Raw genomic sequence first — 55,147 nt, 5'->3', positions numbered from 1 at the left:
CGAGGCCGCCGCCCTGAAACTGCCCGGCGACGCGGCCCGCGATCAGTTGCCGACGCGGTAATCCTCGGGCACGAAGAACGTATAGTCGCGGTCAGCCACCGCTTCGTGGCAGTCATGGCAATAGGCAACCGCCCCCGCGCGATCCCCCATCGTGTCACCGAACAGAGACCCGTCGGGCATCACCATGACATAGCGCCAGTCGGCGGTGTCGGGGCTGGTGCCTTCGGGCAGTTTCTCCATCACGAACAGGGCGCCGGGATGCACCCGGCCCTCATCCGTGACGGTCATGCTGTCCTTGGCCAGAACCGAGCCCACGGGCAGCTTTTCCCCCGGTTGCAAGGTGCCGTAATTGTGGGCCATCCGGTTGGCATAGCTGTTGACGTAGCGCTGCCCATGCGTGGCCGACAGGTACGGCGCGTCGTTGAACAACGGCCAGTTCTGATAGTTCATCAGTTGATCCAGATGCGCGGTGGCATAGCCGCGATCCATCTGTTTCCTGAGGGCGCGATAGTGCTGCCGCGCGTCCTCTTTGCTCAGGTCCGCCGGATTCTCGATCGCCAGATGCGCCTCAGTCTCGTTGGATTGCGCCCATGCAATGGCGGCGCCCGATGCCACCAATACGGCGGTCATGCAGATCGTGGACAGGTTCGTCAGTGCGTTCATGTATTGGCCCACCCTGTTCCAGGCTTGCCTGAATTCCGCAGATTTCCCCGACAAATTTGAGCGGACTGGACGAAACGCACCAGAACCGGACTGTCCAACTCACCGTCTTGTGCGCAGATTTTACGTGCGCGCAACCGCGCACCTCTCATGCCTCAAGACTACCAAATTCAGCCGTAGAATTACAGACCATTTGCCCGCGAACCCGCGGGCATCGGATCAACCTTTCAGCCCGGCCTCGGCCTCGATCTGGCGGCGCGACTTGCGGGCGCGCTCGGTGGCCGATTTCAACTGACCGCAGGCGGCCATGATGTCCTCGCCCCGCGTCTTGCGGATGGGCGAGGCGTACCCGGCCTGATAGATGATGTTGGCAAAGGCCCGGATCCGGTTGTTCGAGCTGCGCTTGTAGGGCGCGCCGGGCCACTCGTTGAACGGGATCAGGTTGATCTTGGCCGGAATGTCGTGGCGCTTGATGTGGTCGATCAGGCGATGCGCGTCCTCGTCGCTGTCGTTCACGCCGTCCAGCATCACGTATTCAAAGGTGATCCGCTCGGAATTCGACGCGTTGGGATAGCTGGCCAGCGCCTGCAGCAGTTCCTCGATGTTCCAACGCTTGTTGATCGGCACCAGAACGTCGCGCACCTCGTCGGTGGTGGCGTGGAACGAGATCGCCAGCAGGCAGCCGATCTCTTCCGCCGTGCGGGCGATCTCGGGCACCACACCCGAGGTCGACAAGGTGATCCGCCGGCGCGACAGGGAAATGCCCTCGGGGTCCATTGCGATCTTCATCGCGTCGCGGACGTTTTCGAAATTATAGAGCGGCTCGCCCATGCCCATCAGCACGATGTTGGACAGCAGGCGCGTCTCGTTCTTGGGCGCGCCTGGGGTGGGCCATTCGTCCAGATCGTCACGTGCCATCATCACCTGACCGATGATCTCGGCCGCAGTCAGGTTGCGCACCAGCTTCTGCGTTCCGGTGTGGCAGAACGAACAGGTCAACGTGCAGCCCACCTGCGACGAGATGCACAGCGTGCCGCGATCCTCTTCGGGGATGTAGACGACCTCGACCTCGTGCCCACCGGCGATGCGCACCAGGTACTTGCGGGTACCATCCTCCGACACCTGGCGGGTAACCACCTCGGGGATTTCGATCACGAAATTCTCGGCCAGTTGCGCGCGATAGGCCTTGGCCAGATTGGTCATCTGGTCAAAATCGCGCACGCCCCATTGATAGATCCACTGCCAGATCTGGTTCACCCGCATCTTGGCCTGCTTTTCCGGGGTGCCGTGTTCGATCAGAACCTCGCGCAGCCGGTCGCGGGTGAGGCCCACAAGGTTGATCTTTCCCTCGGGCAGTTTGCGGGGAATGGTCACGACATCCTGGGTGATCGGCGCTTTGGCGGTCATGGTGGTACTCGAGCGTTCTGGCTTGGGATGCGCCTCTATATAGGAACGCCGCCAAAGATCAAAAGGATTCGTGCAGCCCAGGCGTCAGTTGACGAACCGCAGCAACTCGGTCACCCTCGCCCGCCCCAACTCGACCCGGCACGAGGTGATCGCAATGCCCGTTCCGGATCCACCACCAAAAGACGCGCCAACTGCTTCGCACTGCGCATCGCGGTAGGTCTTCCAGGCCTCTTGAGAAGTTTCAAGCGCCGGCAAAGCAACAGCCCGACCCGTCACTTCGTCCAGTTCCTTCGCCGCATCGACTGCGAACCCAAACGCCGCGACCAAAGCGGCCTCGACATTGGTCTCGGCCCGACCGACGCATGTCCCGATCTCGACCTGAGATCCGGCATCGGTACATTCCAGCGCCGGGTCTGCAAATGCCGATACCGGAAGAAGAATTGCTGCCCAAACCCAACGCATGTCCGTCTCCTCGCCTGTCTACCCATGGTTTCAGACAGAGCTTAGCACAGTGGTCAGGCTTGGGCACGTTTTAGGTGCAGCGGGCGATCACACCCCGGCTGGCGGGATGTAGCAGTCCTCGGCATCCAGTGTCTTGACCGGATCATTCGGGCCGCATTGCTCGCCCGTGACCGGATAGGTTTCGGTGGATTTCTCGCACGCGCTCAGAGTTGCCGCTGCAACAATCAGAACCGCAATAAGGGGTTTGGTCGACATGTCTGGACTCCTTCTTTGTTGTCTGAACCGATTGGTTCAGAAATCGAATCCGTCAGCCTTGATGCGGATCAAGTTTTGGTGCCGACGTTGCGTAATCGGATGGCACAAAAACGCAAAACCCCGCCATTTTGGCGGGGCTTGAGATCTGGACGGGTTGGGCAGTTACTTGGTGCAGCGCTTCTCGGCGTCTTCGATGGCTGCGGTAAAGCCCAGCAACGAGAACGTGTCCTTGGTCTGGGTGCCGCGTTCGGACCGCGCGGTCAACACGGCCTCGGTCCCGCGCTTCATCGCCGTGACGATCTTGGCATCATCCGCGGCGCTGGCGGGCCACGCCCACTCGCCCTCGGTGAACAGTTCAAACTCGGACCCGTCGATTTCCAGATTCACCGTGGACCCGGGGGCGAATGGGTAGCCTCCGGTGAATGTCACCTGACCTTTGACCTCGGCGTTGGGGCGATAAAACACGAACAGCAAAATGTCGCTGCGACGCACCGATACCACACGGCCACCGCGGGTATTCACGGTCTCCTTGGGGGCGGATACGCTCCAGCACTCGGTCGGATCGTCTTCGACGAACACGCTCCAATCAGTCTGGGCGGACACACGGTTCGTACTGGTCGCCTGCTGGGCGATCGCTGTCGTGGCCATCCCTGCCACACAAAGGCCCGCGCATACGCGGGCGAGCATTGTTTTCATTCGTTCAGCCTCCTGGCTCGACCCACACCTCAACTTCATCCCGGAAGGCCGCGAACCCTGACGGTCCGTCTGTTGCAGTTGCGCATCCGGATGATTGCCGACATACACACACTAACGCAGGTTTCGCCACAGGCGAAAGGGCGATTGGCAGAATTTTGCGCACATTCCGGAGGGACGACATGACGCAGCCAGTACCGATGACCGAACTGTGGCGCGGACCGCTGTTGGAGAGCCTTCATCTGGGCCATGCGGTGATCTGCGACGACAGCGGTCAGATCGTGCGCAGCTGGGGCGATCCGAACGCGGTGATCTATCCGCGGTCGTCGGCCAAGATGATCCAGGCGCTGCCGCTGATCACTTCGGGCGCGGCGGCCAAATACGGACTTGGCTCCGAGCATCTGGCGCTGGCCTGCGCCTCGCACAACGGCGCGGCGATCCATACCGAGCGCGTGACCGCCTGGCTGGATCATCTGGGCCTGTCCGAGCCCGATCTGCGCTGCGGCCCGCAGGAGCCGGCCGACATGGCCGCGCGCGACGGCCTGATCCTGGCCGATGACACGCCCTGCCAGATCCACAATAACTGCTCGGGCAAGCATTGCGGGTTCCTGACCCTGGCCCAGCACATGGGCGCAGGCCCGGAATATATCGAGATCGACCATCCCGTGCAGCAGGCCTGCCTGTCGGCCTTCGAAGAGACCACGGGCGAGGACAGCCCGTGCTATGGTATCGACGGCTGCTCGGCGCCCAATTTCGCCACTTCGCTGGTGGGGTTGGCGCGGTCGATGGCGTGGTTTGCCTCGGCCGGCGACCGGTCGGACCGGGCCAGCGACGCGGCCCTGCAATTGACCCGGGCGATGGTCGCCCACCCCGAGCTGGTGGCCGGCGAAACCCGCGCCTGCACCGAACTGATGCGGGCGATGAACGGCCGTGCCGCGATCAAGACCGGGGCCGAGGCCGTGTTCGTTGCGATCATCCCGGAAAAGAAGATGGGTGTGGCGCTGAAGATCACCGATGGCACCACCCGCGCCAGCGAGTGTGCCATCGCCGCCATTCTCGTCAGCCTCGGCGTGCTCGAGGCCGATCACCCGGCCACGCGCAAATTCATGAACGCCACGCAATACAGCCGCCGTGGGCTGGAATGCGGCGTGATCCGCCCCGCGCCGGATTTCCCCGGCTGAGGGTCACATCTCGATCTCGTGGATCTCGGCCACCTCGACCGAGCCCGAGCCGTTGACGACCATGGGGCAGCCCTTGGCCATCTCGGTGGCGGCTTCGATGCTGTCGGCCTTGACCACGGTAAAGCCCGAGGCCGGGTTCGGCCCGCCATTGCCGGCCACGCCATCGGCGCTGACGGTATGGGACTGGCCCACCGGGTTGCCGGGGATTTCCAGCGCCGGCCCCATGTTCTGGAACCACGCGCCCCAGGCGGCCATGGTGGCTTCGATCTCGGCCGGGTCGGTCGGCGTGGTGCCGCCGTGATAGACAAACAAGTACTGAGGCATTTTCTGGTCTCCCTTTTGGTCAGACGGGGTTGGCAAGCCGGGCTTCCAGCTTGCGCAGCGACGAAGTCCAGCCGCTTTCATGATTGGCCGAGACGTCGTCATCGCCCAGATCGCGGTGATCCAGGATCAGGCGCGCTCCGGTGTCGGTCGGCTCGACCGCCAGCTTCACATGGCTCTCGGCGCCGCGCTGGTCCTGGTCGTCATGCCAGCCCCAGGTGAACCCGACCGAGTTCGGTGGGTCCACATGGGTCACATGCCCGGACACCTTGAAACGCTGCCCCTCGCGATTGACCATGACCGAATACCACGGACCTAGGCGCGAGAAATCCAGATCGTGCTCCGGCACCTCGACCCCTTCGGGCCCCCACCACTGCAACAATCTGGTTCCGTCGCTGATCCAGGCGAACAGGGTTTCGGCGCTGACCGGAAAGTCACGCACCAGCTTCAGGTCGGCCATGAGGAGTCCTCCTGCAGAATGTCGCCCAGGCGGTTCAGGCTGGCCTCCCAGAACTGGCGTTTCGAGATGGTCCATTCGGCAATCGCCCGCAGCCCCTCGGGGCGGATCGAATAGATGCGCTGGGTGCCGTTCACGCGCTGGTTCACCAGCCCGGCCTGCCGCAGCACCTTCAGGTGCCGGGAAATGGCCGCGCCGGACATGCCCTTGCCCTGGGCTAGGTCTCCGGCAGGCAGTTCGCCGTGATCCATCAGTTGTTCAACGATCGTGAATCGGGTCGGGTCGGACAGGGCCGAAAAGGCTTCGAGCAGCGTGTTCATAACCATTGATTAACATGAATGTTAAACAATGGAAACCCGAAACCTTCGAATCAGCCCTGCGCAAAATCCGATCGGGCATATCCCTGCAGGTACAGCAGCGCGGTCAGGTCGCCATGGTTGACGCGAACATCGCATTGCGCGGCGACCGAGGGTTTGGCGTGCAGGGCCACGCCCGTCCCGGCACGCTCCAACATGCCCAGATCATTCGCCCCGTCGCCCACGGCGATCACTTCGGCCTCGGAAATACCCAGCCGGGCCGAGATCTGTTCCAGGGCCTCAACCTTGGCCTGACGGCCCAGGATCGGGCGCTGCACGTCACCGGTCAGTTTGCCGTCGGCCGCCAGCAGCGTGTTGGCGCGGTTCTCGTTAAAGCCCAGCAGCTCGGCCACGCGGGCCGTGAACGCGGTGAACCCGCCCGAGACCAGCGCGGCATAGCCACCATTGGCCCGCATCGTCGCAACCAGTTCGCGGCCGCCCGGCATCAGGGTGATCCGCTGGTTCAGCACCCGGTCGATCACCGACACGTCCAGCCCCTTCAGAAGGCCCACCCGCTCGGTCAGCGCGCCTTCGAAATCCAGTTCGCCATTCATGGCGCGGGCGGTGATGTCCTTGACCCGCTCGCCCACCCCGGCCTCGTCCGCCAGTTCGTCGATGCATTCCTGCTGGATCATCGTGCTGTCCATGTCGGCCAGCAGCATCTTCTTGCGGCGGCCCTTGGCGGGCTGCACCACCAGATCGACGCCCAGTTTCTGCAGTTCGGCCCAGTCATCCCAGCGGTTGGCCGGAACCGCCGCCAGGGCAAATTCGGCCGCCTCGTCGGGGCTCAGCCACTGTATGTCGCCCCCGCCCCAGGCATTGCGCAACGCGTCGATCAGCGCCCCGTCCAGCGAAGGCGTCTTGGGGTTGGTCAACAGGGTGGCAACGTACATCTTGATCCTCCGGCAGCCTGCCCTGCGCATATCGCAGGCGCAGCATTTCCGCCAGAGGCCAATTCCGCGCCGCTACCCCAGAATGCCCGGCAGGCACAGGCCGTGTTCGCGGGCGCAGTCCTTTGCGATGTCATACCCCGCATCCGCATGGCGCCACACGCCCGAGGCCGGGTCGTTCCACAACACCCGCTCCAGCCGCCGCGCGGCGTCCTCGGTGCCGTCAGCGCAGATCACCACGCCCGCGTGCTGGCTGAAGCCCATGCCGACTCCGCCGCCGTGATGCAGCGACACCCAGGTCGCGCCACTGGCGGTGTTGATCAGCGCGTTCAGCAGCGGCCAGTCCGACACGGCGTCGGACCCGTCCAGCATCGCCTCGGTCTCGCGGTTGGGGCTGGCGACCGAACCGCTGTCCAGATGATCCCGTCCGATGACGACCGGTGCGCTCAGTTCTCCGTTCGCGACCATCTCGTTGAAGGCCAGCCCGGCGCGGTGCCGGTCGCCCAGCCCGATCCAGCAGATCCGCGCGGGCAGACCCTGAAACGCGATCCGGTCACGGGCCATGTCCAGCCAGCGGTGCAGATGCTCGTTCTCGGGGAACAGCTCCTTCATCTTGGCATCGGTCTTGTAGATATCTTCGGGGTCGCCCGACAGCGCGCACCAGCGGAACGGGCCGATGCCACGGCAGAACAGCGGGCGGATATAGGCCGGGACGAAGCCGGGAAAGGCAAAGGCGTTCTCAAGCCCCTCGTCCTGCGCGACCTGACGGATGTTGTTGCCATAGTCCAGCGTCGGCACGCCCGCGTTCCAGAAATCGACCATCGCCGCGACATGCTGCTTCATCGAGGCGCGCGCGGCCTTTTCCACCGCTTTAGGGTCTGTTTCCCGCTTTTCGCGCCACTGGGCGAGGGTCCAGCCCAGCGGCAGATACCCATTGATCGGGTCATGGGCGCTGGTCTGGTCCGTCACGATGTCGGGGCGCATCCCGCCGGCGGCCATGCGGCGGTAGATCTCGGGAAAGATCTCGGCCGCATTGCCCAGCAGACCCACGGACTTCGCCTCGCCCGCCTTGGTCCAGCGGTCGATCATGGCCAACGCCTCGTCCAGCGTTTCGGCCTTTTCATCCAGGTATTTGGTGCGCAGGCGAAAATCGATGCTGTCGGGGTTGCATTCCACCGCCAGACAGCAGGCCCCGGCGAAGACTGCCGCCAGAGGCTGTGCTCCGCCCATGCCGCCCAGCCCCCCGGTCAAGATCCATCGGCCGGTCAGGTCGCCGCCATAGTGTTGGCGCCCGGCCTCGGCGAAGGTTTCATAGGTGCCCTGAACGATGCCCTGCGTGCCGATATAGATCCACGACCCGGCCGTCATCTGGCCGTACATCATCAGGCCCTTCCGATCCAATTCGTTGAAATGGTCCCAGGTCGCCCAATGCGGCACGAGGTTGGAATTGGCGATCAGCACCCGCGGCGCGTCCTTGTGCGTGCGGATGATCGCCACCGGCTTGCCGGACTGCACGATCAGGGTCTCGTCGGCCTCGAGATCCTTCAAACTCGCAACAATAGTGTCGAAGTCTTTCCAGGTCCGCGCCGCACGGCCGATGCCGCCATAGACCACCAATTCGTGCGGGTTTTCGGCCACATCGGGGTGCAGGTTGTTCATCAGCATCCGCAACGGGGCCTCGGTCAGCCAGCTTTTGGCATTCAGGTCCGGCCCGGTCGGCGGAAAGACGTCACGGGTGTTCTTGCGCGGGTCACTCATTTCGGGGCTCCTTTTTCGGCCAGCGCGCCCGACAGGGCCAAAGCACGCAGGCGGTCAAGCATCTCTTGCAGGTGCGGGCGCAGGCGTTCGGCCCGGTCCGCGCGCCATGTCCAGGGCGGGGTCTCGTCCATGTAAGCGCGTTGGGCGATCTCCATCTGGATTGCATGTATGCCCTTGTCCGGGCGGCCATAGTGCCGGGTGGTCCAGCCGCCCTTGAACCGGCCGTTCTGCACTGCGGTACAGCCCGACGCCCGGGCCACGGCGTCCACCGCCTGCGCGACCTCGGGTGCGCAGGTGGTTCCGTCATTGGTGCCCGTGTTGAAGACCGGCAACTCTCCGTCGAACAGGAAGGGGATCCGCGACCGGATCGAGTGGCAGTCGAACAGGATCGCCACGCCATGCCTGGCCCGCACCCGCTCCAATTCTTCCTGCAACGCGGCGTGATAGGGGGCGTGGAACTTCTCGCGCCTCTCCTTGATTTCATCCTTCGACGGCTCCTGCCCTTCCAGCCATATGGGGTGCCCGTCGAAATCGGTCAGCGGCACCAGAGTCGTCGTGTTCTGTCCCGGATAGAGCGACTGACCTGCGGGGTCACGATTGGCGTCGATCACATAGCGGTGCACGCAGGACTGGACCACCGTCGCATCGCCAAAAAGCCCCTCATAGAGCCTGTTTATGTGCCAATCCGTGTCGGCCAACGCCCGGCCGATCTGGTTCAGGCGCGCATGGGTCTCCTCGGGCACGACGGTTCCCCCATGCGGTTGGCCCAGCACGATCGGGCCCTGCCCCCGCTGCACCTCGACCACGGTCATGCCGTCACCTCCGGCAGCGGTACGCCGAGCGCCCCCAGGATTGCGCCGCTGGCCACAAGATCCTTGGCCTGCTCCAAGTCGGGGGCCAGGTACCGGTCCTCCGCCAAAGGCGGGATATCGGCGCGCAGCCGCGCAATCACCCGCTGCAAGGGCGCGCTGGTGACCAGCGGTGCGCGAAACTCGACGCCCTGGGCGGCACAGAGCAGTTCGATCCCCAGAATGTGGTTCAGGTTTTCCACCATGCGCGTCAAACGCCGCGCCCCGTGGGCGGCCATCGAGACGTGATCTTCCTGGTTGGCCGAGGTGGGCGTGCTGTCGGTGACGCACGGATTGGCCAGATGCTTGTTCTCGCTCATCAGCGCGGCGGTCGTGACCTCGGCGATCATGAATCCGGAATTCAAGCCCGGATCGGGGGTCAGGAATGGCGGCAGATCGAAGCTGAGCGTCGGATCCACCATCAGTGCGATCCGGCGTTGCGCGATGGCGCCGATCTCGGACAGGGCCAGCGCGATCATGTCGGCGGCAAATCCCACCGGTTCAGCGTGAAAATTGCCGCCCGAGACGATCATGTCGGGATCGGACAGCACCAGCGGGTTGTCAGTGGCCGCGTTGGCCTCAGTCTGCAAAGTCGCGGCAGCCTGCCGGATCACGTCCATCGCTGCACCGGTGACCTGCGGCTGGCAGCGGATGCAATACGGGTCCTGCACGCGGCTGTCGCCCTCGCGATGGCTTTCGCGGATTTCCGACCCCTGCAGCACGGCGCGCATGGCGCTGGCGGCCTCGATCTGGCCGCGATGACCGCGCAGGGCATGGATCTCGGGCTGCAGCGGCGCGGTGGAGCCCATGATGGCATCGGTCGATACGGCCGAAACGACCAGCGCGTTCTGCGCCGCGCGCCAGCCTTCGAACAGGCCCGCCAAGGCGTAGGCCGTCGAAAACTGGGTGCCGTTGATGAAGGCCAGCCCCTCTTTCGGCCCCAGTTGAACAGGCTCTAACCCGGGCTTTTTTAAGGCCTCGGCGCCCGGCATGACCGTACCGTCCAACTCGGCTTTGCCTTCGCCGATGACCACCGCCGTCATGTGGGCCAGCGGCGCCAGATCGCCCGAGGCCCCGACCGAGCCCTGCGCCGGGATCACCGGGGTCACGCCACGGGCGAGCATCTGCTGCAGCAGGTCCACCAACGCCCATCGCACGCCCGATGCGCCGCGCCCGAAGGACAACAGCTTGAGCGCCATCATCAGGCGCGCCAGCCGCCGCGGGACCGCCGGACCGACCCCGCAGCAATGGCTGAGGATCAGGTTGCGCTGCAGCGCCGAGGTGTCCTTGGCCGCGATCTTGAGGCTGGCCAGCTTGCCGAAACCGGTATTCACGCCATAGACGGGCTGGTCACCGGCGGCGGCCTCGGCGATGCGGGCGGCGGCGGCCTCAACAGCCGGGCGACAGCAATGATCCAGAACCACCGGCGTTTCGTTCCAGTAGACATCCGCCAGTTGGGCCAGCGAGACCTGCCCCGGAACCAAGGTCAGAGCGCTCATGCCTCCCCTCCGAAAATGCGTGCGTGCAGCGGGTTGAACCCGATCCGATAGGCCAGCTCGGCCGGGTGAGAGACGTCCCACACGGCCAGATCAGCCCGCTGCCCCGGCGCGATCGTGCCGGCATCGGTCAACCCAAGCGCGCGGGCGGCATTACGGGTGACCCCGGCCAGCGCCTCGGCCGGGGTCATGCCAAACAGGGTGCAGCCCATGTTCATCGTCAGCAGCAGCGATGTCAGCGGCGAGGACCCCGGGTTGCAATCGGTGGCCAGGGCCATCGGCACCCCGGCCTTGCGGAACAGATCGACCGGCGGGACCTGCGTTTCCCGCAGCGTGTAGAATGCGCCGGGCAGCAGAACCGCGGTCGTTCCAACCTCGGCCATGGCCGCCACGCCGGCGGCGTCCACATATTCGACATGATCGGCTGACAGGGCGCCGTAGGAGGCCGCCAGCCGGGCCCCTCCCAGGTTTGACAATTGCTCGGCATGCAGCTTGACCGGCAGCCCCAGTTCACGCGCGGCGTCGAACACCCGCGCGATCTGAGCCGTATCGAAGGCGATGCCCTCACAGAACCCGTCGACTGCGTCGACCAGCCCCTCGGCATGGGCCGCGCTCAGGGTTGGGATGCAGACCGTGTCGATATAGGCGTCCGCGCGCCCTGTAAATTCGGGCGGCACTGCATGAGCGCCCAGAAAGCTGGTCCGAACCCGCACCGGGCGCTGCTTTGCAATTTCCCGGGCCGCGCGCAACATGCGCAGCTCGGTGTCCTGATCCAGTCCGTAACCGGACTTGATTTCAATGCAGGTCACACCCTCGGCCAACAACGCATCTATGCGAGGCAGTGCCTCTTGGATCAGGTCCTGAATACTGGCGGCGCGTGTGGCGGTGACCGTCGACAGAATTCCCCCGCCGGCGCGCGCGATCTCCCCGTAGGTTGCCCCGTTCAACCGCATTTCGAACTCAACCGCCCGGTTGCCCCCGAAAATCGCATGCGTGTGCGGATCGATCAGGCCCGGAGTGATCAACCGATCTGCGAAATCGACGATCGGCCAGTCGGCGTGATCCGGCGGCAGATCTCGGTGCGGCCCGACCCATTGGATCCGGCCCGATGAAACAGCAATCGCTGCGTCTTCAACCAAGCCATAGGACGCAACCCCATCCGCCATGGTTGCGATCCGCCGACAACAAATCACCGAATTTCTGGTCATCGCGATTCTTTTGGACTCCCCTCGGGTTTCAATTTTTCGTATACGTGTAAAAAATTAAAGTCTACACAAAAAGAGACGCCGATGCAGATCCACGCCAAAACCGCCTTGTTAGGCTCTAACTGGGTTTCAGACCTGCGGGTCGAAACTGCGAATGGCGTCATCACGGGATTGGAGACCGGCGCGCGTCCGCAGTCGGCCGACACCTGCGTTGATGTCCTGCTGCCAGCCTTGTCGAACCTGCACAGCCACGCGTTTCAGCGCGCCATGGCCGGTATGACCGAGTTTCGCGCAGCCGGGCGGGAAAGCTTCTGGTCCTGGCGAAATCTGATGTACCGCTTTCTGGACAGGTTGACGCCCGAGCAGATGGAGGCCATCGCCGCGCTGGTGTTCCTTGAGATGCAGGAGGCCGGATATGCCGCAGTCGGGGAATTCCACTATGTGCATCACCAGCCCGGCGGCGCGCCCTACGACCAGCTTTCCGAGCTGAGCCAGCGTATCTTCGCAGCAGCTTTGCGTACGGGAATCGGTCTGACCCATTTGCCGGTTCTCTATTCCTACGGCGGCGTCCGCCAAGAGCCCCTTTTTGGCGGCCAGCTGCGGTTCGGCAATGACGTGGACCGGTTCACGGACCTGTATCACGAGTGCCGGTCGGCTGCCGCAGATCTTGCCGCGGACACGGTGGTCGGCATCGCGCCGCACTCGTTGCGCGCCACCTCACCCACGGACTTGGTCCTGCTGCTGGCGCAGGTTCCGGAGGGTCCGGTTCACATCCATATCGCCGAACAGGTGAAAGAGGTCGAGGACGTGCAATCCGCTTTGGGCCAACGCCCGGTCGCCTGGCTTCTGGACAATGCCCAGATCGACTCACGCTGGTGTCTGATCCATGCCACCCAGATGAACGACGCCGAAACACGCGCTCTGGCGCGTTCGGAGGCCGTGGCCGGCCTGTGTCCGATCACAGAAGCCAACCTGGGCGACGGGATCTTCAACGGAGTGCCCTACCTTGACGCTGGAGGACGGTTCGGTGTCGGATCAGACTCCAACGTGCGGATTTCTCTGCCAGAGGAGTTGCGCAGTCTGGAATATTCCCAGCGCCTTCGCGACCGATCCCGCGCGGTTCTGGCGGCAGCCAACGGTTCCGTGGGACATGCGTTGTACACCGGCGCGGCACAAGGCGGGGCGCAGGCTCTGGGCCGCAACGCCGGAGAGATCGCGGTCGGCAAACTGGCCGACCTGGTGGCAGTTGACCGGTCGCACCCGACGCTTTGCGCGCTGGCGGATCATCAACTTCTGGACGGCTTGTGCTTTGCCGCACCCGATGGTCTGGTAACGGATCTGTGGTCGGCGGGCCGTCATATGGTGCGGGATGGCAGGCATATTGTGCGCGAGACGATAATCAGAGACTACAAAGCCGCGATTGCAGACCTTTTGACCGACGTCTGACCCGACAAAGAACTGAGTTGAGATCAAGATGACCCAGACCGCTGACACGACCGGCTACAAGGAAATCAAGCAGACTGTGCTTGACCGCATCCGCTCGGGCCAGTGGCTGCCGGACATGTTGCTGCCCAACGAGCAGGACCTTGCGGTCGAATTTTCGTGCACGCGTACCACGGTCAATCGGGCGCTGCGCGAATTGGCCGAGGAAGGATTTCTGGAACGCCGCCGCAAGGCCGGTACCCGGGTGCTGAGCGCGCCGCAGAGACAGGCCCGGTTCACCATCCCGCTGGTCCGGGAAGAGGTCGAGGCTCTGGGCGGCACCTACCGCTATGCACTTGTCTCGGCCCAAGCCGAACAGGCGCCCGACTGGCTGGCCGCGCGGCTGGCACTGGGTTCGGATCGGCGGGTGATGCATGTGCGGTGCATGCATTTTTCGAACAACACCCCGTTTCAGTTCGAAGATCGCTGGATCGTTACAGCCAGCGTCCCGGCTGTCGAACAGGCTGATTTCTCGACGCTGGGACCAAATGAATGGCTGATTCAGACGGTCCCCTTCACCAATGTCGAGCTGTCTTTTCTGGCAAGCCGCGCCGATGCCGAACTGGCCGGGTTTCTGGACGTAACGGTTGGCGAGCCGGTCTTTACCGCGGAACGTATCACCTGGTTGCAAGGCAGCCCGGTTACCTTCGCCAAGATGTATTTCGCGGCCGGTTACCGGATGACCACCCGGTTCTGAGGCTGTCCGGGCCTTTACCGCGGCCCGATTCCGGTACAGGTTCGCCTTGACCGAGCAACGGCAACACGGAGAACGGGATGAGCAACCCGCTATACGATCGACTTTTCGGCATTCACGCGGGTAAGACAACGCCGTTCCTGCATCTGCCGGACGGACGCGTTCTCTCACATGCCGATTTCCTGGACATGGCGGCCCGGATCGCCAACGCTTTGACGGCCTGCGGACTGGAACCGGATGACCGCGTTGCGGTGCAGGTCGCGGAATCGCCCGAGGCGCTGGCGCTTTATGCAGCCTGCGTTCAGGCCGGGCTGATATTTCTGCCGCTGAACACCGCCTACACGACAGACGAGCTGCGGTATTTCATCGAAAACAGCGGTGCTCGGATGGTTGTCGCGGATGCCAATTCACAAGCCGATATCGAGCCGATTGCCCAAGCGCAGAATGCAATGCTCGAAACCCTGAACGCGGACGGTTCCGGCAGCCTGATGCGGCGCGCACTTGGGATGTTGCCAGCCTTCGAACCCGCGCATAGGACCGAGGATGACCTCGCAGCTTTCCTTTACACATCGGGCACCACCGGGCGGTCCAAGGGTGCAATGCTGACGCAGGCGAACCTGCTGTCGAATGCCGAAACGCTGGTGCAGGAGTGGCGCTTCACCGCGGACGACGTGTTGCTGCACGCGCTGCCGATCTTTCACACCCACGGCCTGTTCGTGGCCACCAATGTCATGCTGTCGGCCGGTGGATCGATGATCTTTCTACCGGGCTTCGATCTGGACGACATCCTGCGCCTGATGCCCAAGGCCACCTCGATGATGGGGGTGCCGACCTTCTACACCCGGCTTCTGGACGACGACCGGTTCACCGGAGATCTGACCCGGCACATGCGGCTGTTCATTTCCGGCTCGGCGCCGCTGCTGGCCGAAACCCACACGCGGTTCGAGCGACGCACCAGTCACCGCATCCTTGAACGCTATGGCATGACCGAGACCAACATGAACACCTCGAACCCCTATGACGGCGAACGTCGGGCCGGAACCGTGGGCTTTTCGCTGCCGGGGGTCGAGTTGAAGATCACCGACCCCGAAACGGGCGATCCGCTGCCGCAGGGCGAGATCGGCATGATCGAGGTGCGCGGCCCGAACGTGTTCAAGGGTTATTGGCAGATGCCCGAGAAAACCGCCGCCGAACTGCGCGAGGACGGGTTCTTCATCACCGGTGATCTGGGCCGCATCGACGCGGACGGCTATGTGCATATCGTTGGGCGCGGCAAAGACCTGATCATCTCGGGCGGCTACAACATCTATCCCAAGGAAGTCGAGCTGGTTCTGGATGACCAGCCCGGCGTGCTGGAAAGCGCGGTGATCGGCGTACCGCACCCGGATTTCGGGGAGACCGTGCTGGGCATCCTGGTGCCCGAGGCCGGCGCGGCGCCGGATCTGGATGCGATCATGGAGGCGGTGAGCCAAAGCCTTGCCCGTTTCAAAAATCCCCGCAGGCTGATCCTGATGGACGAACTGCCGCGCAATACGATGGGCAAGGTGCAGAAAAACGCCCTCCGCGAGGCCTACAAGAACATGTTCGCGGGCGGCTGATCAGGGGCGCAGCGGCACGCGTCCGGCTTCGGTCAGCAGCCAGCAGTCGCGCCCCTCGAACACGGCAACCCCGGTTTGGCGGCCATAGCCCGCGCCGCTGTCCAGGTTGATGCGGTTCCCGTAATGGGTGGGGCGGTCCACCACCGTGTGGCCATGCACGATCAGCTTGGGATGCGGGGTTTCGCAGGCGTGAAAACTCTGACGGATCCAGACCAGATCGTCCTCGGCCTGCGCGCCCAGCGGCACGCCCGGCCGGATGCCGGCGTGGACAAAGGCAATCTCGGGGGTCTGATGCATCCGCACCAGGTCGCGCAGAAAAGCCCTGTGCGCGACCGGCACTGCCGCAACGGCCGCGCGATGCACATCCTGCAGCCGGGTGCGGTCTTCGAACTCGACGCCATAGCTGCGCAGGGTTTCGGTGCCGCCCAGCCGCTCGTGCAGCCAGTGGTAGCCGACCAGAAGATGCGGATCATGGCGCGGCTCATCCTGCAGGAACCACGCGAACATCCGGTCATGGTTGCCCAGCAGCGTGACCCAGTTCCGCCCGGCGTCGCGCCCGGCAATCAGCCGGTCCAGCAGGCCCTTGCTGTCGGGGCCGCGATCGACGTAGTCGCCCAGAAACACGATCCGCGCATCGCGCCCGCCATCCTGCTCGATCAGCGACAGGGCGCGGTCGAACTCAGCCGTCTGGCCGTGCAGATCTCCGATGGCGTAGATGGGCGCGGTCATGTCCATGTCTCCGTTCCGGGCGGGGTTGGATTTGCGGGCTTTTGCAACGACAACGCCTGCACCGGGCGGGTGCAGGCGTCAATCGCTTTCATCCGGGTCTTGCCGGATCAAACCACGTCGAACTCCAGCGGCTTGATCTGGGTGAACAGCCCGGTTTCGGCCAGCTTGGCGCGGGCTTCTGCCGGAACCGGCTCGTCAACATACAGCAGCGCGATCGCCTCGCCCCCCGCCTGGGCGCGGCCCAGGGTAAAGTTGGCGATGTTCACGCCATGCTCGCCCATGGTCTTGCCCAGGGTGCCGATGATGCCCGGCACGTCCTCGTTGGTGGTGTACAGCATGTGCGCACCGACTTCGGCATCGATGTTGATGCCCTTGATCTGGATGAAGCGCGGCTTGCCGTCGCTGAACACGGTGCCCCCGATCGAGCGTTCGCGCTTGTCGGTCACCACGGTCACCTTGATATAGCCCTCGAAGGCGCCCGACTTGTCCTGGTTGGTGGTCGAGATCTTGACGCCGCGCTCTTTGGCCACGACCGGAGCCGAGACCATATTCACCTCAGGGTTCGAGCGTTTCATGATCCCCGCCACCACCGCGCAGTTCAGCGCGGCCAGGTTCATCTGCGCCGCAACGCCGTCATACAGGATGTTGATCGCCTTGATCGGCTCGTCGGTCATCTGGCCGATGAAGCTGCCCAGATGGCCGGCCAGCTTGATCCACGGTCCCATGACCTTGGCCTCTTCGGCGGTGACGCTGGGCATGTTCAGTGCATTCTCGACCGCCCCGGTCAGCAGATAGTTCGAGATCTGCTCGGCCACCTGCAGCGCCACGTTTTCCTGCGCTTCTGTGGTCGCGGCGCCCAGATGCGGGGTGCAGACCACGTTGGGCAGGCCGAACAGCGGGTTCTCCTTGGCCGGTTCCTCGCTGAACACGTCGAAGGCGGCCCCAGCGACATGGCCGGATTTGATCAGTTCGGCCAGCGCCTCTTCGTCGACCAGACCGCCGCGGGCGCAGTTGATGATGCGCACGCCCTTCTTGGTCTTGGCCAGATTCTCGCGGCTGAGGATGTTGCGGGTCTGGTCGGTCAGCGGCACGTGCAGGGTGATGAAATCGGCCCGTGCCAGCAGCTCGTCCAGCTCGACCTTTTCCACGCCCATCTTGTCGGCCTTCTCCTGGCCCAGATAGGGATCATAGGCGACGACCTTCATCTTGAGGCCCTGCGCCCGGTCGCAGACGATGCCGCCGATATTGCCGGCACCGATCACGCCCAGCGTCTTGTTGGTCAGTTCGACCCCCATGAATTTGGACTTTTCCCACTTGCCCGCATGGGTGCTGGCATTGGCCTCGGGGATCTGACGCGCCACGGCGAACATCATCGCTATGGCGTGCTCGGCGGTGGTGATCATGTTGCCGAAGGGCGTGTTCATCACGATCACGCCTTTTTTCGAGGCCGCGTCCTTGTCGATATTGTCGGTGCCGATGCCGGCGCGGCCGATCACCTTCAGCTTGTCGGCCTTTTCCAGGATCTTCTCAGTGACCTTGGTGGCCGAGCGGATGGCCAGGCCGTCATAGTTGCCGATGATCTCGGCCAGCTTTTCCTTGTCCTTGCCCACGTCGGGCATGAAATCCACGTCGATGCCGCGGTCGCGGAAGATCTGAACCGCGGTTTCGCTGAGCTTGTCGGATACGAGTACTTTGGGGGCCATGTGCGTGGTCCTTGAATGGAATGATGACTCCGGGCCGAACGCGGCCCGGATCTTGTTGGGGGAAACGGGTCAGGCGGCTTCGGCCTGTGCGGCGATCTCGGCCTCGAACGCCCATTTCAGCCAGGGCAGCATCGCCTGGATGTCGGACGTCTCGACCGTGCCGCCGCACCAGATGCGCAGCCCAGCCGGCGCATCGCGATACGCGCCGATATCCAGCGCCACGTTCTCGGCCTCCAACCGCTTGGCGACCGCCTTGGCAAAGCTGGCGCCATCGCGAATGCGCGGATCGGTGAACTTCAGGCAGACGCTGGTGTTCGACCGGGTGGCCGGGTCTTCGGCCAGGTTCTCGATCCAGTCGTTCTGGTCGCAGAACTCGAAAATCGCCTGCGCATTGGCATCGGCGCGGGCGATCAGGCCCTGCAGCCCGCCGACCGAGCGCGCCCAGTCCAGCGCGAACAGGTAATCCTCGACCGCCAGCATCGACGGCGTGTTGATGGTTGCGCCCTGAAAGATGCCCTCGATCAGCTTGCCGCCCTTGGTCAGGCGGAAGATCTTCGGCAGCGGCCATGCGGGGGTATAGCTTTCAAGCCGCTCGACCGCGCGGGGGCTGAGGATCAGCATGCCATGCGCGGCCTCGCCACCCAGAACCTTCTGCCAGCTGAAGGTGGTGACATCCAGCTTGTCCCAGGGCAGGTCCATAGCGAAAGCGGCGCTGGTGGCGTCGCAGATGGTAAGGCCGGCGCGGTCATCGGCGATCCAGTCGCCATTCGGAACCCGTACACCCGAAGTGGTCCCGTTCCAGGTAAAGACCACGTCATTGTTGAAATCGATGGACGCCAGATCGACGATCTGCCCGTAATCGGCGGTTTTCACCTCGGCGTCGATCTTCAGCTGTTTGACCACGTCGGCGACCCAACCCGCGCCAAAGCTTTCCCAGGCCAACATCTCGACCTTGCGTTCGCCCAGCAGCGACCACAGCGCCATTTCCACCGCGCCGGTATCCGAGGCCGGAACGATGCCGATGCGATAGTCAGCCGGAATGCCCAGCAGCTCGCGCGTGCCTTCGATGGCGGCCTTCAGCTTGTCCTTGCCGACGGCTGCGCGGTGCGACCGGCCCAGCGCGGCACCGGCCAGCTTGTTCAGCTCGAATGTGGGGGGTTTGGCGCAGGGGCCAGAGGAAAAACGCGGATTGGCCGGCCGCGTTGCCGGTCGTTCGATGGTCATTGGTGTTACCCTTCCAGATATACGCCCCTCGTTGGGGAGGGGTGTCCCGCGGCCAGACCTAGGGGGCCGCAGATGGACGGGCAAGCGGAAAAGACACTTTGAATATCAAAAACGACACAGGCGGTGACGCCAAATCGGAACACAGGTTTCCGATCGGCGCATTTTGCACCCGCAGAAAGACCTCAGCGATCCAGCCGGACGGTTTCACCCGTGGCCAGCGATTGCTGCGCCGCCAGCCCCATGCGCACCGCCCACATGCCGTCGGTCAGGCTGACCTCCGGGGCGTCGCGCTCGCCGCGCACCAGCGCCAGAAAACCCTGATGCTGATAGAAGGTCGAGCCGTTGTGGTCACCCGCCGCCAGCAGGCGCGGATCGACGGGGATGTCGCGGGCGATAGGGCCCTTGGGGTCGCGCGGGCTGACGATCAGCTGCGGCACCGGCGGCTCGCCCAGATATTCGGGCCAGAACCGGCCCGGCCCGGGGACCAGCGCCTCGATCTTGGCCTTGGGGCCGACGACGGAGATTTCCTCCTGATACCGCGCGCCCTCGGCGAACATGCACAGTTCCAGCATCGCCCGCGCGCCCGAGGCGAAATCGATGTTGACATAGCCGTGGTCGAGGATGTCGGGCGTTTCGCCGTCATAGGTTTCGTCCAGATGGTTCACGGCCTGCCCGCCGCTGGCGCTGATGCGCACCGGGTCGGATTGCAGGATGAGGCGCATCAGGTCGAAGAAATGACAGCATTTCTCGACGAACGTGCCGCCGGTGTTGCGGTTGAACCGGTTCCAGTTGCCGACCTTTTCCAAGAATGGAAAGCGGTGTTCGCGGATGCTCAGCATCTTGACCCCGCCGCTGGTGTCCTGCGCCTCGGCGATCAGGGCGGCGATGGGCGGCATGTAGCGATATTCCATCGCCACCCAGATCGGACAGGGATAGCTGCGCTCGATCTCGGCCAGACGGGCCGCATCGTCGGGGTTGGTGAACAGCGGCTTTTCCACCAACAGGGGCAAGGGACGCGTTTCGGCGATCTGGGCGATCTGATCCACATGCAGATGGTTGGGGCTGGCTATGACCAGGCAGTCCAGCGCCTCGACCGCCAGCAGGTCCTGCAGCGACGGCACCATCCTGGCCCCCGGCGCAATCGCCTGCGCGGCGCGCGCCATCTCGGGGTCGGGTTCGAAAATGGCGGCCACTTGCGTGCCCTCCAGCAAGGCGATGTTGTGCAGGTGTTCCTGCCCCATCATTCCACATCCGATCAGCCCGTAGTTGATGGTCCGGGTCATGCGCGTTTCCTCGTCATTTCAGTCGTTGGACGTAAGTTGCCCGGTCCGGGTCGAACCAGGTTTTCGAAAACTCGACGGGTTCAGGCCGTTCCGACCAGCTGAACCGCTCGATGTAACCGACGGTCTCGCCCGCCGGCCGTGTGAAGTTCGCGGGGGTCCAATCGGGCAGCCGACCGACCGAAACCCGATCCTCGGCGCGGGTGATCCAGAACCCAAGCTGCTGCTGGTAATAGCGATACAGCGAGTCCGACAGCAGCCGCCGGTCGATCAGACCGGCTGATTCGTCCAGCCAGATCTCCTCGACCGCGATGATTGTGTCATTCAGATAGCGCATCCGCCGCACGCGCGACCCGCGCCGCGAGGTGCCGAAATCGGGCAGGTCGGCGGGCTTGTCCAGGTGATCGACCGACAGGATGTCGGCGCGCGGCAGGCCGCCGCCCTCGGGCAGTTCCAGCCGGAACATGGCATAGACGCTGTTCTGGGTCCCGGTCTCGCGCACATAGTTGCCCGAGCCCTGGATCCGCTCGAGCATCCCCTTTTTTTCCAGCTCGGCGAGCGATTTTCGCAGCGTCCCGACCGAGACGTTCAACTGCGCCGCCATGTCCCGCTCGGGCGGCAGACGCTCGCCGTCGATCAGCCGGCCGGCGGCGATGTCGCGGATCAGCAGCTCGGCGATCTGCACATAGATCGGCAGGGCGTTGGGGTTTCTGGTGGATGGGGGCACGCGGGCGCTTCACTTGGTCGCAGAAAAAATTGATACACTATTGATCTACATCAATGTGGTTGCTACGCAAGAGAAAAGTTGAGCCCGGCAGGAGAGAGAATCAGATGACGATCGTCCCCATCACATCCCCCGATCTGGATGCGGCCGAGGTTTCGTGGTTCGCGGCGCTGTGCTCGGACGATTATCAGTTTCTCGGCGTGCCCGACGGCGATTTGCGCTCCAGCTGGGTACATTGCTCGGGCATCGTGAAAGAGGCCGAGGCGCAGGGCTTTCGCAACATCCTGTGCCCGTCCTCGTATCAGGTGGGGCAGGACACGCTGAGTTTCGTGGCCGGCTGCGCGCCGATCACCGAAAAGATCAACCTGCTGGCCGCCGTGCGCTGTGGCGAGATGCAGCCGATCATGCTGGCGCGCACCATCGCGACGCTGGATCACATGCTGAAGGGTCGGCTGACAGTCAACATCATCTCGTCGGATTTTCCGGGGGAAAAAGCCGAAAGCAGCTATCGCTACCAGCGCTCGCGCGAGGTGGTCGAGATTCTGAAACAGGCTTGGACGCAGGATGAGATCAATTACCAGGGTCAGGTCTACAATTTCTCAGGCCTGACGACCGATCCGGCCAAACCCTATCAGACCGGCGGGCCGCTGCTGTATTTCGGGGGCTATTCGCCCGATGCACTGAAGCTGTGCGGGCAACATTGCGACGTCTATCTGATGTGGCCCGAAACCAAAGACCAGCTGGCCGAGCGGATGAAGGCCGTGCACGCGGTGGCCGACGAGTACGGCCGCACGCTGGATTATGGCCTGCGGGTGCACATGATCGTGCGCGATACCGAGGCCGAGGCCAAGGAATACGCCGACTACATCGTGTCGAAGCTGGATGACGAATACGGTCGCGCGATCCGCGAACGGGCGCTGGACGCCACCTCGCTCGGTGTTTCGCATCAGGCCAGGAACCGCGAGCTGGCCGACAAATACGGCTATGTCGAGCCGGGCCTGTGGACGGGCGTCGGCCGGGCGCGGTCAGGCTGCGGCGCGGCGCTGGTGGGCTCGACTGATCAGGTTCTGTCGAAGATCGAAGAGTATCAGAAGATGGGCATCCGCGCCTTCATCTTCTCGGGCTATCCGCATATGGACGAGGCCCGCCATTTCGGCACCCGTGTGATGCCACATCTGAAAACCTGCTCTCTTCCCGAAGCCTACGGAAGGGTCCCTGCTGACACCCCGGCGACGCCGCTGGGCAACGGAGTTCGTCGTTGATGCAACGTATCAAGCTTTCTGACAACCTAGAACTGAGCCGCCTTGTCTATGGCATGTGGCGGCTGGGCGATGACAGCGACACCTCGGCCGCGCATGTGGCGGCCAAAATCCACGCCTGTCTGGATCAGGGCATCACCAGCTTCGATCAGGCCGACATCTATGGCGACTATGGCGCCGAAGCGATTCTGGGCAACGCCCTGCGCGCCAATTCCGGCCTGCGCGACCGGATGGAGATCGTCACCAAATGCGACATCGTCGCCCCCTGCAGGCGCTATGCGGATGCCAAGGTGAAATACTATGACACCTCGCGCGCGCACATCCTGAAATCGGTCGACACCTCGCTGCGGGAAATGGCGATCGACCATATCGACCTGCTGCTGATCCACCGCCCCGACCCGTTCATGGACCACCATGAAACCGGCGCCGCGCTGGACGAGGTCGTGGCCAGCGGCAAGGTCCGCGCAGTGGGCGTGTCGAATTTCCGCCCCTGGGACTGGCAACTGCTGCAATCAGCCATGAAGACCCCGCTGGTGACCAACCAGATCGAGATTTCTCTGGGCGCGATCGCTCCGTTCACCAATGGCGATCTGGCCTTTCACCAGCAGCACGGCCACCCGGTGATGGCGTGGTCGCCGCTGGGCGGCGGAGCGCTGATGGCGGGCAATCCTCCGGTGGGCGTGGTCGCGGACGAGATCGGCGCGCAGTTCGGCGTCGACCGTGCCGCGGTGGCCGTGGCCTTCCTGCTGGCCCATCCGGCCGGCATCCTGCCGGTTCTGGGCACCAACAGCCTGGACCGCATCAAGCGCGTCTCGGACGCAATGAAAGTCAATCTGGATCGTGAAACCTGGTTCCGCCTCTACGAGGCGGCGCTGGGGCATGAGGTACCATGATGAACGCGTTTTCGAACGACATGGCGCAAACCTTCATTCCGCACAAGGACGACACCCGCACCCTGCGGGACGCTTTCGGCCGGTTCGCCACCGGCGTCACCGTCGTGACCTGCGACAGCCCCGACGGGCCGGTCTGCATCACGGCCAACAGCTTTTCCTCGCTGTCGCTGGACCCGCCCTTGGTGATGTGGGCCGGCGACCGGAACTCGCGCCGGTTCCCCTATTTTCACAAGGCGCGGCATTTCAGTGTTCATGTTCTATCGGCCGACCAGGCCGAGCTGTGCTTTGGCTGCTCGAAAGACGCCTTTGCCCTGCGCGACATCAACCACGACCGCTGCGAAAACGGCACGCCGCTGCTGCGCGGATGCCTGGCGCGGTTCGAATGTGAACAACATGCGTATCACGATGCCGGCGATCACGTTATCGTGGTGGGCAAGGTCTTGCGGGCCAGCATGGCGGACGGAGACGCGCTGACCTTTTACGCCGGCAAGCTCGGCCAATTCGCGCACCAATAAGCGCGGGACACGGCCGCGGGCCAAACCCGCGGCCTGAACAGGGAGGATCCGCATGGGCGGATTGACATCGGCGCTTGCGCCGATCGCATTCGTGAACGAAACCGCGCTGCGTCTGGGCCGCGCGGTTGGTGTCGTTGCGATCGCCTTCATGGTGATCGCGATCCTGATTCAGGTGTTCTTCCGATACGTTCTGGGCAACGCCCTGCCCTGGCCTGACGAGGCCGCGCGGTTCTGCATGTTGTGGATGACGGGCCTGATGGCACCCACCGCATTCCGGCGCGGCGGGTTCGTGGCCATCGACATGCTGGTCCGCTTTCTGCCGCGCGTACCCGGCCAGTTGCTGAACCTGTTTCTGCTGCTGCTCAGCCTGACGGTTCTGGTGGTCGCCGTGCGCATCGGCTGGTCCGAGGTCACCGGTTTTGGCGGGCGTTTCGCCACCGCCGCGCTGTATTTGCCCACCTCGCTGGGCTTTGATGAATGGTACCGGATCCCGCGCAGCTGGATGATGGCCTCCCTGCTGGTGGGCGTGATCCTGCTGCTGTCGGTCAACATCGAACTGATCCTGCGGTCGATCATCACCATGCTGGGCGGCGGTGACCTGCTGCCCGAAATCCCCGAAGCCGCCGTGGGGGCCGAATAGATGCTGGTCTGGTTCCTGCCCGTCTTTCTGGTGTTTCTGCTGATCGGCCTGCCGGTCTTTTTCGCGCTGCTGGCCGCACCCGGCCTGCTGCTGTGGCTGAACGGCCAGACCAACGACATCACCCTGCTGTACCGCAATGTCTACAACGGGATGGACAGCTTTCCGCTGATGGCCATCCCCTTCTTCATGCTGGCCGGAGAGCTGATGAACCGCGGCGGCATCACCATCCGTCTGGTCGAGTTCAGCCAGGCGCTGATGGGGCACCTGCGCGGCGGGCTGGCGCATGTGAACGTGCTTAGCTCGATCCTGTTCGCGGGGCTGTCGGGCTCGGCGGTGGCCGATACCTCGGCGCTGGGCTCGATGCTGATCCCGGCAATGGAGAAGCAGGGCTATACCCGCAAATTCGCCGCCGCGATCACCGCCGCCAGCTCGGTCATCGGGCCGATCATCCCGCCCTCGGGGATCATGATCATCTATGCCTATGTCATGGGCGAAAGCGTCGCGGCCCTGTTCCTGGCCGGCATTGTGCCGGGTGTCATGGTGGGCATCGGCCTGATGCTGATGATCAAGGTCATGGCCAACCGGTATGATTTCCCGGTGGCCAGCCGCAAATACACCTGGCCCGAGCGCGGTCAGGCCAGCCTCAAGGCCTTTTTCCCGCTGATGACGCCGGTGATCATTCTGGGCGGCATTCTGGGCGGCATCTTCACCCCGACCGAGGCCGCCGCCGTCGCGGTGGGTTATGCCTTCCTCATCGGGTTTTTCGTGCTGCGCACGCTGACCTTGAAAGAGGTGCCCGACGTTCTCAGCAATGCGGGTATGACCTCGGCCGTGGTGCTGCTGCTGGTGGGGGCGGCGATGGCGTTCAAGACCGTGGTCAGCCTCAGCCACGCGCCCGAGCAACTGGCCGCGCTGATCCTCGGACTATCGGAAAACCCGCTGATCCTGCTGTTCCTGATCAACCTGCTGCTGTTCGTCGTAGGCATGTTCCTGGATGCCGGTCCGGCGATCATCATCCTGGGTCCGATCTTGAGCCCGATCTTCACCAGCCTGGGGGTCGACCCGATCCATTTCGCCATCATCATGAGCGTCAACCTGACCGTTGGCCTGGCCACGCCGCCCATGGGGCTGGTGCTGTTCGTGGCCGCCGCCGTGTCACGCGAACGGGTGGAAACCATCGCCAAGGCGATCCTGCCGTTCCTGGCCGTCGAAATCGCGGTGATCTTCCTAATCACCTATGTCCCCGCAATATCCATGACGATCCCGCGTTTGACGGGATTTGCAAACTAGACTGAGTACCACAGGGAGGAAACGCATGCTCAGAACATTCTTCAAAACCACAGCACTCGCCACGTCGCTGGTGGCGGCCTCGGCGCTGGCGGCCTCGGCGGCCGACTATACGCTGCGCGCCACCGCCAACTCGAACGAAAACGACGAGGACTATGATGGCCTGGTCGTGTTCAAGAACTTCGTCGAGAACGCCTCGAACGGCGCAATCGAGGTCGAGCTGTTCATCGGCACGCAGCTGTGCTCGAACGGCGCCGAATGCCTGCAGGGCGTGGCCGACGGCACCATCGACATCTACATCTCGACCTCGGGCGGGGCCTCGGGCATCTTCCCTTACGTACAGGTTCTGGACCTGCCCTATCTGATGGCCGACGACCGCATCGCCGAGCGGGTTCTGTCGGGTGATTTCACCCGCAAGATGCGCGAAATGGCGCTGGAAGATTCGGGCGGCGCGATCCGTCTGATGACCATCGGCAACACCGGCGGCTGGCGCAACTTCGCCAACACCAAACGCCGCGTGACCCAGCCGTCCGACATGGACGGGCTGAAGATCCGCACCGTGGTCGCAGACCTGCCCCAGGAACTGGTCAAGGCCCTGGGCGCCTCGCCCACTCCGATCCCGTGGCCGGAACTGTTCACCAGCTTCCAGACCGGCGTGGTTGACGGCTCGAAGAACGGCATCACCGACATCATGGGCATGAAATTCCCCGATGCCGGCCTGCAATATGTCACGCTGGACGGGCACGCCTATATGGGCGCGCTTTGGTGGATGAACAACGCCAAGTTCCAGGAAATGCCCGAAGACCTGCGCCGTGTCGTCGTCGATGGGTTCTATGCGCTGCAGCAGGCCACCTTTGCCTCGCCCAAGCGCAAGTCGATACAGGCCTACGAGGATTTCGTGGCCGGTGGCGGCGACCTGTACGTGCCGACCCCCGAGGAAAAAGAAGCGTTCAAGCAGGCCGCGACCCCGGTCTATGACTGGTTCCAGCAGAACGTCGCGCGCGGGGACGAGATCTATGGCGCTCTGACCGCGGCCGTGGCCGAGGCCGAGGCCGAGATCAACGCGGAACGCGCCGCCGACCTGAACTGATACGGTTCGGGCCGGGGTGTCGCGTCATCCCGGCCCGCCTTTACCGAAAGGGGTACATCCACCCCTTGTAGTCATTGACCAACACATGGGCCTTTTCGATCTGTTCGGGCGTCATCTTCTTGACCACCTCTTCCAGGCTGATCGCCGCATCGGGGTCGCCGCCGATGGCGCTGAGCGTGTACCACATGTAGGCCCGAACCAGGTCGGGCGCGGGCAGTCCCAGGCCCAGCTCGTAATACCACCCGACACCCGATTGCGCGCCCGGATGCCCCTTCATCGAGGCGCGCAGATACCATTCGAACGCGCGCTCAAAGTCCTGCTCGACCCCAAGGCCAAGGCCGTACATCACGCCGATCAGCTCCTCGGCCTCGGCGTTGCCCGACCGGGCCGCGGGCAGAAGCTGTTCGCGCGCGGCGGCAAACTCGCCCGCCTCCATCAGATCGCGGGCCTGTTCCAGTTCGGCCCAGACGGGCGTGGCGGCAACACAAAGGGCAAGCACAAGCTGGCGCATGGGGCGGCGGGTCTCCTGTTTTGCGGGGCGGCCTGGGCGCAGGAGCTGCCCGCGCCGCTGACCGATGACGACTTTCTGTTCTTTGATAGGGAACAGGCCGCGATCGGTCACCAGCTATTTTACGACCCGATCCTGTCGGGCAACCGCAACATCAGCTGCGCCCATTGCCACCACCCCGATTTCGGCACCTCCGACGGCCTGTCGCTGGGCATCGGCGAGGGTGGCCGGGGTCTTGGCCCCGACCGCACGCCCGGGACCGGGGCGGACCGCATCCGCAAGCGCATCCCGCGCAACGCGCCGGGCCTGTGGAACCTGGGCGCGCGCGACATCCACACGATGTTCCATGACGGGCGGCTCAGCCTGTCGGATGTCTATGGCAACGGGTTCAATTCTCCCGCGCAGGAATGGCTGCCCGAAGGGCTGAACTCGCTGCTGGCCGCGCAGGCGCTGTTTCCGCTGACCGCTCAATTCGAAATGGCCGGGAACGTGGCCGAGAACGAAGTTACAGGCGCCGTGCATGACCGGATCGACAAGGGCTGGCCGATCATCGCCAAACGGGTGCGGACCGACCCGAAATACGGCCCGGCGATGGTGGCCGCCTTTGACGACGTGGACAGCACCGAGGACATCACCATCACTCATGTCGCCAACGCTCTGGCCGCTTTCATGGCCATCGAATGGCGCAGCACCGACAGCCCGTTCGACCATTTCCTGACCGGAGACGAGACCGCCCTGACCCCCGATCAGAAGGCCGGGATGCGGCTATTCTACGGCAAAGCGCGGTGCGCCACCTGCCATTCGGGGCCGCTGCTGTCGGATCAGAAATTCCACGCGCTGGCCCTGCCGCCATTCGGCCCCGGCCGCACCCGGCAATGGGACGCCTATGCCCGCGACGTGGGCCGCATGGGCGAAAGCAACCGGCTGGAGGACGCCTACCGGTACCGCACGCCCATGCTGCGCAACGTGGCGCTGACGGCGCCCTACGGCCACAACGGCGCCTTTCCCGACCTCGAAGGGATCATCCGCCATCACCTGAACCCGGCAACCAGCCTGTCGCGCTGGACGTCCGATCAGGCCGCACTGCCCAAGGTGCCGTGGCTGGAACAGGCCGATTTCATCGTCTGGCAGGACCAGTTCGAGATGGCACGCCAACGCGCCAAGGTCGACATCACGCCAGTTGACCTGAGCGACGGTGAAATCGCGCAACTGGTGGCGTTCCTGCACGCCCTGACCGGGACGAGCGTGGAGACGCCGCCCTTTGGCGTGCCCGCGGACTTCAAGCCCTGAGAAAACCCCCGCCGGATCGGGCGGGTGTTTCGGTGTTTTTATTCTGCGGCTTCTTCGTATGCGTCCATGGGCGGGCATGTGCAGACGAGGTTCCGATCTCCGTAGGCGTTGTCGACGCGGTTGACGGGCGACCAGTATTTGTCGACGCCCATGGAACCCGGCGGGAAGCAGGCCTGTTCGCGGGTGTAGGGTCGGTCCCACTCGCCCACCAGGTCGCGCACCGTGTGGGGGGCGTTCTTCAGCGGGTTGTTCTCGGGGTCGATCTTGCCGTCGATGACATCCTGCGCCTCGGCGCGGATCGACAGCATGGCGTCGCAAAAGCGGTCCAGCTCGTCCTTGGGCTCGGATTCCGTCGGCTCGACCATCAGCGTGCCGGCCACCGGCCATGACATGGTCGGCGCGTGGAAGCCGCTGTCGATCAGCCGCTTGGCCACGTCGTCGACGGTAATGTTGCCGGCCTCGGCCAGTGGGCGGGTGTCGAGGATGCATTCATGCGCCACCCGGCCAGATTCGGAGGTGTAGAGGATCGGATAGGCCTCCTGCAGGCGCGCGGCGATGTAGTTGGCGTTCAGGATCGCCACCTTGGTCGCCTGGGTCAGACCCGCGCCGCCCATCAGCAGGACATAGGCCCAGCTGACCGGCAGGATCGAGGGCGAACCGAAGGGCGCCGCCGAGACCGGCCCCACGGCGGTGCCGTATTCCGGGTGGCCCGGCAGGTAGGGCTTCAGATGCGCCTTGACCCCGATAGGGCCCATGCCGGGGCCGCCGCCGCCATGCGGGATGCAGAAGGTCTTGTGCAGGTTCAGGTGGCTGACGTCGCCGCCGATGTCGCCGGGGCGGGACAGGCCCACCATGGCGTTCATGTTGGCCCCGTCGATATAGACCTGACCGCCGTGGTCATGGGTGATCTGGCAGACCTCCTGCACGGTTTCCTCGAACACTCCGTGGGTCGAGGGGTAAGTGATCATGCAGCCGGCCAGGTTTTCCGAGTGCTTCTCGGCCTTCTCGCGGAAGTCGGTCAGATCGATGTTGCCCTTCGCGTCCGCCTTCACCGGCACCACCTGCCAGCCGACCATCTGCGCCGAGGCCGGGTTGGTGCCATGCGCCGAGGTCGGGATCAGGCAGACATTGCGATGCCCCTGCCCGTTGGCGATATGATAGTTGCGGATCGTCAGCAGGCCCGCATATTCGCCCTGCGCGCCCGAGTTGGGCTGCTGGCTGATCGCGTCATAGCCGGTGATCTGGCACAGCTTGTCATTCAGGTCGGCGATCATCTCGTGATAGCCCTGCGCCTGATCTTCCGGCACGAACGGGTGCATGTTGGCGAACTCGGGCCAGGTGACCGGGATCATCTCGATCGTCGCGTTCAGCTTCATGGTGCAGCTGCCCAGCGGGATCATCGCCCGATCGAGCGCCAGGTCGCGGTCGGCCAGGCGGCGCATGTAGCGGGTCATCTCGGCTTCGGCCCGGTTCTTGTGGAAGATCGGGTGGGTCAGATAGGGCGTCTCGCGTAGCGCATAGTCCGGCAGGCGATACTGCTTGTTCGAGCTGTCGTCCTTCTTGTCGATGCCGAAGGCACCCCAGACCGCTTCGATCGTCTCGGCGCGGGTCTGTTCATCCAGGCTGATGCCGACGCGGGTCTCGCCCACCTTGCGCAGGTTGACGCCTCGGGCTACCGCCGCCTCCATGACGGTCTTTTGCAGCGGGCCGACCTCGACCGTGATGGTGTCGAAGAACACCTCGGGTTCGACCTTGAAGCCGTGTTCTTCCAGCCCGGCCGCCAGGCGCGAGGTCTTGCGGTGCACCGACTGGGCGATCGCCTTGATGCCGTCGGGACCGTGGTACACGGCATACATCGAGGCGATCACCGCCAGCAGCGCCTGCGCGGTGCAGACGTTCGAGTTGGCCTTCTCGCGGCGGATGTGCTGTTCGCGGGTCTGCAGCGCCAGGCGATAGGCCTTGTTGCCGCGGCTGTCGATGCTGACGCCGATGATCCGGCCCGGCATCGCGCGTTTCAGCTTGTCGGTGGTGGCCATGTAGGCGGCGTGCGGCCCGCCAAAGCCCATCGGCACGCCGAAGCGCTGGGTCGAGCCCACGGCGATGTCGGCGCCCATCTCGCCCGGCGATTTCAGCAGCGCCAGCGACAGGATGTCGGCGGCCACGATGGCAATGGCGTTGTGTTCATGCAGCGCCGCGATCTCGGCGGTGAAGTCGCGCACATGGCCATAGGTGCCCGGATACTGGAAGATCGCACCGAACACCGCGCCCGCGTCCAGCTCGTCAGGGTCGGCAACCTTGACGTCGATGCCCAAAGGCTCGGCCCGGGTCTTGATCACCGCGATGGTCTGCGGGTGGCAGTTGCGGTCCACGAAGAAGGCCGCGTTGTTGGCCTTGGACCGGCCGCCGCGCTTGGCCATCGCCATCGCCTCGGCCGCTGCGGTCGCCTCGTCCAGCAGGGACGCATTGGCCACGTCCAGCCCGGTCAGGTCGCTGACCATGGTCTGGAAGTTCAGAAGCGCCTCGAGCCGGCCCTGGCTGATCTCGGGCTGATAGGGCGTGTAGGCGGTGTACCAAGCCGGGTTTTCCAGGATGTTGCGCAGGATCGGCGCCGGGGTGGTGGTGCCGTAATAGCCCTGACCGATCAGCGAGGTCAGAACCTTGTTCTTCCCCGCCACCTTCTTCATGTGATAGAGCGCGTCGCGTTCCGTCATCGCCGGGCCCCAGTCCAGCGGGTCTTTCTGCCGGATCGCCGGGGGGACGGTGGCGTCGATCAGATCGTCCAGCGTCTTGAAGCCGATCACCTTGAGCATGTCGCGCATCTCGGTCGGGCTGGGACCGATATGGCGACGGTTGGCAAAGTCATAGGCTTCGTAGTCGGTCAGTTTGAAGGCCATTGCAGCGCTCCCATGGATAGGTCAGGCCCGGCGGAGACTGCGGGAGCCTCCGGCGGGGAGTAAGGGCCGTCCCGGGAACTGTCCGGTGGACAGTTTCAGGCCCGAACGGGCGGAGCCCAAATTCGGCGGCACAAGTCAAAACGATGGAGCCCCAGGCCGGGACTCCGTTTGGGTTTAGCCGATGAACGCCTTGTAGCCGGCCTCGTCCATCAGATCTTCCAGCTGCGCGGCATCGGTGATCTTGATCTTGTAGATCCACGCCTCGCCCTCGGGATCCTCGTTCAAAGCGCCCGGATTTTCGGCCAGCGTCTCGTTCACCTCGAGGATCTCGCCATCGACCGGGGCATAAATCTCGGAGGCCGCCTTGACGGATTCGATCACCCCGATCTCGCCGTCCTTCGCAAACTCTTCACCCACGTCCTGCTGCTCGACGAACACCACCTCGCCCAGCTGCTCGGCCGCATGCTTGGTGATGCCCAGCGTGGCCGTGTCGCCCTCGACCGTCAGCCATTCATGTTCTTCGGAATAATAGGTTGCCATGCTGTCTCTCTCCTGACTTCAACGCTTGTAATTCTGTTTGACGAAGGGCAGCGCCACGATCTGCGCCGGCTGCGCCTTGCCCCGGATGATCAGATTCACCTGTTCGCCCGGCTCGGTGTGGCCGGCGGCGACGTAACCCATCGCAACCGGGCCGCCGACCGTTGGCCCGAATCCGCCCGAGGTGATCTGACCGATCGTGTTGCCCTGAAGATCCTGCACCTCGACCCCCTGTCGCGCCGGGGCGCGGCCATCGGGCTTGATCCCCACCAGCTTGCGCGCCGGGCCTTCGGCCAGTTCGCGCTGGATGCGATCCGCGCCGGGAAAGCCGCCCTCTTCCTTGCGCCGCTTCTGGATCGCCCAGGCCAGGTTGGCCTCGATCGGCGAAGTGCTCTGGTCGATGTCATTGCCATACAGGCACAGACCCGCCTCCAGCCGCAGGCTGTCGCGCGCGCCCAGGCCCGCCGGTTCGCAATCCTCATGCGCCAACAGGGCGCGGGTGACCTCGATCGCCTTGTCCTCGGGGATCGAGATCTCATAGCCGTCCTCGCCCGTGTAACCAAGTCGCGAGATCCGGCATTCGACTCCGTCGATCGGGGCCACGGTGGTTTCCATAAACTTCAGATCGCGCGCCGCCGGGCACAGCGCGCCCACCACGTCCTCGGCTTTCGGGCCCTGAACCGCCACCAGCGCGCGGTCGAAGATCTCGGTCACCTCGACCCCGTCCAGGTGCGCGCGCATGTGCGGAATGTCCTGATCGCGCAGCGCCGCGTTCACCACCACGAAGAAATGATCGCCCGCGTTCGACACGATCAGATCGTCCATAATCCCGCCGTCCTCGTTGGTGAAGAACCCATAGCGCGCCTTGCCCTCGGGTAATGTCGCAAAAGCCTGCGGGCACAGCGCCTCGAGCTTCTCGCCCACATTCTCTCCCCGAAGGATCACCTGGCCCATGTGGCTCACATCGAACAGCGCCGCCTTCTCGCGGCATTGCTTGTGCTCGCCCATGATTCCCAAAGGATACTGAACGGGCATCTCCCAGCCCGCAAAATCAACCAGCTTGCCTCCCAACTCAACATGAAGGTCATACAACGGCGTGCGCTTCATTCCAGGCATGTCAGTGTTCTTTCTTTTGGCAAAAGTGGCGCGATGGACCGGATCCAAAAGCACATGGCTGGGAATACCATGCCACGGCAGCCTTTCCGGATCGAGTCAGTGGAATTCTGGCTGGTCGACATGCATTTTCCTGTACCGGCAACTTCACGGCTGGCGGTGCTCCGTCCGACTTCAGATCGCAGGTATTCATCACAGCCTAAATCGCTCATGGACAAGGAGTATACATCTGCATGCTGCAGCTTTGTGTCGTATAGGAAACTTTTTTCCGTTACGCAACAGCTGAAATTGCAGTATTCGCGGTCGGCGGTCACTTACCTCAGCGATCGGCAAGTGCCGCCTCCAAGGCCTTCAGCCCCGTCACCAGATCGGCCTCGGCGGTATCCTCCGCGAAGTCATGACTGATACCGTTAATGGATGGCACGAACAGCATTCCGACCGGCATCAGGGCTGCCACGTTCGACGCATCGTGCAAGGCCCCGGATGGCATGACCCGCCAGTTGCCGGGCGCGACGGTCTGGGCTCCGTGTTCCAGCGACCGCCGGAATATCGGATCCATTTCAACCGGTTCGATGCCCAGCATCGGCCCGAACTGCGCATCGCCCCCGATGGTTTCACTGACCTCTTGGGCGGTCGTACGAACAATGCTTTCCATTCGGGCCAGACGATCCGTGTCCTGATCGCGCCACTGCATCGAGAAACGGACTTGGCCAGGAACGATCGACGAGGCATTCGGAGACAGTTCGACGTGTCCGATCGTCCAGACCGTCTGCGGGGTCACCACGTTGCGGAACCGCTCGTTGATCAGGCCATTGAAGATCGTCAGAGCCTGGAACGCGTCTCGGCGCAAGTGCATCGGCGTCGTGCCGGCGTGGTTCTGCTGGCCGGAAAACTCGATGACCATGTCGCGAATGCCCACGATGTCCGAGACCACACCGATGGCCTCGGCGTTGGCATCCAGAATCGGACCCTGCTCGATATGCATTTCGATGAACCCCGTGAATTGGGCGGGGTTCACAAAATCCTGCATCAGACTTTGCATCCGAGCGCGCGCGTCACCGAACCGTATGCCCGCGTGGTCGGTCAGGTCGTCAGCCTGCGCAAGGGGCAACTTGCCGGACCAGATGGCTGATCCGGTCGTGACGCCGAACCGGCCTTCCTCATCCTGAAAGCTGACCACCGAGATCGGGCGCTGGCTGGAGCGACCCAGCTCCAACGCCGCGATCACACCCAGCGCGCCATCCAGCCAACCGCCCTCGGGCTGGCTGTCTGAATGCGATCCCATCAACAGCGACGGCGCGGACGCCAGACCGAACAGGTTTCCGACCGGATCAAAATGCGGTCGCAGCCCGGCCTCCTGAAACCGGTCGGCCAGCCATCGCCGCGCCGCAATGTCCGCGTCTGAATATGCCGGGCGCACGACGCCCTTACCCACCCCCGCAGCTCCGAATTCCCGCAGCTTGTGCAGATCATCCAGAAACCTCTGCGCATTCACGGCCATTGCGCTGTCCTTTCTTGTCGCTTGCCGGAACTCTATCGCCGGGCCGTCCACCCGCAAGCCCGGTTGCAGGCTGTCCCGGTTTTTTGACGGCAACCGGCCGAACACCTCTGGCCCCTGCGGGCAAGCTGCCCTAAGACTTCGGGCCAAGAGGGACCGACATGTCATACATCACATTGGTACGCCACGGGCAGGCCAACACCACCGCACGAGACGAAGACAGTTATGACAAGCTCAGCGAGCTTGGGCATCAGCAGGCGCGCTGGCTTGGGGCCCATCTGCGCGAGACCAAAGCCCATTATCCACGGGTGTTTTGCGGCACCCTGACCCGGCATGTGGAAACGGCGGCAAGCATGGGTCTGCCGGAACCCGTCCGCGATGCACGTCTGAATGAAATCGAGTATTTCACCCTTGCGCAACTGTTCGAGGAACAGCACGGCGTGACGATCCCGACGGACCGCGAAGGCTTCGTTCAGCACCTGCCGCTGACCTTCAAGGCCTGGGCCAACGGCGACATTCGGAACGCGCCCGAAACCTTCGAGCAGTTTGAAACCCGCGTCTCGGACGCTCTGCGCGAAATCCATGACGGCGACGGGCCGGCCATCGTGGTGACCTCGGGTGGGTTAATCTCGATGGTGGTGCGGCAGGCGATGGGGCTGGACATCCCGGCGATGGCGCGCGTGGCCCTTGCCATCATGAACACCTCATTGCATCGTCTGCACCCGATCGGAGCGGACCTGAGCCCGGTTCTGTTCAACGCGGTTCCACATCTGGAAGCGCCGGACCGGCATTTCGCCCAGACCCACCTGTAACCGGATCGGAGGTCCCAGATGCAGATCTACTACGCACCCCGCACTATCTCGATCGCCGTCGTCATCGCGCTGGAGGAAGCCGGTCTGGACTATGAGGCGATCAGGCTCGACTTCGCAGCGGGCGAGCAGACGACGGCGGCCTACAAGCAGATCAACCCCAAGGGTCGCGTTCCCGCTCTGGTGGTCGATGGTGGCATTCTGACGGAAACCGGCGCTCTGCTTGAATACATCGCAGCCAAGGCCCCGAAGGCCGGGCTTGTTCCGGACGATCCGGTCCTGGCCGCGCGGATGCGCGAGGTGATGTACTACCTGGCTTCGACCATGCATGTGAACCATGCGCACAAGATGCGCGGTCACCGCTGGGCGGATCAGGAGTCCAGCTGGCAGGACATGAAGGGCAAAGTGGCCGAGACGATGACCGAGTCCTGCGCTTACATCTCGTCAAACGGGCTGCGCGGCCCGTTTGTTTTGGGCGAGGCATTCTCGCTGGCCGACGCCTATCTCTACGTAGTTTGCAGCTGGTTGGAAGGTGACGGTGTCGATGTCACTGCCTTTCCCAAGATCCAGGCCTTCCGCGCGGCGATGGAGGCCCGACCCTCGGTTCAGGCGGTACGGGCCGCCGGAATGCTCTGACAAAAGGACATCGCATGACACATCTTTGGGTCCGGGCTGAACAACGCCCGAACGAGGAACGGGTGGGCCTGACGCCCGATGGCGCGGCGCAACTGATCGCCGCCGGCATCCGCGTGACGGTCGAGGAAAGCCATGTCCGGGCCATCCCGATCGACGGCTACCGCGACGCGGGCTGCGAAATCGCGCCGGAGAACTCGTGGCCGGAGGCGCCGCTGGATGCGGTCATCTTCGGCCTCAAGGAACTGCCCGAGGACGGTACGCCTCTGCCGCATCGCCACATCATGTTCGGCCATGCCTTCAAGGGTCAGCATTCGGGCCGCAAGCTGCTGGAGCGCTTCAAGGCCGGCGGCGGCACGCTGTATGACCTGGAATACCTGGTGGACGAGAACGGCCGGCGGGTCGCGGCCTTCGGCTATTGGGCCGGGTATGCCGGCGCGGCGGTCACGCTCAAGACTTGGGCGGCGCAGCAGCGCGGCGCGATCTGCGGCCCCGTCGGCGTCTATCCCGGCAAGGACGCGTTGAACGCCGAACTTCTGGCCGAGTTGGACGCCACTGGCGCTCCCCGCCCCCGCGCCATCGTCATCGGCGCGCTTGGAAGGGTCGGCACCGGCGCGTCCGATCTGTGCGAGGCGATGGGGGTCGAGGTGACCAAGTGGGACATGGCCGAAACCGCCGATGGCGGGCCGTTCCCGGAGATCCTTGCACACGACATCTTCCTCAACTGCATCTTCGCGCGCCCCGGCACCCCGGTCTTCGTCCCGCGGGAGGCGCTGAATGCCCCGCGCAAGCTGACCGCTATCGGCGACGTGGCCTGCGACCCCGACAGCGACTACAACCCGGTGCCGGTCTATGACCGCGCCACAACCTGGGAAGAACCCGCCCTGCGCGTGGCCACCGACCCGGTGCTGGACGTGATGGCCATCGACAACCTGCCCTCAATGCTGCCGGTCGAAAGCTCGGAAGACTACGCCGCGCAACTTCTGCCCTCGTTGCTGACCCTGACAGACCTGACCTCGGGCGTTTGGGCGCGGGCCGAGGACACCTTCAAATCCCATATCGAAAGGATCTGAGCCATGACGATTCACTGGTGTGGCACCGGCCTGTCGGCCATCCCCGGCCTGCGCCGCCTGATCGAGGCCGGCCACAAGGTCACCGTCTGGAACCGGACCGTCGACAAGGCCCGCGCGGAGGTCGGCGACCTGACCGACGACATCCGGGCCTTCGACATTGATGCTCTGAGCGCGGTGCTGGAAAAGGGCGACGTGATCGTCTCGATGCTGCCGGGCGACTGGCACGTGCCGCTGGCGGAACTGGCGATCGCGAAGGGCGCGCATTTCGTCTCGTCCTCGTATATCGCGCCCGAGATGCGCGCGCTGGACGACAAGGCCCGCGAAGCCGGCGTCGCGCTGGTCAACGAGGTCGGGCTGGACCCCGGCATCGACCACCTGATGGCCCATGCGCTGGTCGATGACTACCGCGCGTCCGACGCCTTCGACCCGGAAAACCACCTCAGCTTCATTTCCTATTGCGGCGGCATCCCCAAGAACCCCAACCCGTTCCGCTACAAGTTCAGCTGGTCGCCCCTGGGCGTGCTCAAGGCGCTGCGCTCGCCCTCGCGGTCGATCCGCGACTATGCCCCGCTGGACGTGGCCCGGCCCTGGGACGCGATCAGCACCTATGTCGCGCCGCTGCCCGCGCCCGAAAGCTTCGAGGTCTATCCGAACCGCGACTCGATCCCCTTCATGCAGCAGTACCATTTCGAGGAGCACTGGCCGGTCAAGGAATTCGTCCGCGGCACTCTGCGGCTGAACGGCTGGTCGGATGCGTGGTCGGACGTGTTCCGCGAAATCGAAACGCTGGAAGGCCCCGAGGGCGATGCCAGGCTCAAGGAAATGTCCGACCAGTTCTGGGCCGAGAACGCCTATGAGGAGGGCGAGCCCGACCGCGTCGTGCTCTGCGTCGGCCTGAAGGCCGAGAAGGACGGCGTACCGGTCTGGCACAAGACCTATGTGATGGACGCCTGGGGCGACGCACGCGGCAGCGCGATGGCGCGTCTGGTGTCGATCCCGGTCTCGCTTGCGGTCGAGGCGGTGCAGGACCGCGCCATTCCCGCCGGTGTCCATGCCGCGCCCAGCGATCCGAAACTGGTTCAGAGCTGGATGGCCGAGATCGACAAGCTGGCACAGCACCTGCAGGTGGTCGACCACCTGGGTTAACCCAACCAAAAAGCCATTCCGGACGCACCGGAATGGCTTTTTACTGGTGTTTTCACCAACCGTTGGATCGGCGCCTGTGATTCAGATGTAGCGCTCGATCGTTTCCTCAAGATCGCTGCGGTTGATGCCAAGCTCGGATAGCTGCCGGTCATCCAGACCACTCAGATGTTGCGCTGCGCGTACGATGTCATCCTTGACCGCCCGGATGCGCATGGCGCGGTCGAACAGAAGCAGCGCGCTGGCGGATGGGCAGGGTTGTTGAGTCGGTTGCATTGTGTCGAGCATCGGCTGTTTCCTCCCTGTTTGGCCGGTGTCCTGGTGGGGCGCGGCACCGGTTACTGCGTCAACGCGGCGCGCTGATAGACGCTCTGATAGGCCGTTTGGGGAATGTCTGAGCGGCTGATGCCGATATCGTGGAGCTGCTGGTCGCTCAGGCGTTCGAGGTCACGGACCGTCTTCGCAAAGATCTGCTTCCGAAACCGTTCGGTCTTGGCCTCGGCGTATTTTGCAAAAAGGTCATGAAACAGGCTGTGGTTCGACTGTGTGGTTTGTGCGGTTGCCATTGGTTTGTCCTCCTGAAATCCGAACTGCATCGCAGTACTGTCATCAGATAAAAGGACGCCGCATTAACGGTTCCGGACCAACGGATTAAGCTTTGTTAACCTAACGTAAGGGTGGGCGGGGTCACTGACCGGATGGCAGGGCCACCCGGATGGCGAAGGCGGTGGCGGGGTCGATCTGCGGGTCAGCCAGAAGCGCCCGCAGCGCAGGGGCAAGCGTATCATCCCCCCAATCGCGCGTGGCCAGGGCGATCTGCCCGGCCGTGCTTTGGTCGCGCGCTATCTCACCGACAAAGATATCCAGGATCTTCCCGCGGTGTTCCGGCATCGCATCGCCGCCGTCGATCAGCGCCGCGATGATCGCCTGCCGATCCTGTGGGGTAAGCGGGCTGGCGGTCAGAGCCTCCTGGATCGTATTCAGGGCTTGGTCGCCGTCGATTTCGATACCGGCAAGCGCCCATTCGCGCAGGTTGAACCCTCCGGTGGCGACCGCCTTTGGATAGACCGCGCGCACCGCCTCTGCCGCGGCCGGATCAGATTGCAGGCCCAGCAGCCGGATCGTTGCCGGGGCATAGGCTACGCGATTCAGGCTCCGCAAATCGCGCAGAAGATCCGGGGTTGCAGCAGCGTCGCGCAGGCCGCGCACAGACGCATAGGGTGCCCGGTGGAGTTCGATGAGAGCGGTGTTCCGCAACAACCGGTCTCCGGAATTCAGATAGGCCGCAAAAAACGCGGCGCGCTCGGCGGATCGGGATCCGTCCAACCGCCAGCCTTGGCCTTGCGCCTGTACCTCGGCAACAAAATCGGCCCGCTGCGGCGTCATCAGAAATCCCTTGGTCCAGGACTGATCAAAGGCGCGCCCGGCCTTGTCTCGGCGGCCTGGGCCATAGATCATCAGGACCACCCGGTCAGGATCGGCCCGCAGAGCATTCCGCGTGCTGCTGTCCACCAGAAACGGTATCTGGGGGAGGTCCGCAACCTCGTCCCAACTGCCTTTCAGCAACCCGACGGGTGCATAGCGGAACGGGTCGTCGGGCGCGGGCGCGGCCAGAACGATGACCGAAGCAGACAACAACCGGTCGGCCAGAGAGTTTTCGGGAAGTGCCAGACAAACGGTGCAGGCCAGCGCCGGACGCTGCGGCCACGCCGGAACGGACATAAGGGCCAACACCAATATCGTCTTCAACATACGCGGCATCTGGCGCCCCTGCTGTGGACCGGGCGCTGTGCAATACACGGCGCCCTCTGCCCCGGAGCATAGCGCAGAAACACCGTGCGGGCGACCAAGTCTACATCAGGTCGTTCTCGACATCTTCGGCCGAGATGCCCAGCGCGTCCAACCCGTTCTCAAGGTGATCCGACAGATGCGGCGTGCCGATGAGGTAATCGGCACATGGCGTCGAGGCCTCGGCCTTGGCCGTAGCGATCGCCTCGCTGAGGTCGTCCGGGAAAAAGCTTTCACGTCCAATCCACATGATCGCGACCAACTCGGCTTGCTCGTCCTCGTCCATGCGATCGATAAAAGCCCGCAGCTCGCCCTCGGCGCGATCCAGTTCGCGGCCCATCATGGCGACCTGGGCGACTTTGGTTGGCGAGATTTCCAGCATTGGTTTCAACTCCTCTGTCCGCAATTGGAGTCCATCTCAACCATTGCACAGCGCCTGCGTCCTTGATCTTGCGCAAACTGCAGATCGTCACTCGTGCGGGCGCGAGACGGGGTGAGATGGCACCGGTGCGGTGCGGAACGGTCGGAAGGTGGCCTTCTTGACCCACAGTTTCAGCGCCTGCCAGTGGATCAATGCAACCGCCCGCCGCGCGCCAAACGGGCGTCGCAGCAGCGAACGAAGGATCGCGCCATTGGTGAGAGGTTGCCGGATGCCCGTGAGCGTGGCAATCAAACCGCCCCCGTCGCGGCCGTAGTCGATCCAAACCCCGACCCGGTCCGGGCGCAGGTCGAACCGGAAAGTGTAGGTGCCCTCGATCTTTTGAAAGGGCGAGACATGCATGACCTTGGTCGCGCAAATCCGGTCAGAAGGAGCGATCACGTCAAACCCCGGCTTGTGGCAGACATAGCTGTGCCGCGTTCCATGAGTGTTGGTGACCTCGGCCACCACGGCAAACAGTGCGCCTGCGTCATTCAGGCAAAACCAGAAACTGACCGGGTTGAATACGTGGCCCAGCACCCGGGGTTGGGTCAGCAACAGCACCTGCGCGGGTTGGGGGATTTGCATGGCCCGCAGGCTGTCGCGGAGCCACGGGGCACCCCGACCAACACCGGGCTCCCCTCCATGATCGCGGGTCCGCCATCCAGTTAGGTTGGGTTTGTCCACCGAAAACAATGCGGGCGTTTCCGCTGCCTTTTCTGGATCAAGTAGGATGTAGTCGACCGAGTAGCGAAAAGCGTTCTCGATGGCGCCTTTCCGTCCGTGAAAGGTATGGGCCGGAACGAAGTCGATTTCTGGCATGGTCGGACTGATCTTTTCTAGCGGTCAACATTCTGGATCGGCTGGGTTTTTCAGCGAACATCCATGGTCATGATACGAAAAAAACGCGCGACCGGATCAAAAATCTCGGTCAGGCGTGATCCGACTTGGGTGCGGCAGCGTAATACAGTTATGTTTACCGAGATGGACACCGTTGTTCCGAACGATGTCGCGACCGCCCCGGCGGCGCGGCAGGCTGGGCGCGGTACGAAACGAACCAAGGGATCGTCGGTGAACGGTACGAAGAATAATGGCGCGGCAAAATGCGAGTGGGTGTCCCACGTCCAACGCATCCGGCAGTCGCAGGATCAGGCGGCGTTTGCCGAACTGTTCCAGCACTTTGCCCCTCGGGTCAAAGCGTTCCTGATCCGGTCGGGTTCGGACGCGACGTTGGCCGAGGAGTGCGCGCAGGAAGTCATGGCCACGTTGTGGCACAAGGCGCATCTGTTTGATCCGTCACGGGCGACCGTGGCGACATGGGTCTTTACGATCGCGCGGAACAAACGCATCGACGCCATTCGCAAACAGCGGCGTCCTGAACCGGAAGAACTGACATGGGGTCCCGAAGCGGAACCCGAACAGGAAGACGTAATCGCGCTGCAACAGGAAACGGCGCAACTTAAGACGGCCCTGCTGCAATTGCCCGAGGCACAGCGAGAACTGATAGAGAAGGCATATTTTGGTGACCTGAGCCATCGCGAGATCGCCTCGCAGACCGGGCTTCCGTTGGGCACCATCAAATCGAGAATACGGCTGGCGCTGGACCGCTTGCGCCACGCGATGAACTGAGATGATAGAGATGAGCAACGAGATCAAACATCACCTGACGGACGACCTGCTGATGGCCTACGCCTCGGGCACACTGCCCGAAGCGTTCGACCTGATGGTCGCGACCCACCTGTCCCTGTGCGACCATTGTCGCGCCCGCGCCGAGAGTTATGACGCGGTGGGCGGACACATGCTTGAGGACCAGGTCGAAGCCGCGCCTTTGTCCGCGGATGCCCTGTCGTCGACAATGGCTCTGATCGCGCAGGGTGCGCCGACCCCCAAGCCTGCGCGCGCGAAATGCGACGTGCTGCCGGCCCCGTTGCAGGATTACGTCGGCGGTGACGTGAACAGCATCCGCTGGAAGCCGATTGGCATGGGCGTCAAGCAGGCCATTCTGCCAACCTCGCGCGATGCCACGGCACGCCTGTTGTTCATTCCGGCCGGTGCCGCGGTACCGGACCACGGCCACAAGGGCATGGAACTGACCATGGTTTTGCAAGGCGCGTTTTCCGACGAGGTGGATCATTTCGCCCGCGGCGATGTCGAGATTGCAGACGAGGATCTGGAACACACACCAGTGGCCGACATGTCCGAGGACTGCATCTGCTTGGCGGTGACCGACGCTCCGCTGAAGTTCAACAGCCTTATCCCACGATTGGTGCAGCCCTTCCTGCGAATCTGAACGGCCTCTCGCTTGTGCTAGGCTTGCAGCCGGGAATCACCGGGAGGATATTCAGAATGTTGAAACAAGCTCTGGCAGCCCTGTTCATTGCCGTTGTGGCCGTGCCCGCATCGGCCCAAAGGACAGCCGAGGTGGAATTCCAGCCCGGAAATTTTGGCACAATGGTCAACGGCACCATTACGGGTGATGAATATTTCGACTACGTGCTGGGTGCGAAAGGCGGGCAGGAATTGTTTGCCGAACTTCAGGTCAGTGATACCAACGGCAGCGGCGTAGTCTACTTCAACATCCTGCCGCCGGGCAGCGACGGGGTCGCGATCTACAACGGCTCGATCGACGGCAACACAGCCCGGATCACCCTGCCCGAGGATGGAGACTATACCATCCGCGTCTACCTGATGGGCAACGACCGCGACACCGGCAAGACCGTCGGCTACAATCTGGACCTGTCGATCCAGTAGGCCTCAGCCCTCGGACTTGCCCAGCGGCACCACGTTGGCGTGGTCCTCGGGGGCCAGTTCCTCGAAATCGAAATTGTCCAGCCGCTGCGCGCGGCGACCGGCCTTTTCGGCGCTGATCTTGATTTCCGAGATATCCTTGGCCGCTTGTCCAAAGTGACGATCCAAGTTGCCGACCCGTTCTCCGAGGCGTTCCACATCCTTGTGCAGCAGGCCAAGCTCCTTGCGGATCGCGCCCGCCTGTTCGCGCATCCGCGCGTCCTTGAGGATGGCCCGCATCGTGTTCAGCGTGGCCATGCAGGTGGTCGGCGAGACGATCCAGACCCGTTTCGAGAAACTCTCCTGCACCAGTTCGGGAAACTTGGCGTGCAACTCGGCATAGACAGCCTCGGAGGGCAGGAACATCAGCGCCCCGTCGGCGGTTTCACCATCCAGGATGTACTTGGTCGAGATGTCCGTGATGTGCTTGCGCACCGTGCTGCGGAACATCTGCACCGCCGCCTTCAACTCCATGTCATTGCCCGCGCCCACCAGCGCCTCATAGGCCTCAAGCGGGAACTTGCTGTCGATCACGATGGGCCCCGGCGGGTTGGGCAGGCGGATCAGGCAGTCGGCGCGTTTGCCGTTCGACAGGGTCGCCTGCAGCACATAGCTGTCCGAGGGCAGCGCCTTGGACACGATGTCGTTCAACTGGATCTCGCCGAAGGCACCGCGGGTCTGCTTGTTCGACAGGATGTCCTGCAGCGACAGCACGTCGCCCGACAGCTTGGTGATGTTGTCCTGCGCCTTGTCGATGGCGGCTAGACGCTCTTGCAGCTGGGTCAGCGAGGTCGCTGTCTGCTTCGACGACCCATGCAGGGTTTCCTTCATCCGCTCCTGCATTTCGGCCAGCGCGCGGGCGGATTTCATGGCGTTGTCGGCCAGCCGGTCGTTCATGTGCTGCTGCACCGCCGACAGGCGCGACTCGACCGTCTGGATCACCTGCACCTGCGCATTGGCCTGCGTGTCCGAGACATGCTGCAACCCGCCGCGCAATTGCTCCTGCCCCTGCCCCAACTGCTGCACATGCTGGCCCAGATAGGCCAGCTGCTGCGCCAGTGGCTCGGCCATCCGGGCCGAGCGGTTGGCCGCGCGCAGGGCCAGAAACAGCAGAACGAGGATCAGCAGAACCACCCCCGCCCCGATCAGGGCGGCCATCACCATGGGATCTTCCAAAGAATATGGGGTGCCTGCAATCTCGATCATCTCAACCTGCGCGTTCTTGTTTTGTTTCTTCTTTTCTACCGCCGACCGGCGGCCGGATCAACTGCGGCCGAACAACCGTTCGATATCGCTCAGCTTCAGTTCCACATATGTCGGCCGCCCGTGGTTGCACTGGCCGGAATGGGGCGTCGCCTCCATCTCGCGCAGCAGGGCGTTCATCTCTTCGGCGCGCATCCGGCGGCCCGAGCGGACCGAGCCATGACAGGCCACCCGGCTGAGGATCGCCTCGATCCGCGCCTGCACCGTCTGGCTTTCGCCCTGATCGGCCAGCTCGTCCAGAATGTCCAGGATCATCGCCCGCGCGTTGACCTCGCCCAAAATGGCCGGGGTCTCGCGCACCGCCACCGCGCCGCCGCCGAAGGGCTCGATGGTCAGGCCCAGGCGCGACAGGTCGTCGGCCACCGCGAGCAGGCGGGCGCAGTCGCCCTCGGACAGTTCGACGATCTCGGGGATCAGCAGCGCCTGCGCGGCCACGCCGTTCTCGGCCATCTGTGTCTTGAGTTTCTCATAGACCAGCCGTTCATGCGCGGCGTGCTGGTCCACGATCACCATGCCGTCGGCGGTCTGGGCGATGATGTAGTTTTCATGCACCTGCCCGCGCGCGGCCCCCAGGGGTAGGTGCTCGGGCGGGGTCTGGTCGGGCTGCTCGGCTTCGGCCACGGGCTCGACCACGCTGCCGCTGTAGGCATTGGCCAGATCGGCAAAGCCGGGCGCCTGCGCTTGATAGGCCACGGCCCGCGCCGCGGGCAAGGGCCGGTCCATCTGATAGACCCGCGCGGGTATCGCGGGGGCCGGCTCGGGCCGCATCGCACCCAGCGTTGCGTTGGCCACGGTGGTCGAGGCGCGGTGCCCCGCCTCGGCCAGCGCGTGCCGCAGGCTCGAGACGATCAGCCCGCGCGCCACGCCGGGATCGCGAAACCGCACCTCGGATTTCGCGGGGTGCACGTTCACATCCACCAAGGTGGGCTCGCAGTCGATGAACAGCGCCGCCGCCGGGTGCCGGTCACGACTAAGGAAATCGAAATAGGCCGCCCGCAGCGCCCCGGTCAGCATCTTGTCGCGCACCGGTCGGCCGTTGACGAACAGGAATTGCGCCACCGCCGCGCCGCGCGAATAGGTCGGCAGCGCGGCATAGCCATACAGCCGGATCCCCTCGCGGGTGGCGTCGATCTGCAAGGCATTCTCGGCAAACTCGCGCCCCAGAATGCGGGCCAGCCGGGCGTGCAGCGCGTCGAACAGGTCTCCATTCTCACGGTCGGCGCGGAACACCACGCGCCCCTCGCCCCCGCCCGAGACATCGCGCAGGGTGAAGGTGATGGAGGGTTCCGCCATGGCCAGCCGCTTGACCGTGTCCGAGATCGCCTGCGCCTCGGCCCGGTCGGTGCGCATGAATTTCAGTCGCGCGGGCGTGGCATAGAACAGGTCGCGCAGCTCGACCACGGTGCCGGCGCGCAGGGCGGCGGGCTTCACCGGCTCCATCTTGCCGCCAGCCACGCGGATCTGGGCCGCCTCGGTCCCCGGCGCGCGGCTGGTGATGGTCAGACGCCCCACCGCGCCAAGCGAGGGCAGCGCCTCGCCCCGGAACCCGAAGGTGTGGATGTTGAGCAGGTCCGACCCGTCGATCTTGGAGGTCGCGTGGCGCGACAGGGCCAGCGGCAGATCCTCGGGCGCGATGCCGCACCCGTCGTCGGTGACGCGAATCAAGGTTTTGCCGCCGTCGGCGATGTCGATGGCGATCCGGGTCGCGCCTGCGTCGATCGCGTTTTCCACCAGTTCCTTGACGGCGGAAGCGGGGCGTTCGACCACTTCACCGGCCGCGATGCGGTTGATCGCGGCCTCGTCGAGTTGCCGGATTACCGGGCGATTTTCGCTGATATTGGGGTTTGCCTGCGCCATACCGCTAGACCTAGCACAATCGCACACGATTCTGCCACCGGTTTACGCTGCTTTGGTATAGGGGGTCGGATCGCCCGGCCAATCGAGATGCGCAACCCGAATTGGTTGCCAAAAGTTTCACGATTGCCCGGACGATCCGTGGTGAGTGGTGGTCATTAACTGTGTAATGGCGCGGTGTCTAACATGGTGCGTTGGACAAATCTGCTTAAGGTTCGCTTGCCCCGTTTGGTGGGCAAAGTTTGGCCGATCACCGACCGGAGCGGGTGGCGGGAACACGCCGGGTCAGCCCGGACCCGGCGCCGCAGCGCGCATCCGGCAGGGGCCAAACACGGCCGCGACAGCCAGAATCAGGCCGGACATTGTGGCGATCATCCCGGCCGCACTGACGGCGTCCGATCCGCCCAACCACAGCGGGCCATACCCAGCAAGAATATAGCCGGACACGGCGGACAGGATGGCGAAGACAACACTCCAGGCAATCTGGGTCTCAAGCCGGTCGGTCATCATCCGGGCGGCGGCCGGCGGGCAGATGAACATTGCGATCACGATGATCGAGCCGACGGCATCAAACGCGGCTACGGCCGCAATCGCCGCCGCAATCACCAGCGCCATTCCCAGCGCCCCGGTTCGAATTCCGATCGTCCGGGCAAAGCCTTCGTCGAATGTCGAGATCTTGAGCGGCCGCCAGAACAGCCAGACGAACAGGCTGACACCCACCAGGGTCAGGGCGATCCGAGCAAGCTCGGGCGGCAGGCCGGCCAGCGCAACCGGATCCAGCAGCGAGGACCAGCCGGTCGCGTCGAGCCAGATCAGGCTTTCCAGGCTGCCATAGAGTGCGTGCTCGACATCCAGATGAACGCTCGAGGTGTCGGTCTGTTCCAACAGCAGCACCCCTCCAGCAAACATAGTGGTGAATACGACGCCCATTGCGGCGCCCGGTTCTATCTGGCCCAACCTCCGGATGGTCTCGATCAGCACAACGGCGACAACCGCCGCGCCGGCGGCGCCCAGCATCATCGGCCAGGTCGAGATCGCGCCGGTGACGAGAAAGGCCACGACGATTCCGGGCAGAACCACATGACTGATTGCGTCGCCGATCAGTGCCTGTTTGCGGAGTACAAGGAAGTTTCCGGGCAATGCGCAGGCGATGGCTGCAAAGGTTCCGATCAGCAGCGGCGTCAAGGACAGGGGAACAAACTCTTCACCGCTCATGGGCGAACCTCCCGTGGTCCGCCGATGCGGCGGTCAATGTCGTCGATCTGGTCCCGGGTCAGAACGGTTTCGATGTCGCGTAACCCGTCATACAGGGCAGCGGCTGCCTCGTGCGCATTGTCGGCGCGTACGATTTCCCAGCGTTTCTCGTCGCGCAGCGCCTTGGCCGCCTGCGCTCTGCCCGCATCCGTAGCCACCCCGTCGGGCCGGGCCAGTCCAGCCCGACGCAGCAGGCGCAAAGTGTAGGACTCATAGATGTTCTGGCCTTGCGCAAGCGCCAGCAACCCCTGACGGATGTGAACCCGCCGCTGGAACCGCAGATGCCGCACGATCGCGGCCAACACGCCGCGCACCGGAGCAAGAAACAGAGATACAACAAAGAAGCCAAAGCTGAACAGGACGATGATCGGTCCGGTCGGCAAGTTGGGCGCTGAGGCGGACACCGCCGCACCCAGATAGCCCGACAACCCGCCGATGACCCCAGACAACAGCACCACATGGTCGGACCGGTCCGACCAGAACCGCGCCGTGACCGCGGGTATGATCAGCAAAGCCACGATCAGGATCAATCCGACGATCTTAAGCCCGACAACCGTGACCGCCATGACAAGCCCCATCATCGCAAGGTCGATGCGATGCACGGGCAGCCCCAAGGCGGCCGCATATTCGGAATCGAACGCCACCATCATCATGGGGCGGCGGATGATCAACACAAGCAGCAGCGTTGCAGCGCCGCCGATCGCGATGATCAGAGCGTCAGACCACAGCATCCCGGCCGTCGAGCCCAGCAAGAACCCCTCAAGCCCGGCCTGTCGGCCCACCCCCATGGTCTGGATGATTGTCAGCAGAACGATACCGAAGCCGAAGAAGACCGACAGGACCGCCCCGATCGCCGCGTCTTCGGCCAGACGGGTGCGGCGGATCAGCCAGTTCATGCACAACAGACCCACGGCGGCCGAAATCGCGGAGCCGGACAGCAGTCCGATCAGGTTTCGCCCGGTTCCGCCCAGCGCCACCAAAACCATAAAGGCGATGCAGACGCCCGGGAGGGTCGCATGGCTGATGGCGTCACTGACCAGCGCCCGCTTGCGCAGAAACAGGAAGGTGCCTGTCACGCCAGCCGAAAACCCAAGCAGCGTGGCCCCGATGGCAACCAAGGTGGCGTTGTACCCCAATTGCAGGGTCAGTGCGTCCCACAGCATGTGTCAGCCCGCAGTGCCCGAGATCTGGTTGATCTGGGCGGTGGCAAGCCGCCCCCCGTACGCGGCCTGAAGAGTTTCGGCGGTAAAGGCCTGCTCCACCGGGCCCTCAGCGACCTTGCGGGTATTGATCAGGAACACGTGGTCGAAATAATCCGTGACCGTGGCAAGGTCATGGTGGACCACGACCACCGTCTTGCCGCCTTCCTTCAGGGATTTGAGGACCGAGATGATGGCTTTTTCGGTGGCGGCATCGACCCCGGCAAACGGTTCATCCAGCAGGTACAGATCGGCATCCTGAGCAAGTGCGCGCGCCAGGAACACCCGTTGCTGCTGACCACCCGAAAGCTGGCCGATCTGGCGGTCCGCAAACTCGTGCATCCCGACCCGATGCAGACACTCCATCGCGTGGGCCATGTGTCGCATCCGGGCCCGGCCCAGCAAGCCCAGTTCCCGTGACAGGCCCATCAGGACCACGTCGATGACACGCGTCGGGAAATCCCAATCAACGCTGGCGCGCTGCGGCACATAGGCGATTCGGGCCCGCTGCCGGTCCAACGCCTTGCCGAACACCAGCACCTGTCCCGACAGCGGCTTGACGATACCCAGCGCCGCCTTCAGCAGCGTCGATTTGCCAGCGCCGTTCGGTCCGATGATGGCCGTCATGGCTCCGGGTTGCACCGTCATGTCTACCGAGAAAATGGCCGGTTTCTGACCGTAGGATACTGTCATCCCCCGGATCACGAGCGGGCTGTCCTGCACCGTCAGGTCCCCGTTTGATGACGATTTGCCAGCCGCAAGCTCCAACATGGTCAGAGCCCCGCCGACAGCTTGCCGGACATGCCGCGTTCGGGCACATCCGCACCCAAGCCCCGTGCAATGACCGTGATGTTGTGATCCAGCATCCCGATATAGGTGCCCTCATAGGTGCCCGGCTCGCCCATGGCGTCCGAATACAACTCACCCCCGACCGAGACGGTATGACCCTTCGCCGCCGCCCCCTCGATCAATGCCCGCATCGACCGATCCGAGACCGAGCTTTCAACGAAGACGGCGGTCAGATTGCGCTCGACCAAAGTGTTGACCAATTCTCCGATCCGGTTCAGCCCCGCCTCGGACTGGGTCGAGATACCCTGTATCCCCAACACTTCGAACCCGAATTCCTCGCCGAAATAGGCAAAGGCGTCATGGGCAGTGACCAGCACCCGGTTGTCTTCGGGTACCTGGGTCAGCACCTTTTTCCCATAAGCGTCCAACTGGTCAATTCCAGCCAGAAAACGCTGGGCGTTGGCGGCGAAATAAGCGGCGGAGTCTGGCCGCACGTCGGTCAGCGCCTTTTGCACCTCGACGACGACATCCTTCCACAAGACCGGGCTCATCCACACATGTGGATCATATTTGTCGGCATAGTCGGCATGCGCACGCAGTTTCTGCTTGTCGATGGCATCCGCCACGGCAACGACTTTGCGTTTGCGCCCGAGGTCGTGGAAGAAGTCTTCCATCTGCGCCTCAAGATACAAGCCGTGCCACAAGACCAGGTCGGCCCTTGTCGCGGCAACGATATCGCTGCGTGTCTGGCGATAGCCGTGCGGGTCGACACCGGGACCCATCAGCCCTTTGACCTCGACCTGATCACCGCCGACCTGCTGCACGGCGTCCGCAATCATTCCGGTCGTCGCCACGACCTTCAGCGGCGCCTCGGCCCACGCCGCCAAGGGCAGCGCGGCACCAAGAGCAAGGGCAAAAAGAAAACTGCGGCGAATCATATGTGACCTCGTTCCGAGTACCAGTTGAGAATGAATATGCGAACCATTCGCAACTAAGTCAACCGCGTTGCGAATTACTCGCAAGAAAAAGCCGAATTTGTCCATTTGGTCAAAAAAATGGCCGAAGGCGCCCGGTTTGCCTTTCCTTTGGCCGTTTCCCGTGCGATTTTGGCGCAAACCTCCCAAAGGACGTGACAATGGATACGCAGAGCTCAGAAAGCCCCGTGCGCACCGCGCATCTGCCGCAAGTGACCGAGCCCCGAAACCCTGGCATGGATCTGGACCTCGACTGGGTGCGCGCCGTGCAGGCCAACACCTCGGCCATCGAGCGCCGGGCCGCGACCCTGCCCGGGCGCCGGTCGGTCAAGAAAGAGCATCAGGCCGCCTGGCTGCTGAAGGCGATCACCATGATCGACCTGACCACCCTGTCCGGCGATGACACCGAGGGCCGCGTGCGCCGCCTGTGCGCCAAGGCCCGGCAGCCGGTGTCCCCCGCCCTGCTGAGGGCGCTGGACATGCCGCCGATCACCACCGGCGCAGTCTGTGTCTATCACGACATGATCGAAACGGCGGTGGATGCGCTGACAGGCACCGGCATTCCGGTCGCGGCCGTGTCCACCGGCTTTCCGGCGGGCCTGTCGCCCTTTCACCTGCGCGTGGCCGAGATCGAGGAGAGCGTGAAGGCCGGGGCCGAGGAGATCGACATCGTGATCTCGCGCCGCCATGTGCTGCAGGGCAACTGGCAGGCGCTGTATGACGAAATGAAGGCGTTTCGTGCGGCCTGCGGCGAGGCGCATGTAAAGGCCATTCTGGCCACCGGCGAACTGGGCAGCCTGCGCAACGTGGCGCGCGCCTCGCTGGTCTGCATGATGGCCGGGGCGGATTTCATCAAGACCTCGACCGGCAAGGAAAGCGTCAACGCCACCCTGCCCGTGTCGCTGGTGATGATCCGCGCGATCCGTGACTACTATGACCGCACCGGCTATCGCGTGGGCTACAAGCCCGCCGGCGGGATTTCCAAGGCCAAGGACGCACTGGTCTACCTGTCGCTGATCAAGGACGAGCTGGGCGACCGCTGGCTGCAACCCGACCTGTTCCGGTTCGGCGCGTCGTCGCTGCTGGGCGATATCGAGCGGCAGTTGGAACATTTCGTCACCGGGGCATACTCGGCCGGCTACCGGCACCCGATGGGCTGAGGACAGGAACAATGACAGTCAAAGAGATTTTCGAGACCATGGAATACGGACCCGCCCCGGAAAGTGCCGCCGAGGCCCTGGCATGGCTGGTCGATCAGGGCGACAAGTTCGGCCATTTCATCGGCGGCGCCTTCACCAAGCCCGGCAAAGGGTTTGAAAGCCGCAATCCGGCCACGGGCGAGGTTCTGGCCAAGCTGACCCAGGCCACCCAGGCCGATGTGGACGCCGCCGTGGCCGCGGCCCGCAAGGCGCAACCCAAATGGGAAAAGCTGGGCGGCCCGGCCCGCGCCCGGTACCTCTATGCCATCGCGCGGCTGATCCAGAAGCATGCCCGCCTGTTCGCGGTGCTGGAAACGCTGGACAACGGCAAGCCGATCCGGGAATCGCGCGACATCGACATTCCTCTGGTGCAGCGGCATTTCTACTATCACGCGGGTATGGCCCAGCTGATGGAAACCGAGCTGCCCGACGCACAGGCGCTGGGGGTCTGCGGCCAGATCATCCCGTGGAACTTCCCACTGCTGATGCTGGCGTGGAAGGTGGCCCCGGCGCTGGCCATGGGCAACACGGTGGTGTTGAAGCCTGCCGAATACACTTCGCTGACGGCGCTGCTGTTTGCGGATATTTGCATGCAGGCCGGACTGCCCAAGGGCGTGGTCAACATCGTCACCGGCGACGGCGCGGTGGGCGAGATGATCGTGAAGGCAGACGTGGACAAGATCGCCTTTACCGGTTCGACGATCGTGGGGCGCCGCATCCGCGAGGCCACCGCCGGGTCGGGCAAGTCCCTGACGCTCGAGCTGGGCGGCAAGTCGCCCTATATCGTCTTTGACGACGCCGACATCGACAGCGCCATCGAGGGGCTGGTCGATGCGATCTGGTTCAATCAGGGGCAGGTCTGCTGCGCGGGCTCGCGACTGCTGGTGCAGGAGGGCATCGCCGAGCGTTTCTATACCAAGCTGCGCGCCCGCATGGACACGCTGCGCATCGGCAACCCTCTGGACAAGTGCATCGACGTGGGCGCCGTGGTGGACCCGGTGCAGCTGCAGACCATCAAGTCGATGGTCGAGGGCAACGCGGTGGGCCAGGTTTACCAGCCCGCCTGTGAGTTGCCCGCCAACGGCTGCTACTACCCGCCGACGCTGATCACCGGACTCGAGACCTCGGACCCGCTGATGCAGGAGGAGATATTCGGCCCGGTTCTGGTCTCGTCGACCTTCCGTACCCCGGCCGAGGCGGTCCAGCTGGCCAACAACACCCGCTACGGGCTGGCCGCAACGGTCTGGACCGAGAACGTCAACCTTGCGCTGGACATCGCGCCCAAGCTGGTCGCGGGCGTGGTCTGGGTCAATGCTACCAACCTGTTCGACGCGGCCGCGGGCTTTGGGGGCGTGCGCGAAAGCGGCTTTGGCCGGGAAGGTGGCTGGGAAGGGCTGAGCGCCTATACCAAGCCCAAGGGCAAAGCCAAGCCGGTGGCCAAGATCGAACCTATAGTGGGCGAAGGCGGCCCGGTCGATCCGGTCGACCGCACGGCCAAGCTCTATGTCGGCGGCAAGCAGGCCCGGCCTGATGGCGGCTATTCCCGCGCGGTCTGGGGCAAGGCGGGGCTGCTGGGCCATGTGGGTCTGGCCAACCGCAAGGATGTGCGCAACGCGGTCGAGGCCGCAGCAGGCGCTACGAGCTGGTCGAGAACCACCGGCCATCTGCGGGCGCAGATCCTGTATTACATCGGCGAGAACCTCTCAGCCCGCGCCGACGAGTTCGCGCATCGCATCGACGCGATGACCGGCCGCAAGGACGGCGCGAAAGAGGTAGATGCCGCAATCCAGCGCCTGTTCACCGCAGCCGCCTGGGCCGACAAGTATGACGGCCAGGTGCATGGCGTTCCGATCCGGGGCGTGGCGATTGCCATGAAGGAACCGGTGGGCGTGATCGGCGCGCTTTGTGCCGACGAGGCGCCGCTGCTGGGTCTGGTCTCGGCCATGGCCCCGGCGATCGCGATGGGCAACCGGGTGGTTCTGGTGGCGTCCGAGCCCTATCCGCTGGCGGCCACCGATTTCTATCAGGTGCTGGACACCTCGGACGTGCCTGCAGGCGTGGTCAATATCCTGACGGGCAGCCATGAGGAGTTGGCCAAACCGCTGGCCTCGCATCTGAACGTGGATGCGGTGTGGTCCTTCTCGTCGTCGGACCTGTCAGCGCAGATCGAGGTCGTCTCGGCCGGGAACCTGAAACGGACCTGGGTCAATAACGCGACGGCATTCGATTGGGGCATGGACCACACCCGCCGCTTCCTGCAGGCTGCGACCGAGATCAAGAACATCTGGGTGCCCTACGGCGAGTAGGGCCCCTTCCAAAGCGGGAGGCTCTACATGGACTTTGCAGGAAAGACGGTCGTCGTCATCGGCGGGACCAGCGGTATCAATCGGGGCATCGCCGAGGCCTTCGCGGCCTCGGGCGCGAAACTGGCCGTGGCCAGCCGCTCGCAGGAGAAGGTGGACGACACCATCGCCGCGCTGAAGGCAGCCGGCGCGGCCGAGGTCATCGGCGCGGCCTTCGACGTGCGTGATGCCGAGGCAGTCGCGGCAGGGCTGCAACAATTCCACGCTGCGCTCGGTGATTTCGACGTGCTGGTTTCGGGGGCGGCGGGCAACTTTCCCGCGCTGATGGCGGAAATGTCGGTCAACGCCTTCCGCACCGTGGTCGAGATCGACCTGATGGGCACCGTGCATGTTCTGAAAGGCGCCTATCCCTATCTGAAACGGCCCGGCGGCAACATCATCAACATTTCGGCCCCGCAATCCTATCTGCCCTACGAGGGCCAGGCCCATGTCTGCGCGGCCAAGGCGGGGGTCGATCAGATCACCCGCACCCTGTCGATGGAATGGGGCGTGGAAGGCATACGGGTGAACTCGGTCGTGCCGGGTTTCATCGAAGGCACCGAAGGCGCCAAGCGTCTGGCCCCCACCCCCGACGCGGGCGAGCAGCTGCGCCGAGACGTGCCGCTGGGCCGCTGGGGCACCCCGAAAGACGTGGCCAACGCCTGTCTGTTTCTG

General features: G+C 64.0%; 56 protein-coding genes (2 of these 56 cut by a window edge). 22 read left to right on the top strand and 34 right to left on the bottom strand.

Annotated features, from left to right (window positions below):
• A protein-coding gene (locus tag ACR0JC_RS12260; protein ID WP_170342145.1) for a U32 family peptidase crosses the window boundary here: on the top strand, positions 1 to 61 show its end. The gene continues 1,619 nt to the left of window position 1, outside the view; the window shows 61 of its 1,680 coding nt (coding positions 1,620-1,680); the start codon falls outside the window, past its left edge; it ends in the stop codon at positions 59 to 61.
• Here the strand turns inward: ACR0JC_RS12260 and ACR0JC_RS12255 are convergent.
• The 5 genes from ACR0JC_RS12255 to ACR0JC_RS12235 all read right to left on the bottom strand — a co-directional run bounded on the left by ACR0JC_RS12255 (position 43) and on the right by ACR0JC_RS12235 (position 3,480).
• Positions 43 to 663, bottom strand: coding sequence for a cytochrome P460 family protein (locus tag ACR0JC_RS12255; RefSeq protein WP_170342143.1), 621 nt, complete (start codon positions 661 to 663; stop codon positions 43 to 45). The two genes, ACR0JC_RS12260 and ACR0JC_RS12255, sit on opposite strands and share 19 nt — an antisense overlap.
• A gap of 216 nt (positions 664 to 879) precedes the next feature.
• On the bottom strand, positions 880 to 2,067 hold the full coding sequence (gene rlmN / locus ACR0JC_RS12250; protein ID WP_170342141.1) for a dual-specificity RNA methyltransferase RlmN: 1,188 nt from the start codon (positions 2,065 to 2,067) through the stop codon (positions 880 to 882).
• Positions 2,068 to 2,151: 84 nt separating this feature from the next.
• Positions 2,152 to 2,529: a lysozyme inhibitor LprI family protein gene (locus tag ACR0JC_RS12245; protein WP_170342139.1), complete on the bottom strand. Its 378-nt coding sequence runs from the start codon at positions 2,527 to 2,529 to the stop codon at positions 2,152 to 2,154.
• Positions 2,530 to 2,616: 87 nt separating this feature from the next.
• On the bottom strand, positions 2,617 to 2,784 hold the full coding sequence (locus ACR0JC_RS12240; protein ID WP_170342136.1) for a hypothetical protein: 168 nt from the start codon (positions 2,782 to 2,784) through the stop codon (positions 2,617 to 2,619).
• Positions 2,785 to 2,946: 162 nt separating this feature from the next.
• Entirely contained in the window at positions 2,947 to 3,480 is a 534-nt protein-coding gene (locus ACR0JC_RS12235; RefSeq protein ID WP_170342134.1) for an invasion associated locus B family protein, read from the bottom strand.
• Positions 3,481 to 3,659: 179 nt separating this feature from the next.
• Between ACR0JC_RS12235 and ACR0JC_RS12230 the strand changes: the two genes are divergently transcribed.
• Positions 3,660 to 4,658, top strand: a complete 999-nt coding sequence (locus ACR0JC_RS12230; protein WP_170342132.1) for an asparaginase — start codon at positions 3,660 to 3,662, stop codon at positions 4,656 to 4,658.
• 3 nt (positions 4,659 to 4,661) lie between these two features.
• Here ACR0JC_RS12230 and ACR0JC_RS12225 read toward each other — a convergent pair whose 3' ends face one another.
• The 8 genes from ACR0JC_RS12225 to hutI all read right to left on the bottom strand — a co-directional run bounded on the left by ACR0JC_RS12225 (position 4,662) and on the right by hutI (position 11,992).
• On the bottom strand, positions 4,662 to 4,982 hold the full coding sequence (locus ACR0JC_RS12225) for a YciI family protein (RefSeq protein WP_170342130.1): 321 nt from the start codon (positions 4,980 to 4,982) through the stop codon (positions 4,662 to 4,664).
• A gap of 19 nt (positions 4,983 to 5,001) precedes the next feature.
• A complete protein-coding gene (locus tag ACR0JC_RS12220; protein WP_170341210.1) occupies positions 5,002 to 5,439 on the bottom strand; it encodes an SRPBCC family protein in 438 nt (145 codons plus the stop codon).
• Entirely contained in the window at positions 5,427 to 5,756 is a 330-nt protein-coding gene (locus tag ACR0JC_RS12215; RefSeq protein ID WP_170342435.1) for an ArsR/SmtB family transcription factor, read from the bottom strand. The genes ACR0JC_RS12220 and ACR0JC_RS12215 overlap by 13 nt, the downstream gene beginning before the upstream one ends.
• 50 nt (positions 5,757 to 5,806) lie before the next feature.
• Complete coding sequence (gene serB / locus ACR0JC_RS12210) at positions 5,807 to 6,685, bottom strand: phosphoserine phosphatase SerB (protein WP_170342128.1); 879 nt, start codon at positions 6,683 to 6,685, stop codon at positions 5,807 to 5,809.
• 72 nt (positions 6,686 to 6,757) lie between these two features.
• On the bottom strand, positions 6,758 to 8,440 hold the full coding sequence (gene hutU, locus ACR0JC_RS12205) for a urocanate hydratase (RefSeq protein WP_170342126.1): 1,683 nt from the start codon (positions 8,438 to 8,440) through the stop codon (positions 6,758 to 6,760).
• Entirely contained in the window at positions 8,437 to 9,252 is an 816-nt protein-coding gene (gene hutG, locus ACR0JC_RS12200) for an N-formylglutamate deformylase (RefSeq protein WP_170342124.1), read from the bottom strand. The genes hutU and hutG overlap by 4 nt, the downstream gene beginning before the upstream one ends.
• Positions 9,249 to 10,787 carry a histidine ammonia-lyase gene (hutH, locus tag ACR0JC_RS12195; RefSeq protein WP_170342122.1) on the bottom strand — a complete coding sequence of 513 codons (1,539 nt, stop codon included), beginning with the start codon at positions 10,785 to 10,787 and terminating at the stop codon, positions 9,249 to 9,251. Before hutH ends, hutG begins: the two co-directional genes overlap by 4 nt.
• Positions 10,784 to 11,992 (bottom strand): imidazolonepropionase, encoded by a 1,209-nt coding sequence (gene hutI / locus ACR0JC_RS12190; RefSeq protein ID WP_170342119.1) that lies wholly within the window; start codon positions 11,990 to 11,992, stop codon positions 10,784 to 10,786. The genes hutH and hutI overlap by 4 nt, the downstream gene beginning before the upstream one ends.
• 81 nt (positions 11,993 to 12,073) lie before the next feature.
• Here hutI and ACR0JC_RS12185 point away from each other — a divergent pair, with 81 nt between their 5' ends.
• The 3 genes from ACR0JC_RS12185 (at position 12,074) to ACR0JC_RS12175 (ending at position 15,763) form a co-directional block, all read left to right on the top strand.
• The gene (locus ACR0JC_RS12185) at positions 12,074 to 13,435 is read left to right on the top strand and encodes a formimidoylglutamate deiminase (protein WP_170342116.1); all 1,362 of its coding nucleotides are present in this window, start codon (positions 12,074 to 12,076) and stop codon (positions 13,433 to 13,435) included.
• Between the two features lie 28 nt (positions 13,436 to 13,463).
• The gene (locus ACR0JC_RS12180; protein WP_170342114.1) at positions 13,464 to 14,168 is read left to right on the top strand and encodes a GntR family transcriptional regulator; all 705 of its coding nucleotides are present in this window, start codon (positions 13,464 to 13,466) and stop codon (positions 14,166 to 14,168) included.
• Between the two features lie 77 nt (positions 14,169 to 14,245).
• Positions 14,246 to 15,763, top strand: coding sequence for a malonate--CoA ligase (locus ACR0JC_RS12175; protein WP_480763953.1), 1,518 nt, complete (start codon positions 14,246 to 14,248; stop codon positions 15,761 to 15,763).
• Here the strand turns inward: ACR0JC_RS12175 and ACR0JC_RS12170 are convergent, their stop codons facing one another.
• The 5 genes from ACR0JC_RS12170 to ACR0JC_RS12150 form a co-directional block, all read right to left on the bottom strand.
• A complete protein-coding gene (locus ACR0JC_RS12170; RefSeq protein ID WP_170342110.1) occupies positions 15,764 to 16,492 on the bottom strand; it encodes a metallophosphoesterase in 729 nt (242 codons plus the stop codon).
• Positions 16,493 to 16,599: 107 nt separating this feature from the next.
• Positions 16,600 to 18,195 carry a phosphoglycerate dehydrogenase gene (serA, locus tag ACR0JC_RS12165; protein ID WP_170342108.1) on the bottom strand — a complete coding sequence of 532 codons (1,596 nt, stop codon included), beginning with the start codon at positions 18,193 to 18,195 and terminating at the stop codon, positions 16,600 to 16,602.
• A 69-nt stretch (positions 18,196 to 18,264) separates the two neighbouring features.
• A complete protein-coding gene (locus ACR0JC_RS12160) occupies positions 18,265 to 19,419 on the bottom strand; it encodes a phosphoserine transaminase (RefSeq protein ID WP_170342106.1) in 1,155 nt (384 codons plus the stop codon).
• Between the two features lie 182 nt (positions 19,420 to 19,601).
• Complete coding sequence (locus ACR0JC_RS12155) at positions 19,602 to 20,702, bottom strand: Gfo/Idh/MocA family protein (RefSeq protein ID WP_170342104.1); 1,101 nt, start codon at positions 20,700 to 20,702, stop codon at positions 19,602 to 19,604.
• Between the two features lie 13 nt (positions 20,703 to 20,715).
• Positions 20,716 to 21,426, bottom strand: a complete 711-nt coding sequence (locus ACR0JC_RS12150) for a GntR family transcriptional regulator (RefSeq protein WP_170342101.1) — start codon at positions 21,424 to 21,426, stop codon at positions 20,716 to 20,718.
• A 104-nt stretch (positions 21,427 to 21,530) separates the two neighbouring features.
• Here ACR0JC_RS12150 and ACR0JC_RS12145 point away from each other — a divergent pair, with 104 nt between their 5' ends.
• The 6 genes from ACR0JC_RS12145 to ACR0JC_RS12120 are packed head-to-tail and all read left to right on the top strand — an operon-like array spanning position 21,531 to position 27,107.
• The gene (locus ACR0JC_RS12145) at positions 21,531 to 22,685 is read left to right on the top strand and encodes an LLM class flavin-dependent oxidoreductase (protein ID WP_170342099.1); all 1,155 of its coding nucleotides are present in this window, start codon (positions 21,531 to 21,533) and stop codon (positions 22,683 to 22,685) included.
• Positions 22,685 to 23,575, top strand: a complete 891-nt coding sequence (locus ACR0JC_RS12140) for an aldo/keto reductase (protein WP_170342097.1) — start codon at positions 22,685 to 22,687, stop codon at positions 23,573 to 23,575. The genes ACR0JC_RS12145 and ACR0JC_RS12140 overlap by 1 nt, the downstream gene beginning before the upstream one ends.
• On the top strand, positions 23,572 to 24,090 hold the full coding sequence (locus tag ACR0JC_RS12135; protein ID WP_170342095.1) for a flavin reductase family protein: 519 nt from the start codon (positions 23,572 to 23,574) through the stop codon (positions 24,088 to 24,090). The genes ACR0JC_RS12140 and ACR0JC_RS12135 overlap by 4 nt, the downstream gene beginning before the upstream one ends.
• Before the next feature lie 52 nt (positions 24,091 to 24,142).
• Positions 24,143 to 24,730: a TRAP transporter small permease gene (locus ACR0JC_RS12130; RefSeq protein ID WP_170342093.1), complete on the top strand. Its 588-nt coding sequence runs from the start codon at positions 24,143 to 24,145 to the stop codon at positions 24,728 to 24,730.
• Positions 24,731 to 26,020: a TRAP transporter large permease gene (locus ACR0JC_RS12125; protein WP_480763952.1), complete on the top strand. Its 1,290-nt coding sequence runs from the start codon at positions 24,731 to 24,733 to the stop codon at positions 26,018 to 26,020.
• 25 nt (positions 26,021 to 26,045) lie between these two features.
• Positions 26,046 to 27,107 carry a TRAP transporter substrate-binding protein gene (locus ACR0JC_RS12120; protein WP_170342089.1) on the top strand — a complete coding sequence of 354 codons (1,062 nt, stop codon included), beginning with the start codon at positions 26,046 to 26,048 and terminating at the stop codon, positions 27,105 to 27,107.
• Between the two features lie 40 nt (positions 27,108 to 27,147).
• On the opposite strand, the gene ACR0JC_RS12115 is transcribed toward ACR0JC_RS12120, so the two are convergent.
• Positions 27,148 to 27,618: a tetratricopeptide repeat protein gene (locus ACR0JC_RS12115; RefSeq protein WP_170342087.1), complete on the bottom strand. Its 471-nt coding sequence runs from the start codon at positions 27,616 to 27,618 to the stop codon at positions 27,148 to 27,150.
• A gap of 45 nt (positions 27,619 to 27,663) precedes the next feature.
• Between ACR0JC_RS12115 and ACR0JC_RS12110 the strand changes: the two genes are divergently transcribed.
• The gene (locus ACR0JC_RS12110; RefSeq protein ID WP_217361083.1) at positions 27,664 to 28,905 is read left to right on the top strand and encodes a cytochrome-c peroxidase; all 1,242 of its coding nucleotides are present in this window, start codon (positions 27,664 to 27,666) and stop codon (positions 28,903 to 28,905) included.
• A gap of 38 nt (positions 28,906 to 28,943) precedes the next feature.
• Here the strand turns inward: ACR0JC_RS12110 and gcvP are convergent, their stop codons facing one another.
• The 4 genes from gcvP to ACR0JC_RS12090 all read right to left on the bottom strand — a co-directional run bounded on the left by gcvP (position 28,944) and on the right by ACR0JC_RS12090 (position 34,950).
• Positions 28,944 to 31,799, bottom strand: a complete 2,856-nt coding sequence (gcvP, locus tag ACR0JC_RS12105) for an aminomethyl-transferring glycine dehydrogenase (RefSeq protein WP_170342083.1) — start codon at positions 31,797 to 31,799, stop codon at positions 28,944 to 28,946.
• A 174-nt stretch (positions 31,800 to 31,973) separates the two neighbouring features.
• Complete coding sequence (gene gcvH / locus ACR0JC_RS12100; protein WP_170342081.1) at positions 31,974 to 32,339, bottom strand: glycine cleavage system protein GcvH; 366 nt, start codon at positions 32,337 to 32,339, stop codon at positions 31,974 to 31,976.
• Positions 32,340 to 32,357: 18 nt separating this feature from the next.
• Entirely contained in the window at positions 32,358 to 33,452 is a 1,095-nt protein-coding gene (gene gcvT, locus ACR0JC_RS12095; RefSeq protein WP_170342078.1) for a glycine cleavage system aminomethyltransferase GcvT, read from the bottom strand.
• Between the two features lie 316 nt (positions 33,453 to 33,768).
• The gene (locus ACR0JC_RS12090) at positions 33,769 to 34,950 is read right to left on the bottom strand and encodes a hydantoinase/carbamoylase family amidase (RefSeq protein ID WP_170342076.1); all 1,182 of its coding nucleotides are present in this window, start codon (positions 34,948 to 34,950) and stop codon (positions 33,769 to 33,771) included.
• A 158-nt stretch (positions 34,951 to 35,108) separates the two neighbouring features.
• On the opposite strand from ACR0JC_RS12090, the gene ACR0JC_RS12085 reads away from it, so the two are divergent.
• The 4 genes from ACR0JC_RS12085 to ACR0JC_RS12070 are packed head-to-tail and all read left to right on the top strand — an operon-like array spanning position 35,109 to position 38,608.
• Positions 35,109 to 35,759, top strand: coding sequence for a histidine phosphatase family protein (locus ACR0JC_RS12085; RefSeq protein WP_170342072.1), 651 nt, complete (start codon positions 35,109 to 35,111; stop codon positions 35,757 to 35,759).
• An 18-nt stretch (positions 35,760 to 35,777) separates the two neighbouring features.
• Positions 35,778 to 36,392 carry a glutathione S-transferase family protein gene (locus tag ACR0JC_RS12080; protein WP_170342070.1) on the top strand — a complete coding sequence of 205 codons (615 nt, stop codon included), beginning with the start codon at positions 35,778 to 35,780 and terminating at the stop codon, positions 36,390 to 36,392.
• A 14-nt stretch (positions 36,393 to 36,406) separates the two neighbouring features.
• Complete coding sequence (locus ACR0JC_RS12075; protein ID WP_170342068.1) at positions 36,407 to 37,462, top strand: saccharopine dehydrogenase; 1,056 nt, start codon at positions 36,407 to 36,409, stop codon at positions 37,460 to 37,462.
• A 3-nt stretch (positions 37,463 to 37,465) separates the two neighbouring features.
• Positions 37,466 to 38,608 carry a saccharopine dehydrogenase family protein gene (locus ACR0JC_RS12070; protein ID WP_170342065.1) on the top strand — a complete coding sequence of 381 codons (1,143 nt, stop codon included), beginning with the start codon at positions 37,466 to 37,468 and terminating at the stop codon, positions 38,606 to 38,608.
• Between the two features lie 81 nt (positions 38,609 to 38,689).
• Here ACR0JC_RS12070 and ACR0JC_RS12065 read toward each other — a convergent pair whose 3' ends face one another.
• From ACR0JC_RS12065 to ACR0JC_RS12045, 5 genes are all read right to left on the bottom strand, one after another.
• Positions 38,690 to 38,893 carry a DUF1127 domain-containing protein gene (locus ACR0JC_RS12065; RefSeq protein ID WP_093964173.1) on the bottom strand — a complete coding sequence of 68 codons (204 nt, stop codon included), beginning with the start codon at positions 38,891 to 38,893 and terminating at the stop codon, positions 38,690 to 38,692.
• A 50-nt stretch (positions 38,894 to 38,943) separates the two neighbouring features.
• Positions 38,944 to 39,171: a DUF1127 domain-containing protein gene (locus ACR0JC_RS12060; protein ID WP_170342063.1), complete on the bottom strand. Its 228-nt coding sequence runs from the start codon at positions 39,169 to 39,171 to the stop codon at positions 38,944 to 38,946.
• A gap of 121 nt (positions 39,172 to 39,292) precedes the next feature.
• Complete coding sequence (locus ACR0JC_RS12055) at positions 39,293 to 40,366, bottom strand: hypothetical protein (RefSeq protein ID WP_170342061.1); 1,074 nt, start codon at positions 40,364 to 40,366, stop codon at positions 39,293 to 39,295.
• A 91-nt stretch (positions 40,367 to 40,457) separates the two neighbouring features.
• Complete coding sequence (locus ACR0JC_RS12050) at positions 40,458 to 40,775, bottom strand: DUF3775 domain-containing protein (RefSeq protein WP_093964170.1); 318 nt, start codon at positions 40,773 to 40,775, stop codon at positions 40,458 to 40,460.
• Between the two features lie 87 nt (positions 40,776 to 40,862).
• Positions 40,863 to 41,633 carry a DUF1365 domain-containing protein gene (locus ACR0JC_RS12045; protein WP_170342059.1) on the bottom strand — a complete coding sequence of 257 codons (771 nt, stop codon included), beginning with the start codon at positions 41,631 to 41,633 and terminating at the stop codon, positions 40,863 to 40,865.
• Between the two features lie 150 nt (positions 41,634 to 41,783).
• Here ACR0JC_RS12045 and ACR0JC_RS12040 point away from each other — a divergent pair, with 150 nt between their 5' ends.
• From ACR0JC_RS12040 to ACR0JC_RS12030, 3 genes are read left to right on the top strand one after another with little or no spacing between them, the layout of a single operon-like run.
• Entirely contained in the window at positions 41,784 to 42,440 is a 657-nt protein-coding gene (locus tag ACR0JC_RS12040) for a sigma-70 family RNA polymerase sigma factor (RefSeq protein ID WP_174822095.1), read from the top strand.
• A gap of 10 nt (positions 42,441 to 42,450) precedes the next feature.
• A complete protein-coding gene (locus ACR0JC_RS12035; RefSeq protein ID WP_170342057.1) occupies positions 42,451 to 43,101 on the top strand; it encodes a ChrR family anti-sigma-E factor in 651 nt (216 codons plus the stop codon).
• Positions 43,102 to 43,157: 56 nt separating this feature from the next.
• Entirely contained in the window at positions 43,158 to 43,562 is a 405-nt protein-coding gene (locus ACR0JC_RS12030) for a hypothetical protein (protein WP_170342055.1), read from the top strand.
• 3 nt (positions 43,563 to 43,565) lie between these two features.
• Here ACR0JC_RS12030 and ACR0JC_RS12025 read toward each other — a convergent pair whose 3' ends face one another.
• The 6 genes from ACR0JC_RS12025 to ACR0JC_RS12000 all read right to left on the bottom strand — a co-directional run bounded on the left by ACR0JC_RS12025 (position 43,566) and on the right by ACR0JC_RS12000 (position 50,895).
• Positions 43,566 to 44,804: a DNA recombination protein RmuC gene (locus ACR0JC_RS12025; RefSeq protein ID WP_170342053.1), complete on the bottom strand. Its 1,239-nt coding sequence runs from the start codon at positions 44,802 to 44,804 to the stop codon at positions 43,566 to 43,568.
• 57 nt (positions 44,805 to 44,861) lie between these two features.
• Complete coding sequence (mutL, locus tag ACR0JC_RS12020; protein WP_480763951.1) at positions 44,862 to 46,718, bottom strand: DNA mismatch repair endonuclease MutL; 1,857 nt, start codon at positions 46,716 to 46,718, stop codon at positions 44,862 to 44,864.
• 282 nt (positions 46,719 to 47,000) lie between these two features.
• Positions 47,001 to 47,930, bottom strand: a complete 930-nt coding sequence (locus ACR0JC_RS12015; protein WP_170342049.1) for a metal ABC transporter permease — start codon at positions 47,928 to 47,930, stop codon at positions 47,001 to 47,003.
• Positions 47,927 to 49,132: a metal ABC transporter permease gene (locus ACR0JC_RS12010; RefSeq protein WP_170342047.1), complete on the bottom strand. Its 1,206-nt coding sequence runs from the start codon at positions 49,130 to 49,132 to the stop codon at positions 47,927 to 47,929. Before ACR0JC_RS12010 ends, ACR0JC_RS12015 begins: the two co-directional genes overlap by 4 nt.
• 3 nt (positions 49,133 to 49,135) lie before the next feature.
• A complete protein-coding gene (locus ACR0JC_RS12005; RefSeq protein WP_170342045.1) occupies positions 49,136 to 49,939 on the bottom strand; it encodes a metal ABC transporter ATP-binding protein in 804 nt (267 codons plus the stop codon).
• Positions 49,940 to 49,941: 2 nt separating this feature from the next.
• Positions 49,942 to 50,895 (bottom strand): metal ABC transporter solute-binding protein, Zn/Mn family, encoded by a 954-nt coding sequence (locus ACR0JC_RS12000; RefSeq protein WP_170342043.1) that lies wholly within the window; start codon positions 50,893 to 50,895, stop codon positions 49,942 to 49,944.
• 197 nt (positions 50,896 to 51,092) lie between these two features.
• Between ACR0JC_RS12000 and deoC the strand changes: the two genes are divergently transcribed.
• The 3 genes in view from deoC to ACR0JC_RS11985 are tightly spaced (at most 27 nt apart) and all read left to right on the top strand, a layout consistent with a single transcriptional unit that may run on beyond the window.
• The gene (deoC, locus tag ACR0JC_RS11995) at positions 51,093 to 52,091 is read left to right on the top strand and encodes a deoxyribose-phosphate aldolase (RefSeq protein WP_170342041.1); all 999 of its coding nucleotides are present in this window, start codon (positions 51,093 to 51,095) and stop codon (positions 52,089 to 52,091) included.
• 11 nt (positions 52,092 to 52,102) lie between these two features.
• Positions 52,103 to 54,436, top strand: coding sequence for an aldehyde dehydrogenase family protein (locus ACR0JC_RS11990; RefSeq protein ID WP_170342039.1), 2,334 nt, complete (start codon positions 52,103 to 52,105; stop codon positions 54,434 to 54,436).
• Between the two features lie 27 nt (positions 54,437 to 54,463).
• Positions 54,464 to 55,147: the 5' portion of an SDR family oxidoreductase gene (locus ACR0JC_RS11985; protein WP_170342037.1), read on the top strand. Its footprint extends 126 nt past the window's final position; 684 of the gene's 810 nt are visible here — the first part of the coding sequence; the start codon lies at positions 54,464 to 54,466; its stop codon lies off the right edge, out of view.

It is taken from the genome of Ruegeria sp. CH5 (assembly GCF_056537025.1).
Note: the sequence above shows the minus strand (reverse complement) of the source record. Positions and strands in the feature narration are given on the sequence as shown.

Excerpts from the sequence above, each read along its gene's own strand:
- gcvP (WP_170342083.1), bottom strand. The coding sequence starts at position 31,799 with ATGGCCTTCAAACTGACCGACTACGAAGCCTATGACTTTGCCAACCGT.
- ACR0JC_RS12170 (WP_170342110.1), bottom strand. The coding sequence starts at position 16,492 with ATGACCGCGCCCATCTACGCCATCGGAGATCTGCACGGCCAGACGGCT.
- ACR0JC_RS12060 (WP_170342063.1), bottom strand. The coding sequence starts at position 39,171 with ATGGCAACCGCACAAACCACACAGTCGAACCACAGCCTGTTTCATGAC.
- ACR0JC_RS12005 (WP_170342045.1), bottom strand. The coding sequence starts at position 49,939 with ATGTTGGAGCTTGCGGCTGGCAAATCGTCATCAAACGGGGACCTGACG.
- ACR0JC_RS12245 (WP_170342139.1), bottom strand. The coding sequence starts at position 2,529 with ATGCGTTGGGTTTGGGCAGCAATTCTTCTTCCGGTATCGGCATTTGCA.
- ACR0JC_RS12010 (WP_170342047.1), bottom strand. The coding sequence starts at position 49,132 with ATGCTGTGGGACGCACTGACCCTGCAATTGGGGTACAACGCCACCTTG.
- ACR0JC_RS12140 (WP_170342097.1), top strand. The coding sequence starts at position 22,685 with ATGCAACGTATCAAGCTTTCTGACAACCTAGAACTGAGCCGCCTTGTC.
- ACR0JC_RS12125 (WP_480763952.1), top strand. The coding sequence starts at position 24,731 with ATGCTGGTCTGGTTCCTGCCCGTCTTTCTGGTGTTTCTGCTGATCGGC.
- ACR0JC_RS12075 (WP_170342068.1), top strand. The coding sequence starts at position 36,407 with ATGACACATCTTTGGGTCCGGGCTGAACAACGCCCGAACGAGGAACGG.
- ACR0JC_RS12230 (WP_170342132.1), top strand. The coding sequence starts at position 3,660 with ATGACGCAGCCAGTACCGATGACCGAACTGTGGCGCGGACCGCTGTTG.
- serB (WP_170342128.1), bottom strand. The coding sequence starts at position 6,685 with ATGTACGTTGCCACCCTGTTGACCAACCCCAAGACGCCTTCGCTGGAC.
- hutU (WP_170342126.1), bottom strand. The coding sequence starts at position 8,440 with ATGAGTGACCCGCGCAAGAACACCCGTGACGTCTTTCCGCCGACCGGG.
- ACR0JC_RS12220 (WP_170341210.1), bottom strand. The coding sequence starts at position 5,439 with ATGGCCGACCTGAAGCTGGTGCGTGACTTTCCGGTCAGCGCCGAAACC.
- ACR0JC_RS12035 (WP_170342057.1), top strand. The coding sequence starts at position 42,451 with ATGAGCAACGAGATCAAACATCACCTGACGGACGACCTGCTGATGGCC.
- hutI (WP_170342119.1), bottom strand. The coding sequence starts at position 11,992 with ATGACCAGAAATTCGGTGATTTGTTGTCGGCGGATCGCAACCATGGCG.
- ACR0JC_RS12055 (WP_170342061.1), bottom strand. The coding sequence starts at position 40,366 with ATGCCGCGTATGTTGAAGACGATATTGGTGTTGGCCCTTATGTCCGTT.
- ACR0JC_RS11990 (WP_170342039.1), top strand. The coding sequence starts at position 52,103 with ATGACAGTCAAAGAGATTTTCGAGACCATGGAATACGGACCCGCCCCG.
- ACR0JC_RS12175 (WP_480763953.1), top strand. The coding sequence starts at position 14,246 with ATGAGCAACCCGCTATACGATCGACTTTTCGGCATTCACGCGGGTAAG.
- ACR0JC_RS12120 (WP_170342089.1), top strand. The coding sequence starts at position 26,046 with ATGCTCAGAACATTCTTCAAAACCACAGCACTCGCCACGTCGCTGGTG.
- hutG (WP_170342124.1), bottom strand. The coding sequence starts at position 9,252 with ATGACCGTGGTCGAGGTGCAGCGGGGGCAGGGCCCGATCGTGCTGGGC.
- ACR0JC_RS12145 (WP_170342099.1), top strand. The coding sequence starts at position 21,531 with ATGACGATCGTCCCCATCACATCCCCCGATCTGGATGCGGCCGAGGTT.
- ACR0JC_RS12135 (WP_170342095.1), top strand. The coding sequence starts at position 23,572 with ATGATGAACGCGTTTTCGAACGACATGGCGCAAACCTTCATTCCGCAC.
- ACR0JC_RS12185 (WP_170342116.1), top strand. The coding sequence starts at position 12,074 with ATGCAGATCCACGCCAAAACCGCCTTGTTAGGCTCTAACTGGGTTTCA.
- ACR0JC_RS12085 (WP_170342072.1), top strand. The coding sequence starts at position 35,109 with ATGTCATACATCACATTGGTACGCCACGGGCAGGCCAACACCACCGCA.
- ACR0JC_RS12180 (WP_170342114.1), top strand. The coding sequence starts at position 13,464 with ATGACCCAGACCGCTGACACGACCGGCTACAAGGAAATCAAGCAGACT.
- gcvT (WP_170342078.1), bottom strand. The coding sequence starts at position 33,452 with ATGCCTGGAATGAAGCGCACGCCGTTGTATGACCTTCATGTTGAGTTG.
- ACR0JC_RS12000 (WP_170342043.1), bottom strand. The coding sequence starts at position 50,895 with ATGATTCGCCGCAGTTTTCTTTTTGCCCTTGCTCTTGGTGCCGCGCTG.
- ACR0JC_RS12160 (WP_170342106.1), bottom strand. The coding sequence starts at position 19,419 with ATGACCATCGAACGACCGGCAACGCGGCCGGCCAATCCGCGTTTTTCC.
- rlmN (WP_170342141.1), bottom strand. The coding sequence starts at position 2,067 with ATGACCGCCAAAGCGCCGATCACCCAGGATGTCGTGACCATTCCCCGC.
- ACR0JC_RS12240 (WP_170342136.1), bottom strand. The coding sequence starts at position 2,784 with ATGTCGACCAAACCCCTTATTGCGGTTCTGATTGTTGCAGCGGCAACT.
- ACR0JC_RS12115 (WP_170342087.1), bottom strand. The coding sequence starts at position 27,618 with ATGCGCCAGCTTGTGCTTGCCCTTTGTGTTGCCGCCACGCCCGTCTGG.
- ACR0JC_RS12235 (WP_170342134.1), bottom strand. The coding sequence starts at position 3,480 with ATGAAAACAATGCTCGCCCGCGTATGCGCGGGCCTTTGTGTGGCAGGG.
- ACR0JC_RS12090 (WP_170342076.1), bottom strand. The coding sequence starts at position 34,950 with ATGGCCGTGAATGCGCAGAGGTTTCTGGATGATCTGCACAAGCTGCGG.
- ACR0JC_RS12040 (WP_174822095.1), top strand. The coding sequence starts at position 41,784 with ATGTTTACCGAGATGGACACCGTTGTTCCGAACGATGTCGCGACCGCC.
- ACR0JC_RS12080 (WP_170342070.1), top strand. The coding sequence starts at position 35,778 with ATGCAGATCTACTACGCACCCCGCACTATCTCGATCGCCGTCGTCATC.
- gcvH (WP_170342081.1), bottom strand. The coding sequence starts at position 32,339 with ATGGCAACCTATTATTCCGAAGAACATGAATGGCTGACGGTCGAGGGC.
- ACR0JC_RS12155 (WP_170342104.1), bottom strand. The coding sequence starts at position 20,702 with ATGACCCGGACCATCAACTACGGGCTGATCGGATGTGGAATGATGGGG.
- ACR0JC_RS12050 (WP_093964170.1), bottom strand. The coding sequence starts at position 40,775 with ATGCTGGAAATCTCGCCAACCAAAGTCGCCCAGGTCGCCATGATGGGC.
- ACR0JC_RS12030 (WP_170342055.1), top strand. The coding sequence starts at position 43,158 with ATGTTGAAACAAGCTCTGGCAGCCCTGTTCATTGCCGTTGTGGCCGTG.
- hutH (WP_170342122.1), bottom strand. The coding sequence starts at position 10,787 with ATGAGCGCTCTGACCTTGGTTCCGGGGCAGGTCTCGCTGGCCCAACTG.
- mutL (WP_480763951.1), bottom strand. The coding sequence starts at position 46,718 with ATGGCGCAGGCAAACCCCAATATCAGCGAAAATCGCCCGGTAATCCGG.
- ACR0JC_RS12045 (WP_170342059.1), bottom strand. The coding sequence starts at position 41,633 with ATGCCAGAAATCGACTTCGTTCCGGCCCATACCTTTCACGGACGGAAA.
- ACR0JC_RS12255 (WP_170342143.1), bottom strand. The coding sequence starts at position 663 with ATGAACGCACTGACGAACCTGTCCACGATCTGCATGACCGCCGTATTG.
- ACR0JC_RS12015 (WP_170342049.1), bottom strand. The coding sequence starts at position 47,930 with ATGAGCGGTGAAGAGTTTGTTCCCCTGTCCTTGACGCCGCTGCTGATC.
- ACR0JC_RS12215 (WP_170342435.1), bottom strand. The coding sequence starts at position 5,756 with ATGAACACGCTGCTCGAAGCCTTTTCGGCCCTGTCCGACCCGACCCGA.
- ACR0JC_RS12225 (WP_170342130.1), bottom strand. The coding sequence starts at position 4,982 with ATGCCTCAGTACTTGTTTGTCTATCACGGCGGCACCACGCCGACCGAC.
- ACR0JC_RS12070 (WP_170342065.1), top strand. The coding sequence starts at position 37,466 with ATGACGATTCACTGGTGTGGCACCGGCCTGTCGGCCATCCCCGGCCTG.
- ACR0JC_RS12130 (WP_170342093.1), top strand. The coding sequence starts at position 24,143 with ATGGGCGGATTGACATCGGCGCTTGCGCCGATCGCATTCGTGAACGAA.
- ACR0JC_RS12065 (WP_093964173.1), bottom strand. The coding sequence starts at position 38,893 with ATGCTCGACACAATGCAACCGACTCAACAACCCTGCCCATCCGCCAGC.
- serA (WP_170342108.1), bottom strand. The coding sequence starts at position 18,195 with ATGGCCCCCAAAGTACTCGTATCCGACAAGCTCAGCGAAACCGCGGTT.
- deoC (WP_170342041.1), top strand. The coding sequence starts at position 51,093 with ATGGATACGCAGAGCTCAGAAAGCCCCGTGCGCACCGCGCATCTGCCG.
- ACR0JC_RS12025 (WP_170342053.1), bottom strand. The coding sequence starts at position 44,804 with ATGATCGAGATTGCAGGCACCCCATATTCTTTGGAAGATCCCATGGTG.